We start from the raw sequence: 56,791 nt of genomic DNA, 5'->3' as shown, positions 1-56,791 counted from the left end.
CCCAAGACCCCGATGCGCCCCTGCCCCGAGTGCCTGACCGAGATCCCCGAGGCGGCCCGCCGCTGCTCGGCCTGCACCGCCCACGTCGAGCCGCTGGTCGCCCCCACCGCGTACTGACCGTCCGGGTGTGACGGTGGTCGCCTTCCGGGGCCCCGGTTTTGGTCCACCCGAATCGCTGACGTAGGATGGACCGTCGGCTCACTCGTAGCGTGCTTCGGCACGCCCTCTTCCCTTCGGGGCTGGGGTGAATCCAGGTTCGCACGAGCGTTCCGCATACGGTAGCCGGTCCCGGAAGGTGGATCTCGCAGTTCATGGCTAAGAAGCAAGGCGCCATTGAGATCGAGGGCACCGTGATCGAGTCTCTTCCGAACGCGATGTTCAAGGTCGAGCTGCAGAACGGTCACAAGGTCCTCGCGCACATCAGCGGCAAGATGCGCATGCACTACATCCGCATCCTGCCGGACGACCGGGTCGTCGTGGAGCTCAGCCCCTACGACCTCACGCGCGGCCGGATCGTCTACCGCTACAAGTAAAGTCACATCATCGCCTCGCGGCGGTGGCGTCAGATCTAGACCCGGAGAACCTGAACATGAAGGTCAAGCCGAGCGTCAAGAAGATCTGCGACAAGTGCAAGGTGATCCGCCGCCACGGCCGGGTCATGGTGATCTGCGACAACCTGCGCCACAAGCAGCGCCAGGGCTGATCTCTCCCCAGCATTTCTCGTAGTACTTCGCGCGACGCGAAAAACGTCATACGCGGGCTGCCCGATCCGTCCCCACGGGGCCGGACTGCCACCCCCGGTCAGAGGCCGGGGCTCCCTCATCGAGAGATGACGGAGTAGGCGGCACGCCAGACCTCTGAAGAACCACAGGAGCCATGAATGGCACGCCTCGCCGGCGTTGATCTCCCCCGTGAGAAGCGGATCGAGATCGCCCTCACCTACGTGTACGGCATCGGCCGTACCCGCGCCCAGCAGACCCTCGCCGAGACCGGCGTCAACCCGGATGTCCGCGTTCGCGACATCACCGAGGAAGACCTGGTCAAGCTGAGCCAGTACATCGACGCCAACTACACGGTCGAGGGTGACCTCCGCCGTGAGGTGGCCGCCGACATCCGCCGCAAGGTCGAGATCGGCTGCTACGAGGGTCTGCGTCACCGCCGTGGCCTGCCGGTCCGCGGCCAGCGCACCCACACCAACGCGCGTACCCGCAAGGGCCCGCGTCGCGCGATCGCCGGCAAGAAGAAGCCGGGCAAGAAGTAGTCCGTCCCGTAACCGGACATCCCTCCGGCCCGCGGGTCAGCGGACCGACCACCTCAGTAGGAGAACAGACTTATGCCCCCCAAGGGTCGTCAGGCTGCCGGCGCGAAGAAGATCCGCCGCAAGGAAAAGAAGAACGTCGCTCACGGCCACGCGCACATCAAGAGCACGTTCAACAACACCATCGTTTCGATCACCGACCCCGCGGGCAACGTGATCTCCTGGGCCTCTGCCGGCCACGTCGGCTTCAAGGGCTCGCGCAAGTCCACCCCGTTCGCCGCGCAGATGGCCGCCGAGGCCGCTGCCCGTCGCGCGCAGGAGCACGGCATGCGCAAGGTTGACGTCTTCGTGAAGGGTCCGGGCTCCGGCCGCGAGACCGCGATCCGTTCGCTCCAGGCCACCGGCCTGGAGGTCGGCTCGATCCAGGACGTCACCCCCACCCCGCACAACGGCTGCCGTCCGCCGAAGCGCCGCCGCGTCTGACCCGATCGTCCCTTCGGGGACGACCCGGGCACGCTGGGTTCTGCTGTAAACCTCGTACGGGCTCCCGTTTCTTGCGGGAGCCCGTACGCTTGGTCCTGTCGGCATCAAATAGTGGGTGCCGAAGACAACTGGAGGATTCACCCCCATGCTTATCGCTCAGCGTCCGTCGCTGACCGAAGAGGTCGTCGACGAGTTCCGCTCGCGGTTCGTGATCGAGCCGCTGGAGCCGGGCTTCGGCTACACCCTCGGCAACTCCCTGCGCCGCACGCTCCTGTCGTCGATCCCGGGTGCCGCTGTCACCAGCATCCGCATCGACGGCGTCCTGCACGAGTTCACCACCGTGCCGGGCGTCAAGGAGGACGTGACCGACCTCATCCTCAACATCAAGCAGCTGGTCGTCTCCTCGGAGCACGACGAGCCGGTCGTGATGTACCTGCGCAAGCAGGGCCCGGGCGTCGTGACCGCCGCCGACATCGCCCCGCCGGCGGGTGTCGAGGTGCACAACCCGGAGCTGGTCCTCGCCACGCTGAACGGCAAGGGCAAGCTGGAGATGGAGCTGACCGTCGAGCGCGGTCGCGGCTACGTCTCCGCCGTCCAGAACAAGGCCTCCGGCCAGGAGATCGGCCGCATCCCGGTCGACTCGATCTACAGCCCCGTGCTGAAGGTCACCTACAAGGTCGAGGCCACCCGTGTCGAGCAGCGGACCGACTTCGACAAGCTGATCGTCGACGTCGAGACCAAGCCCGCCATGCGTCCGCGCGACGCCATGGCCTCGGCCGGCAAGACCCTGGTGGAGCTGTTCGGCCTCGCCCGCGAGCTGAACATCGACGCCGAGGGCATCGACATGGGCCCGTCCCCGACGGACGCCGCCCTGGCCGCCGACCTGGCGCTGCCGATCGAGGAGCTGGAGCTCACCGTCCGCTCCTACAACTGCCTCAAGCGCGAGGGCATCCACACCGTGGGTGAGCTCGTCGCCCGCTCCGAGGCCGACCTGCTCGACATCCGCAACTTCGGTGCGAAGTCGATCGACGAGGTCAAGGCGAAGCTGGCCGGCATGGGCCTGGCCCTCAAGGACAGCCCGCCCGGGTTCGACCCGACCGCCGCCGCCGACGCCTTCGGCGCCGACGACCTGGACGACGCGGGTTACGCGGAGACCGAGCAGTACTGAGAGACTTGACCGCGGGGGCGGTTCTGGAAGGAACCGCCTCCGCTGTCGTGAAAGTCGTGCGGGCACAGTGCCCGTACGCCCGTTGCGGTACCTGGTACGGCCGCAGTCGGAGATTCGAGGAGTAATTCCATGCCGCGTCCCACCAAGGGTGCCCGCCTCGGCGGCGGCCCGCACCACGAGCCGCTGCTGCTCGCCGGTCTGTGCCGGGAGCTGTTCCAGCACGGCCGCATCACCACGACCGAGGCCAAGGCCCGTCGGATGCGCCCGCTGGCGGAGAAGCTGATCACCAAGGCCAAGAAGGGCGACCTGCACAACCGTCGCCTGGTGCGCAAGACCATCACCGACGTGTCGGTCCTGCACACCCTCTTCACCGAGATCGCGCCGCGCTACGAGAACCGCCCGGGTGGTTACACCCGTATCACCAAGATCGGTCCCCGTCGTGGCGACAACGCCCCGATGGCCGTGATCGAGCTGGTCGAGGCGCTCACCGTCGCGCAGACCGCCGTCGGCGAGGCCGAGGCCGCCACCAAGCGTGCCGTCAAGGAGGCCGACGCCAAGGTCGAGGCCACCGAGACCGCCGAGGTCGAGGCTGCCGAGCAGGCCTGACACCGCTAGGTGTTCGCGGGCCCGCTTCCCCAGTGATGGGGGAGCGGGCCCGTTCCGCATCCATGGAGATTGGGAAGCAGTGCTCAACGATTGCGCCGAGCAGCCGCCGGTGAAGGACGGCCCCGCGCAGGGGTACGTCCGGGTCCGGCTCGACCTCGCCTACCACGGCGCCGAGTTCTCCGGCTGGGCCCGCCAGAAGGGCGGCCGCCGCACCGTGCAGGAGGAGATCGAGAGCGCGCTGCAGGTGGTCACCCGCAGCGCGGAGCTGTTCCCGCTGACCGTGGCCGGCCGCACCGACGCCGGGGTGCACGCGCGCGGCCAGGTCGCGCACGTCGACCTGCCGGCCGAGCTGTGGGAGGCGCACCGGGAGAAGCTGCTGCGCCGGCTGGCCGGGCGGCTGCCCGGGGACGTCCGGATCTACCGGGTCGGCGAGGCGCCCGCCGGGTTCGACGCCCGCTTCTCGGCGATCTGGCGCCGGTACGCCTACCGGGTCGCCGACCACCCCGGCGGCGTCGACCCGCTGCTGCGCGGGCACGTGCTCTGGCACGACCGGCCGCTGGACGTCGAGAAGATGAACGCCGCCGCGAAGCTGCTGCTCGGTGAGCACGACTTCGCCGCGTACTGCAAGAAGCGCGAGGGCGCCACCACCATCCGCACCCTGCTGGAGCTGCACTGGGACCGCGTCCCGGTGGACACCTACGCAGCGCAGGAGGGCACCCTCGCGGTCGCCACCGTCCGGGCCGACGCCTTCTGCCACAACATGGTCCGGGCGCTGGTCGGCGCGATGCTGCTGGTCGGCGACGGACACCGGCCGGTGGAGTTCCCCGGCGAGGTGCTGGCGGGCGGCGTGCGCAACTCGGCCGTCAACGTGATCCGGCCGTACGGGCTCACGCTGGAGGAGGTCGGCTACCCGCCGGACGACCAGCTGGCCGAGCGCAACCGCCAGGCCCGGCGGCTGCGCACCCTGCCGGGGCAGCCCGCGGTGGTTGGTTAATCGGTTTTGGCTCGGCGTGTCCGCTTGGGACAATCGTCCGCATGGGACACGTCGAGATTTCGCACCTTGAGTACTACCTGCCGGACGGGCGGGTGCTGTTCGACGACGCGTCCTTCCGGGTCGGCGAGGGCGCCGCGGTCGCCCTGGTCGGCGCCAACGGGGCCGGCAAGACCACCCTGCTGCGCATGATCGCGGGCGACCTCCAGCCGCACGGCGGCTCGGTGACGATCAGCGGCGGGCTCGGCGTGATGCGCCAGTTCGTCGGCACCACCGGCCGCGAGGACCAGCAGAACACCCCGGGCGCGCTGCCCGCCGACGCCTCGGTGCGCGACCTGCTGGTGTCGGTCGCCCCCGAGCGGATCGCCGTCGCCGCCCGCGCGGTGGACGCGGCCGAGCTGGCCATGATCGCCCAGGACGACGAGAAGACCCAGATGGCCTACGCCCAGGCGCTCTCCGACTGGGCCGACGTCGGCGGCTACGACTACGAGACCGACTGGGACGTCTGCACCACGGCGGCCCTCGGCATGCCCTTCGACAAGGCCCAGTGGCGCGGCCTGAGCACCCTCTCCGGCGGCGAGCAGAAGCGGCTCGTGCTGGAGGCGCTGCTGCGCGGCCCGGAGGAGGTGCTCCTCCTCGACGAGCCCGACAACTACCTGGACGTCCCGGCCAAGCGCTGGCTGGAGGAGGCCATCAAGGCCACCTCGAAGACCGTCCTGTTCATCTCGCACGACCGCGAGCTGCTGTCGAAGACCGCCGACAAGATCATCTCGGTCGAGTCCGGCGCGGCGGGCAGCAGCGTCTGGGTGCACGGCGGCGGCTTCGACTCCTTCCACGAGGCCCGCAAGGACCGCTTCGCGCGCTTCGAGGAGCTCGGCCGGCGCTGGGACGAGGAGCACGCCAAGCTCAAGAAGCTGGTCGTCACCCTGCGCCAGGCCGCGGCCGTCAGCCACGCCCTGGCCACCCGCTACGCGGCCGCCCAGACCCGGCTGAAGAAGTTCGAGGAGGCCGGCCGGCCGGAGGAGCCGCCGCGCGAGCAGAACATCACCATGCGGCTCAAGGGCGGGCGCACCGGCGTGCGCGCCTTCACCATGGAGCGGCTGGAGCTCACCGGCCTGATGCAGCCCTTCGACCTGGAGGTCTTTTACGGCGAGCGGGTCGCCGTGCTGGGCGCCAACGGCGCCGGCAAGTCGCACCTGCTGCGGCTGCTGGCCGGCGACGGGACGGTGGCCCACAGCGGCGACTGGAAGCTCGGCGCCCGGGTCGTCCCCGGCCACTTCCGGCAGACCCACGCCCACCCGGAGCTGTTCGGCCGGACCGTCCGCTCGATCATCGAGGAGGAGCACGCGCTCAGCCGCGGCGCCGCGATGGGCGCGCTGCGCCGCTACGAGCTGGACCGCCAGGAGGAGCAGAAGTTCGAGTCGCTGTCCGGCGGACAGCAGGCCCGGCTGATGATCCTCAAGCTCGAACTCGACGGCGTGACGGCCCTGTTGCTGGACGAGCCGACCGACAACCTGGACCTGGAGAGCGCCGAGGCGCTGCAGGCGGGGCTGGAGGCCTTCGAGGGCACCGTGCTGTGCGTCACGCACGACCGCTGGTTCGCCCGGACCTTCGACCGCTTCCTGGTGTTCGGCGCGGACGGTCGGGTCTTCGAGTCGCCCGAACCGGTCTGGGACGTCACCCGGGTCGAGCGCGAACGCTGAGTGACGGGGGGCGGGCCGGGAGGGGATTTTGACCCCTCCCGGCCCGCCCGGTAACCTGGACGCTTGATGTGCGTATTGGCTCGCTCTATCTCACGTGAGAGGTCGGTACGCCGGAGACATCAGGTCGACGACCAGCGGTCCCCCTTGAATTGCGTCCAAGGGTGGCCAGGCTGCTCTTCCGTCCGGGTGCTCCTGTCAGGACTCACTCACTGAAAAGCGAAGGCTACGACCGTGCGTACGTACAGCCCCAAGCCCGGCGACGTCCAGCGTCAGTGGCACGTCATCGACGCGACCGACGTCGTGCTGGGCCGCCTGGCCTCCCAGGCCGCCAACCTCCTCCGGGGCAAGCACAAGGCGATCTACGCGCCGCACGTTGACACTGGTGACTTCGTCATCATCATCAACGCCGACAAGGTGCACCTGTCCGGTAACAAGAAGACCCAGAAGCTGGCCTACCGCCACTCGGGCTTCCCGGGCGGTCTGCGCTCGGTGCGCTACGACGACCTGCTGGCGAACAACCCCGAGAAGGCCGTCGAGAAGGCCATCAAGGGCATGATCCCCAAGAACAGCCTGGGCCGTCAGATGCTCTCGAAGCTGAAGGTCTACTCGGGCCCGGTGCACCCGCACACGGCCCAGCAGCCGGTTCCGTTCGAGATCACCCAGGTCGCCCAGTAATTCCGGCCACCAAGCCCCCCATCACTGAAAAGAGCTGAGGAACACCGTGGCCGAGACCACTGAAACCCTTGAGGTCGACTTCGACGAGACCGTCGTCGAGGGCGAGTACACCTCCGAGGAGAGCTACACCTCCGAGTCCCTGGCCGGCCGCTTCGGCGAGGCCGTCCCCGGCGCCGGCCTGGGCCGCCGCAAGGAGGCGATCGCCCGCGTGCGCATCGTCCCCGGCACCGGCCAGTGGAAGATCAACGGTCGCACCCTCGAGGGCTACTTCCCCAACAAGGTGCACCAGCAGACCGTGAACGAGCCCTTCAAGCTCCTGGAGCTGGACGGCCGTTACGACGTCATCGCCCGCATCAGCGGCGGCGGCGTGTCCGGCCAGGCCTACGCGCTGCGCCTCGGCGTGGCCCGTGCCCTGAACGAGGCCGACGTGGACAACAACCGCGGCGCGCTGAAGAAGGCCGGCTTCCTGACCCGTGACGCCCGCGCCGTCGAGCGCAAGAAGGCCGGTCTGAAGAAGGCCCGCAAGGCGCCGCAGTACAGCAAGCGCTAATCGCGTCCCCGGGGGGTGCGGACCGCCCTGGCGGCGTCGCCCCCCTGGTCGCGCGAAACCGTCGCCCCGGAGTACCCCGTGTACTCCGGGGCGACGTGTTCCCCGGCTATCGTGCGGCGGCCGGGTCATCGGTGGGGTTCCGAGCATGGTGATGGAGGACGGGACAGTGGGACGACTCTTCGGTACGGACGGCGTTCGCGGCGTGGCCAACGAGGGCCTGACGGCCGAGCTGGCGCTCGGGCTGTCGGTCGCGGCCGCGCACGTGCTCGGCGAGGCCGGCGCCTTCGACGGCCACCGGCCGGTCGCGGTGGTCGGCCGGGACCCGCGCGCCTCGGGCGAGTTCCTGGAGGCCGCGGTCATCGCCGGCCTGGCCAGCGCCGGCGTCGACGTCCTGCGGGTCGGCGTGCTGCCCACCCCGGCCGTCGCGTACCTCACCGGCGCGCTCGGCGCCGACTTCGGCGTGATGCTGTCCGCCAGCCACAACGCCATGCCGGACAACGGCATCAAGTTCCTCGCCCGCGGCGGCCACAAGCTGGACGACCGGATCGAGGACGCGATCGAGGCCCACTACCGCACCCACACGCTCGGCGACGAGGACTGGAAGCGCCCGACCGGCGCGGCGGTCGGCCGGGTGCGCGAGTACACCGAGGGCTTCGACAAGTACGTCGCCCACCTGATCGGTGTGCTGCCCAACCGCCTGGACGGCATCAAGGTCGTCATCGACGGCGCCCACGGCGCGGCCGCCTACGTCGCCCCCGAGGCCTTCGCCCGGGCCGGCGCCGAGGTCGTCCACACCCTGGGGGCCGAGCCCACCGGCCTCAACATCAACGACGGCGTCGGCTCCACCCACCTGGACCGGCTGCGCGCCGCGATGAAGGAGTACAAGGCCGACCTCGGCATCGCCCTGGACGGCGACGCCGACCGCTGCCTGGCCGCCGACGCGGACGGCAACGAGGTCGACGGCGACCAGATCATCGCGATCCTCGCCGTCGCCATGAAGGAGGCCGGCACGCTGCGCCGCAACACCGCGGTGGCCACCGTGATGTCCAACCTCGGCTTCAAGCTGGCGATGCGCCGCGAGGGCATCGAGCTGGTGGAGACGGCGGTCGGCGACCGGTACGTGCTGGAGGCGATGAAGGAGCACGGCTTCGCGCTGGGCGGCGAGCAGTCCGGCCACGTCATCCTGCTCGACCACGCGACCACCGGCGACGGCACCCTGACCGGCCTGATGCTGGGCGCCCGGCTGGCCGCCACCAAGCAGCCGCTGGCCGACCTGGCCGCCGTGATGACCCGGCTGCCGCAGGTGCTGATCAACGTCAAGGGCGTCGACAAGGCGCGGGTGCGGACCAGCGAGGAGCTGGCCGCCGCCGTCGCCGCCGCCGAGGCCGAACTGGGCGACACCGGCCGGGTGCTGCTGCGCCCGTCCGGCACCGAGCCGCTGGTGCGGGTCATGGTCGAGGCCGCGGACGCGGCGCAGTCCGAGGCCGTCGCGCAGCGGCTCGCCGAGGCCGTCCGCACCCACCTGGGCTGACCCCCGCCGCTCTACGCAGGAGAAGGGCCCCGCTCGGTGCGGGGCCCTTCTCCTGCGCTGCGCTCAGAGCTTGCGCAGCAGCGCACGGCGGACCTTGTGGTCCTGGCCCTTCTGCAGGACCAGGGTGGCCCGGCCGCGGGTGGGCAGCACGTTCTCCAGCAGGTTCGGCTTGTTGATGGTGCGCCAGACCTGCCGGCCGTACTCCATCGCCTCCTCCTCCGGCACCTCGGTGAAGCGGCGGAAGTAGGAGTTCGGGTCCTGGAAGGCGGTCTGCCGCAGCTTGCGGAAGCGGTCCAGGTACCAGTGCTCGATGTCGTCGGTGCGGGCGTCGACGTAGATCGAGAAGTCGAAGTAGTCGGCCACCGCGAGCCGGGTGCGGCCGTCGTTGCCGGGCAGCGCCGGCTGCAGCACGTTCAGGCCCTCGACGATCAGGATGTCGGGGCGCTCCACCGTCAGCACCTCGTCCGGCACGATGTCGTACACCAGGTGCGAGTACACCGGCGCGGAGACCCGCTCCCTGCCCGCCTTCACGTCCGCGACGAAGCGCATCAGCGCCCGGCGGTCGTACGACTCGGGGAAGCCCTTGCGGGCCATCAGGCCGCGGCGGCGCAGCTCGGCGTTGGGCAGCAGGAAGCCGTCCGTGGTGACCAACTCGACCCGGGGGTGCTCGGGCCAGCGGGCGAGCAGGGCCTGCAGCAGGCGCGCGGTGGTCGACTTGCCGACCGCCACCGAGCCGGCCACGCCGATGATGAACGGCGTCCGGGTGCGCTCGGTGTCCGGGGTGTCCAGGAAGGTGCCCAGCGCGCCGCGCAGCTCGTGCGTGGCGTGGATGTACAGGTTCAGCAGCCGGGACAGCGGCAGGTAGACGTCGCGGACCTCGTCCAGGTCGAGGGCGGTGCCGAGGCCGCGCAGTCGCTCGACCTCCTCGGCGGTCAACGGCAGCGGCGTTCGCTCGCGCAGCGCGCTCCACTCGGCCCTGCTGAGGTCCACGTAGGGGGACGGCGAGGGGCCGGGCGCGGGGGCGCCCCGCGTACAGAGTTCGGTCAGCACATGCTCCATTGTGAGCCGTCGCCCCGTTCACGGTGGTTGTGGTGTCGGTCACCCAACGTTCCGGAGAGCCGGGAAAAGCGGCGCGAAACCGCCCTTATGCTGGCACGCATGTGCGGAATTGTTGGATATGTGGGCGCTCAGTCCGCCCTCGACGTCGTCATCGCTGGCTTGCAGCGACTGGAGTACCGGGGCTACGACTCGGCCGGAGTAGCGGTACAGACGCAGGACCCCGATGGGCAGTGGGTCCTGGTCACCGACAAGCGGGCGGGCAAGCTCGCCAACCTGGAGAAGTCGCTCGCCGAGACCCCTCTTCCCGGCGGCACCACGGGCATCGGCCACACCCGTTGGGCCACCCACGGCGGCCCGACGGACGCCAACGCCCACCCCCACCTCGACGACCACCTCAAGGTCGCCGTGGTGCACAACGGCATCATCGAGAACTTCGCGCAGCTGCGCGCCGAGATCGCCGAGCGCGGCCACACCCTGCGCTCCGAGACCGACACCGAGGTCGTCGCCCACCTGCTCGGCGAGGCCTACCAGGGCGACCTCGCCGAGGCCATGCGGGTCGTCTGCCGCCGGCTGGACGGCGCCTTCACCCTCGTGGCCGTCCACGCCGACGCGCCCGACGTGGTGGTCGGCGCCCGCCGCAACTCGCCGCTGGTCGTCGGGCGCGGCGAGGGCGAGAACTTCCTCGCCTCGGACGTCGCCGCGTTCATCGCGCACACCCGCGAGGCGATCGAGCTGGGCCAGGACCAGGTCGTCGAGCTGCGCCGCGACGCCGTCACGGTGACCAACTTCGACGGCACCCCGGCCGACGTGCGCGAGTACCACGTCGACTGGGACGCCTCCGCCGCCGAGAAGGGCGGCTACGACTACTTCATGCTCAAGGAGATCGCCGAGCAGCCGAAGGCCGTCGCCGACACCCTCCTCGGCCGGATCGGCACCGACGGCCGGCTCACCCTCGACGAGCTGCGGATCTCGGACGCCGAGCTGCGCTCCGTCGACAAGGTCGTCATCGTCGCCTGCGGCACCGCGTTCCACGCCGGCATGATCGCCAAGTACGCGATCGAGCACTGGACCCGCATCCCCTGCGAGGTCGAGGTCGCCTCGGAGTTCCGCTACCGCGACCCGATCATGGGCCCCGGCACGCTGGTCATCGCCATCTCGCAGTCCGGCGAGACCATGGACACCCTGATGGCGCTGCGGCACGCGCGCGAGCAGGGCGCCAAGGTGCTGGCGATCTGCAACACCAACGGCTCGACCATCCCGCGCGAGTCGGACGCGGTGCTGTACACCCACGCCGGGCCGGAGGTCGCGGTCGCGTCCACCAAGGCGTTCCTCACCCAGCTGGTGGCCTGCTACCTGGTCGCCCTGTACCTGGGCCAGGTGCGCGGCACCAAGTGGGGCGACGAGATCTTCGCCGTCATCCGCGAGCTCGGCGACGCGCCCAAGCAGGTCGAGCAGGTGCTGGAGACCATGGAGCCGGTGCGCGAGCTGGCCCGCTCCCTGGCCGACGCCCGCTCGGTGCTGTTCCTCGGCCGCCACGTCGGCTTCCCGGTGGCCCTGGAGGGCGCGCTCAAGCTCAAGGAGCTGGCGTACATGCACGCCGAGGGCTTCGCGGCGGGCGAGCTCAAGCACGGCCCGATCGCGCTGATCGAGGAGGGGCTGCCGGTCGTGGTGGTCGTGCCCTCGCCGCGCGGGCGGTCGATCCTGCACGACAAGATCGTCTCCAACATCCAGGAGATCCGGGCCCGCGGCGCCCGCACGATCGTGATCGCCGAGGAGGGCGACGAGGCCGTCGTCCCGTACGCGGACCACCTGATCCGCATCCCGGTCACCCCGACCCTGCTGCAGCCGCTGGTCTCCACCGTCCCGCTCCAGGTCTTCGCCTGCGAGCTGGCCACGGCCAAGGGCCACGAGGTCGACCAGCCGCGCAACCTGGCGAAGTCGGTCACGGTCGAGTAGTGACGGCGCCGGCGCCCCTGCGGTGGCTGTGCCCTACCGCAGGGGCGCCGTGTCGAGCGTTGACTTCCAGAACGAGCGCGATGCCGGCTGGCAGTGACCACGGCTCCTGCCCCCGGAAGGTGCGGTCACGATGATCTCCTCCCAGGGTCGGAAGAGTTCGATCGTGAATCCCTGGGGCACGTGCAGCCTCAGGAACGCCTGAAGGAGATCCACGAGTGCCAACGTAGGCGTACCGTCCGGTGCCGACAGGGGATCGGTGGAGAGGCCACTCGAAGGGGTGCCGCGATCCGGCGTCGGCCGACTGCTGAAGGAGCTCCCGCATGCGTCATGCACACCCTGTGGAAACCGTTCGGGCCGCCGAGGCCGAGCTGATGGCGCGGCTGCCGGAGGGCGCGCTGATGCAGCGGGCGGCCGCCGGGCTGGCCGCCACGTGTGCCCGGTTGCTGGGCCGGGTGTACGGCAGCCGGGTGACGGTGCTCGTGGGCAGCGGGGACAACGGGGGTGACGCCCTGTACGCCGGGGCGGCGCTGGCCCGGCGCGGGGCGCGGGTGACGGCGGTGCTGCTGGCGCCCGGGAAGGCGCATGCGGGCGGGCTGGCCGCGCTGCGGGCGGCGCGCGGGCGGGTGACGGCGGAGCAGGAAGTCGGCCTGGCCGACTTCTCGTGCGCGGACCTCGTCCTGGACGGCATCGTCGGCATCGGCGGCCGGGGCGGGCTGCGCCCCGGGGCCGTCCCGTACGCCGAGGCCCGGCGGCGCGGGGTGGTGGTGGCGGTGGACCTGCCCAGCGGGGTGGACGCGGACACCGGCGAGGTGCCGGGCGTGGCGCTGCGGGCGGACGTCACGGTCTGCTTCGGCACGTACAAGCCCGGGCTGCTGATCGACCCCGGGGCCTCGTACGCGGGTGCCGTGCAGCTGGTGGACATCGGGCTGACGCTGCCGCAGCCGGAGCTGACGGCCCTGCAGCACGCGGACGTGGCTGCGCTGTTGCCGCTGCCCGGCGCGGAGAGCGACAAGTACCGGCGCGGCGTGGTCGGGGTGGCGGCCGGCTCGGCGACCTACCCGGGCGCGGCGCTGCTGGCCGTGGCCGGGGCGCTGCGGGGCGGCGCGGGCGCCGTCCGGTACGTCGGAGCGGCGGCGGAGGAAGTGGTGCGGCGCTTTCCCGAGACGCTGGTGACCGAGGGCGGGCCCGCCGGGGCCGGGCGGGTGCAGGCCTGGGTGGTCGGGCCCGGCGGCGGTGAGGGGGCCCGGCAGGCGCTGGCCGAGGCTCTCGCGAGCGACGTCCCGGTGCTCGTCGACGCGGACGGGCTCACCGAGCTCGGCCGGATCGGCCCGTCCGCCCTGGCCGGCCGGACCGCACCCACCCTGCTCACCCCGCACACCGGCGAGGCCGCCCGGCTGCTCGCCGGCGCGGACGGCGGCGCGCCCGCGGCCGCCGACGACCTGGCCGCGCGCCGCCTCGCCACCGCCCGTCGGCTCGCCGCCGCCTACCGGGCGACCGTGCTGCTCAAGGGCTCCACCACGGTGATCGCCGACCCGGGCGGCGCCGTCCGGGTCAACCCCACCGGCACCTCCTGGCTCGCCACCGCGGGCAGCGGCGACGTCCTGGCCGGCCTGGCCGGCTCCCTGCTGGCCGCGGGCCTGCCCCCACTGGACGCGGCCTCGGTCGCGGCCTACCTGCACGGCCTGGCGGGCCGCGAGGCGGCGGGCGCCCCGGGCGCGCCGGTGACGGCCCTGGCCGTGGCGGAGGCCCTCCCGGCGGTCTGGCGCGCGGTCCGGCAGGCCTGACCGGCGGGGGCCGGGCATGCGGCTGCGGGGACCGCCGGGAGCCGGTGGTGGTGCCCGGCAGCCGCGCCCGGCTCCGCTGATCGGTGGCCCGCCGCCATGGCGTGGGCTGCGGTCCGCGTGAGGGTTCGGCTCGGCAGGTCGGCCGAGGCTGCCAGTCGGGTCGTATCCGGCTACCGCCGGAGTGGCGGGGCGGAACCGGAGCGTCCGGGCGTGGCGTCCTCAGCTGGGCGGACGGGCGGTTCGCCGCAGGTCGGCGCGGTGCCGGCCGGTCGTCGTCGGCCGCCGCGCCGATGGGCCGTTCGGCGAGGACTCCGGGACGTCTGGGAGACTGACCCTGATGACAACAGCGAACACGACCGGCACAGTCCCCCTCACCGACGGCGTACGGGCCGAGGCGACCATCGACCTGGGCGCCCTGCGCGGCAACCTCGCCGCCCTGCGGGAGCGCGTCGGGAACACGGCGGTGATGCTCGCGGTCAAGGCGGACGCCTATGGCCACGGGGCGGTCGCGTGTGCCCGGGAGGCGGTGGCGAACGGGGTCGGCTGGCTCGGTTGCGCGATGCCGGAGGAGGCGCTGGCGCTGCGGGCGGCGGGGATCCGCCCGGAGCAGGCCCGGGTGCTGTGCTGGCTGTGGACGCCGGGCGGCCCGTGGCGGGAGGCGCTGCGCGCTGACCTGGACATCTCGGTGAGCGGCCGGTGGGCGCTGGACGAGCTGCTGCCCGCCGTCCGGGAGACCGGCATCCCGGCCCGGGTGCACCTGAAGGCCGACACCGGCCTGGGCCGCAACGGCTGCCAGCCGCACGACTGGCCGGAGCTGGTGGCCGCGGCCCGCCGCGCCGAGGCGGAGGGGCTGCTGAGGGTCGTCGGCATCTGGTCGCACTTCGCGGCGGCCGACGAGCCTGGTCACCCGTCGATCCGGGCCCAGCTGGACTCGTACCGCACCGCGCTGGACGTGGCCGAGGCGGCCGGGCTGCGCCCGGAGGTGCGGCACCTGGCGAACTCGCCGGCCACGCTGCTGCTGCCCGAGTCGCACTTCGACCTGGTCCGCACCGGCCTGGCCGCGTACGGGCTCTCGCCGGTGCCCGAGGTGGGCTCGCCGGCCGACTTCGGGCTGCGCCCGGTGATGGCGCTGAGTGCCCGGCTGGCGCTGGTCAAGCACGTTCCCGGCGGTCACGGCGTGAGCTACGGCCACCACTACACGACGCCCGGGCCGACCACCCTCGGCCTCGTCCCGGTCGGCTACGGCGACGGCATCCCGCGGCACGCGAGCGGCTCCGGCCCGGTGCAGGTCGCCGGCAAGTGGCGTGCGGTGGCGGGCCGGGTGGCGATGGACCAGTTCGTGGTGGACCTGGGCGGCGACACCCCCGCGATCGGCGAGGAGGTGCTGCTGTTCGGCAACGGCGAGCGCGGCGAGCCGACCGCCGAGGACTGGGCCCGGGCCGCCGGCACCATCTCGTACGAGATCGTCACCCGGATCGGCGGCCGGGTGCCGCGCCGCTACGTGGGCGGCAGCGGCGCCGAGGGCCTGTCGGCATGACGGACGCACCGGCCGAGGGCGGCGCGGCCGCGGCGGTGGCGAAGGCCGCCGAGGCGGTCGACGCGGTCAGGGCGGCGGCCGGTGCGGCTTCCGGCGCCTCCGGGACGCCCGGGGTGTCCCGGGCCGGTGTGATCGGGATCTCGGTCGGTGTGCTGGCGGCCGGTGCGGCCGCCGGGGTGGCGATAGAACGGCTGACGGTCGGCCGGGCGATGCGCCGCCGGGTCCGGGACGAGCTGGACGCCAGCGCCCCGTACGGCTCGCTGCGCGGCCGCCCGCTGACGGTTCCGGCGCCGGACGGCACCGAGCTTTACGTGGAGCTGGACGGCACCGGCTGGGCCGAGCCGGACGGCGACGGTGCCGGCGGCGACGGCCCCGAGCCGCTGACCGTGGTGTTCTGCCACGGCTACTGCCTCAACCAGGACAGCTGGCACTTCCAGCGGGCCGCGCTGCGCGAGGGCGTGCGGATGGTCTTCTGGGACCAGCGCAGCCACGGCCGCTCCGAGCGCTCCCGCTCGTACCTGACGGGCGAGCCGGCCGGCATCGACCAGCTGGGCGGGGACCTCAAGGCGGTGCTCGACGCCGTCGCGCCGACCGGGCCGCTGGTGCTGGTGGGGCACTCGATGGGTGGCATGACGGTGATGGCGCTGGCCGACCAGCACCCGGAGCTGTTCCGGGAGCGGGTGGCCGGGGTGGCGCTGATCGGCACCCTGGCGGGGGACTGGAACGAGGTGAGCCTGGGCCTGCCCAAGGCCGGCGCGAAGCTGTTCAAGAAGGTCGCGCCGGGCGTGGTGAAGCTGCTGGGCCGCCAGGTCGAGCTGGTGGAGGCGACCAGGCGGCTGGGCTCGGACGTGACGGGCGTCTTCTACCGGCGGTTCTCGTTCGGCGGCAAGGACGTCGACCCGGGCGTGGTGCGCTTCGCCGAGCAGCTGCTGGACGCGACGCCGATCGACGTGGTCGCGGAGTTCTACCCGGTGTTCGGCGCGCACGACAAGTACGAGGCGCTGGCCGGGCTGCGCGGCCTGCCGACGCTGGTGCTGGCCGGGACGAAGGACCTGCTGACGCCCTCGGCGCACAGCGAGACGATGGCCGAGCGGCTGCCGGGCGCGGAGCTGGTGCTGGTGGAGGGCGCCGGGCACCTGGTGATGCTGGAGCGCCCGGAGCTGGTCGACCGCGAGCTGGCCGCGCTGCTCAGGCGCGCCGCGGAGTTCCGCGGGGCGGCCGAGCCGCCGGGCCCCGCGCTCGACCCCGCGTGAACGCCGGGGCCCGGCACCCCGGGTGAGGGGTGCCGGGCCGGGGCGTCCGGATCAGGCGCTCGCGCCGGCCTTGCGGCGACGCAGGAACACCAGGGTGCCGGCGCCGACGGCGAGCACGGCGCCACCGGTCAGGGCGATCGCGGTGGTGTTGCTGCCGCCACCGGTCTCGGCCAGGTTGGCGCCACTGCGGCTGGCGGCCTTCGACTTGGCCTTGGCGACCGTGTCGGCGGACGGCTTGGCCTTGCCCGCCTCGCCCTGCTTCCGGGCGTTGGCGTCCGGCAGGGTGACCGGGGTGCTGCCGCCGCCCGCGCCGGTGCCGTTGGCGGCGGCGATGGTGAAGCTGGAGACCGGGCTCACCGGGAAGCCCGGGCCCTCGTTGTGGTCGCGCGTCAGGTCGAAGTAGAGCCCGGCCAGCTCGACGGCGGCGTAGTCCGCCTCGGTGTCGGCGGTGAAGGCCAGCTTGAGCTGGATCGTCAGCTTCTCGTCCTTGGCCAGGTAGAACGGCTCGTCGCCGAGGTCCTGGATCTGGGCCAGCAGACCGTTGTTGTCCGGCGTGCCGTTCTTCCAGGCCTTGGTGTTGGGGTCCTGGTACTGGAGCTTGACCTGGGCGGCGGTCAGCTTGTTGTGGGCCGTCCCGATGACCAGGTACGGCCAGAACAGCGACTCGTGGCCGGAGGTGTTGGCGATCTCGGCGCTGAACTCGACGGCCGGGGCGCCCGCGACGACGTTGGTCGGGAAGCCCTTGGTCGTGATCTTGGGGAGGACCATCAGGCCGGTGGGGTCCTGGCTGCTGGTCGCGGTGGGCGTGGGAGTCGCGGTCGCGGTGGGCGCCGCGGTCGGCGTGCCGGTGGCCGTGGCCGTGGGCGCGGCGGTGGCCGGGGCGGTCGCGGTCGCGGTGGGCGTCGCGGTGCCGGTGGGCGCGGCAGTCGGCGTCGCGGTGGGCGTCGGCACCGGCGTGGCGGCGGCGAGCGGCGCGGCGGCGAGCACGGCGGCCGAGGCGAGGACGGCGGCGGTCGGAATCGCGACACCGCGGCGGAGCTTCATGGATCGGACCTCTGGGAAGCCGGCCGGGACCGCTGGGGCCCCGGGGCGAACGGGACCGGACGGGCGGGAGCCGGGCTCGCACACACGTCCGGAAGGACAGGTTGGGAGGACCGTAGCCGCTTCATGAGAATCGGATGAGAGCGGGGGGCCGTTCGTCTGCGTCGCGCATCCGGCAAAGTCGATCACAACCGGGCGAAACGACGCCCGGAGCACGTTCGGGCGGGGATGTGGCACGGTAGCGGTGGCGTTCGGTGGGCGGGCGCCGGTACGGACCGAAGGGCAAGACACGCGCATGGGCTCGCACGCCACTCTCACCGTCGCCACCCCGGAGCGGATGGGCCGGCTCGGCCGTGAGCTCGCCGCGCTGCTGCGCCCGGGGGACCTGGTGCTGCTCTCCGGCGAGCTGGGGGCCGGGAAGACGACGCTGACCCGCGGCCTGGGGGAGGGGCTGGGGGTGCGCGGCGCGGTGACCTCGCCGACCTTCGTGATCGCCCGGGTGCACCCCTCGCTGGTCGGCGGCCCGGCGCTGGTGCACGTGGACGCGTACCGGCTCGGCGGGGACCTGGACGAGATGGAGGACCTCGACCTGGACGTCTCGCTGCCGGAGTCGGTGGTCGTGGTCGAGTGGGGCGAGGGCAAGGTCGAGCGGCTCTCCGAGGACCGGCTGGAGGTGCGGATCGAGCGGGCGATCGGTGACGACGCCGGGGAGGACCACGATCCGCGCCGGGTGGTGCTGACCGGGATCGGCCGGCGCTGGGACGACGTCCAGCTGGGGGCGCTCGCCTGAGCCGTGCGCCGTGCGTCGCCCGCCGGGGGCGCTCGCGCCGGCGCGTACGCCGTTTTGCCGACAGGCTGTCGGCAAGGTGTTGCGGGCGGGGTGCCGGGCGTGGTGGGATGGGTGCTGCGGTTAGGTCTGCCTAACTAGGGAGGCGCCATGTCGAGCCCCACCCCCGCCCCCGAGCGGGCCGTGCGCCCCGCCGGGGCCGGAGAGCCCGCCCGCCGCGCTCCGGGCGAGCCGATGCGGGCCCTGTTGGCCGCCTGCGCGGCCGCCGAGGCGGTGTCCACCCCGCCCGAGCCCGAGCCCCGGCACGCCGAGGAGCCCGAGGCGAGGACGCCCCGGGCTGCCTGAGGCCGCTCTCAGGCGACCACGACCACCTTGGTGCCGTTCGGCGCGAAGTCCCAGAGCAGCTGGCCGTTCGGACGGCTGCTGCGGATGCCGCCGGTCTTGCTCTTCGGATCGGCGCTCGCGGTGGAGCCGTCCACGGTCGCGCTGAAACCGAACACCACGCCGCTCTGCTGCGCGAAGCGCACCACGTGCTCGATCTGCTTCTGGTCCGTCCCGGTGCCGCTCGGGGTCCGGCTGTACACCGAGTAGCTGCCCGGGTTCGGCTCGACGGAGCCGGGCGTGACCGGGAAGGCGGCCGTGACCTGCGGGTTCTTCTTCGGGTCGATCAGCCAGACGTAGTGGCCGCTCACCGAGTAGACGACCCGGGTGCCGCTGCCCGAGGAGGCCGGCAGCGCCGGGGCGGTCGGGGTGGCCGACGCGCTCGGCGCCGCCGAGGTCGGCCCGCCGGTGGAGGAGGAGGTGCTGGCGACGGGCTTGGCGCCGCCGGCCCGGTCCTGCGCGCCGTTGGCCTGGAAGGCCAGCAGGCTGACCGCCGCCAGGGCCCCCAGGGTCAGCCCGGTGACCACCACTCCCGGACCCATCTTCGCCACGTGCCGCTCCCGCCGCCGTCCTCTGTACGTAACGCCCCTTATCGTGCCAGGTCCGTCCGGCCGGTTCGCAGCGCCCGGCACGTGTGTTCCGGATGGGTACACCAGCTCGATCGGCCGGTCGGACCAACGTCGGTCTAACCTTGACCCCGTGCTGCTGCTCGCGTTCGACACCGCCACCCCCGCCGTCACCGCCGCCGTCCACGACGGCACGGCCGTCCTCGCCGAGACCCACCAGGTCGACGCCAGACGGCACGGCGAACTGCTGCTGCCCGCCATCGACCAGGTGCTGCGGGCCGCCGGCGTGGACAAACACGGACTGACCGGCATCGCGGTGGGCGTCGGTCCCGGCCCGTACACCGGCCTGCGGGTCGGCCTGGTGACCGCCGCCGCGCTCGGCCACGCGCTGGACCTGCCGGTGCACGGCGTCTGCACCCTGGACGCGATCGCCTTCCAGGCCCGCGCCGAGGGCCTGGCCGGGCAGCCGTTCACGGTGGCGACCGACGCGCGCCGCAAGGAGGTCTACTGGGCCTCCTACGACGCCGAGGGCCGCCGCACCGAGGGCCCCGGCGTGGACCGCCCGGCCGAGCTGACGCCCGCGGCCCGCTCGGTCGGCGCCGGCGCGCTGCTCTACCCCGACGCCTTCCCGGGCGCGCACGGCCCCGAGCACGTCTCGGCCGGCGCGCTGGCCGGCTTCGCCGCCGCCGAACTGGCCGCCGGGCGCGAGCTGCTGCCGAACGTCCCGCTGTACCTGCGCCGTCCGGACGCCCAGGTGCCGGCCGGCTACAAGGCGGTGCTCCCGGCGTGAGGCACCGCACCACCCTGCGCCCGATGCGCTGGTGGGACATCGAGCCGGTGATGGAGCTGGAGCTGAAGCTCTTCCCCGAGGACGCCTGGTCCCACGGGATGTACTGGTCCGAGCTCGCCGAGACCCACCCCGGCGGCTCCCGCCACTACACCGTCGCCACCACCGAGGACGGCACCATCGTCGGCTACGCGGGCCTGATGGCGATCTCCGGCGAGGGCGACGTCCAGACCATCGCCGTCGACGGGGCCCACCAGGGCGCCGGCCTCGGCGCGGCCCTGCTCACCGACCTGATCCGGGAGGCCGCCCACCGCGGCTGCGCCGAGCTGCTGCTGGAGGTCCGGGTGGACAACCCGCGCGCCCAGCGGCTGTACGAGCGCTACGGCTTCCAGCCGGTGGGCATCCGGCGCGGCTACTACCAGCCCGCCAACGTCGACGCGCTGGTGATGCGCCTCGACCACCCGAGCACCGAACCGAAGGACATTGAGGACACCCACCATGGCTGACGAACCGCTCGTCCTCGGCATCGAGACCTCCTGCGACGAGACCGGCGTCGGCATCGTGCGCGGCACCACGCTGCTGGCCGACGCGGTCGCCTCCAGCGTCAACGACCACGCCCGCTTCGGCGGCGTCGTCCCGGAGATCGCCAGCCGCGCCCACCTGGAGGCGATGGTCCCGACCATCCAGCGCGCCCTGGACACCGCCGGGATCAAGGCGAGCGACCTGGACGGCATCGCCGTCACCGCCGGGCCCGGCCTGGCCGGCGCGCTGCTGGTCGGCGTCAGCGCGGCGAAGGCGTACGCCTGGGCGCTGGACAAGCCGCTGTACGGGGTCAACCACCTCGCCTCGCACATCTGCGTCGACCAGCTGGAGCACGGCCGGCTGCCCTCGCCGACGATGGCCCTGCTGGTCTCCGGCGGGCACTCCTCGCTGCTGCTCAGCGAGGACATCACCAGCGACGTCCGCCCGCTCGGCGCGACCATCGACGACGCCGCCGGCGAGGCCTTCGACAAGGTCGCCCGGGTGCTCGGCCTGGGCTTCCCCGGCGGCCCGGTCGTCGACCGGACGGCCCGCGAGGGCGACCGCAAGGCGATCCACTTCCCGCGCGGCCTGACCGGCAAGAACGACCCCGAGTACGACTTCTCCTTCTCCGGCCTGAAGACCGCCGTCGCCCGCTGGGTGGAGGCCAAGCGCCGGGCCGGCGAGGAGGTGCCGATCGCCGACGTCGCGGCCTCCTTCCAGGAGGCGGTCACCGACGTGCTCACCCGCAAGGCCGTCAAGGCGTGCAAGGACAACGGCGTCGACCACCTGATGATCGGCGGCGGCGTGGCGGCCAACTCCCGGCTGCGCGAGATGGCCCAGCAGCGCTGCGACCGGGCCGGCATCCGGCTGCGGGTGCCCCGGCCGGGCCTGTGCACCGACAACGGCGCGATGGTGGCGGCGCTGGGCGCCGAGATGGTGTGGCGCGACCGCGCGCCGTCCGCCTTCGACCTGTCGGCGGACTCCTCGCTGCCCGTCACCGAGGTGCACGTGCCGCACACCCACTTCCACGACCAGGCCTACGACGCCCTCGGCGGCGGCGCCGCGTGACCGTCGCCGCGATGTGGGAGGCCCGGGCGGCGGCCGGGCGCGGGCCCGAACTCGCCGCCTGGGTGCGGGAGTTCGCGCTGCCCGCGGTGCGCGGCGCGGCCGGGCTGGAGCGCCTGGAGCTGCTCTCCGCCACCGGTGAGCGGGTCCTGCTGATCACCTGGTGGACCGGCGAGCCGGTGCCCGTCGCCGAGCCGCCGGCCGACCTGCTCGGCCGCCCGGTGCACCGCTGGTCCTTCACCAGCGAGCACGTCGAGTAACGGCGTTCCGGGAACCGCCGCCGCGGCCGCTACCGTGCTAGCTGGGAAAGAGCTGGACGGAAGCCGGGAGCGCGCTGCGGTGAACAGGGACGGGCTGAGCAGGACCAGGACGTACGCGGCGGGGGCGCTGGCCCTGCTGGCCTTCGCCACCGCGTGCGGCGACAACGGGGACGGCGGCGCCAAGCCGGCCGCGACCACGGCCGCGTCGGCCGCGCCCCAGCCCGCGGGCGCCGCCGCCGCGGCCACCGCGCCCGGCGCGGCCCCGGCCGGTGCCGATGCCGCGGCCTGGGCGAAGTGGAAGCTGACGCCGCTCGCCCCGGCCCCGGCGCCGCCCGCGGACAAGCCGATCAAGCTGGCGAAGACCGGCACCGTCCCGGTGTTCAGCGACGTGAAGACGAGCGACAAGGTCGTCTTCATCACCATCGACGACGGCGCCGAGAAGGACCCGAAGTTCGTCGAGATGCTGACCGACCTCAAGGTGCCGATCTCGATGTTCCTGACCAAGGACATCGTCAAGAACGACTACGGCTACTTCAAGCCGCTCCAGGCGCTCGGCAACCACATCCAGAACCACACCGTCACCCACCCGGTGATGAGCAAGCTCTCGGCCGACAAGCAGAAGTCCGAGATCTGCGACGACCAGTCCGCGCTCACCCAGCAGTACGGCACCGCCCCGCTGCTGTTCCGGCCGCCGTTCGGCGACGGCGCCAACACCGCGATGCTCAACACCTCGGTGCAGGAGTGCGGCCCGCGCGCGATCGTGCTGTGGCGCGAGTCGATGCAGATCCACGACATGCAGTACCAGGCGGCGGACAAGAAGCTGAAGCCCGGCGACATCATCCTGGCGCACTTCCGCGGCCCCAAGGAGCTCAAGGGCGCCACCATGACCGAGATGTTCGGCGACCTGCTGGCCCGGATCCAGGAGCAGGGCTTCTCGGTGGCCCGGCTGGAGGACTACGTCCAGGCGCCCGCCGGCTAGGCCCCTCAAGCCCGGACCGGCTGACCCAGCATCATCAGCGGCCCGTGGTCGGTGCGGCTGAGGACCACCGTGACGGTGTTCGGCCCGGAGGGCTTGAGCTGGCGCCGCAGCTCCTCCGGGGTGATCGCCATCCCGCGCTTCTTGATCACCACCGTGCCGACCCCGCGCTCGCGCAGCAGCGCCTTCAGCTTCTTGATGTGGAACGGCATGACGTCGGTGAGCTCGAAGGCGTGCGCGTACGGGGTGGCGACCAGGTCGTCCGAGGTCAGGTAGGCGATCTTCGGGTCGATCAGGCGCCCGCGCACCTGCTCGGCGACCTCGGCCACCAGGTGGGCCCGGATCACCGCGCCGTCCGGCTCGTACAGGTACCGCCCGACCGGGCCGGCCGGCGGGTCGGGCAGGTCGCCGCCGGCGAGGCTGGCGCCCTGCGGCAGCAGGGTGGCGCGGTGCGGGCGGGCGGCCCCGGTGCCGAACCAGAGCACGGCCTCCTTGACGTCCCCGTGGTCGGAGACCCACTCGGCCTCGGCGTCCGCCGGTACGGCCTCGTGCGGGATGCCCGGGGCCACCTTCAGCGCGCCGATCGGGGTCCGCCGGCCGGCTTCGATCGCCCAGGAGAGCGGCGGGGCGTACGCCTCCGGATCGAACACCCGGCCGCGCGCGGTGCGCCGGGCCGGGTCGGTGAACACCGCGTCGTAGCCGGTGACGTCCACGTCGGCGACGTCCGCGCAGCGCACTTCGACCAGCTCGGCCAGGCCCAGCGCGGCGGCGTTCGCGGCGGTCGCGGCGCAGGCCGCCGGGTCCTTGTCGACGGCCAGCACCTCGATGCCGGCCCGGGCCAGCGCCAGTACGTCCCCGCCGATGCCGCAGCACAGGTCCGCGAGGCGCCGGACGCCCAGCTCGGCGAACCGCCGGGCCCGCCACTCGGCCACGCTGCGCCGGGTGGACTGCTCGACGCCGTTGGGCGTGAAGTACATCAGGTCGGCGTCCGCGCCGAACTTCGCCCGCGCCCGCTGCCGCAGCCGGGCCTGCCCGAACGCCGCCGAGACCAGCTCCGCCGGGTGCTCCCGCCGCAGCCGGGTGGCCAGCGCCAGCTCCTCCTCGGGCGCGAACTCGCGCAGCTCGGCGAGCAGGGCCTGGCCCTGGGGGGTCAGCAGCGGCTGGAGGTTCTCGGTGTCCACGGGGCCATTCTCGCCGGTCAGTGGTGACGGCTCAGGACGAACCAGAGGGGCAGGACGAACGGCGCCAGCCCGGCGACGACCGGGAGGACCCGGTAGCCCTTGCGCCAGGTGCGGAAGGCCACCGCGCCGGGCACCCCGAGGACGAGCGCCGTGTCGACGAACAGGGCGACCGTCAGGACCAGTTCCTGGGCGTGGCCGGGCACGTTCATGACGAGCGCGATCGTGAGCGAGAGGGCGACGAGCGGGAGGACCGCCAGCAGGGGCAGGAGCAGCAGGGCCGGAACCAGGTCGTCCGACAGCGCCGGGTCGACGCGCGTGGGCTTCTGGGGCATGGCCCGAGTGTCGGCCGCCGGGCCGCTGTCGCACATGAGTACGGCTACTCAACCCGTCGCGCCGGGCTCGGGGGGCGCGTCGTTGGCACTCTGGTTGACTGAGTGCTAACACCGGCCTATGGTCGTCCTTGGCACTCCCCACTGGGGGAGTGCTAACGCGAAGGCGCGTGTCTGACCCCCGCGACGGCAGGCCCGCAGGTTTCGCCCCTACCCGTTAGAAAACCCCGTAATCTCCGAAGGGGAGCTCGGACGTGACCACCAGCAGCAAGGTTGCCATCAAGCCGCTCGAGGACCGCATCGTGGTCCAGCCGCTCGACGCCGAGACCACCACGGCCTCCGGCCTGGTTATCCCGGACACCGCCAAGGAGAAGCCCCAGGAGGGCGTCGTCCTGGCTGTCGGCCCGGGCCGCTTCGAGGACGGCCAGCGTCTGCCGCTCGACGTCGCCGTGGGTGACATCGTCCTGTACTCGAAGTACGGCGGCACCGAGGTGAAGTACCAGGGCGAGGAGTACCTGGTCCTCTCGGCCCGCGACGTTCTCGCGATCATCGAGAAGTAAGTCGTTCCGACCCGCCCCGGATCCGTGTCCCAAGTGACAGGGGCCCGGGGCGTGGTTGTTGGTTCACGTAGTTCGGCGGCCGGTGGGCCGGCCGCAGCCCCGAGGGAATAGGGAACATGGCGAAGATCCTGCAGTTCGACGAGGACGCCCGCCGCTCGCTGGAGCGCGGTGTCAACAAGCTGGCCGACACCGTCAAGGTGACCATCGGCCCCAAGGGCCGCAACGTCGTCATCGACAAGAAGTTCGGCGCCCCGACCATCACCAACGACGGTGTCACCATCGCCCGTGAGGTCGAGCTGGACGACCCGTACGAGAACCTTGGCGCGCAGCTCGTCAAGGAGGTCGCCACCAAGACCAACGACGTCGCGGGCGACGGCACCACCACCGCCACCGTGCTGGCCCAGGCCCTGGTCAACGAGGGTCTGCGCAACGTCGCCGCCGGCGCCGGCCCGGCCGCCCTGAAGAAGGGCATCGACAAGGCCGTCGCCGCCGTCTCCGAGCACCTGCTGTCCGTGGCCCGCGAGATCGAGGGCAAGGACGACGTCGCCGCCGTCGCGTCCCTCTCCGCCCAGGACGCCCAGGTCGGCGAGCTGATCGCCGAGGCGATCGACAAGGTCGGCAAGGACGGTGTCATCACCGTCGAGGAGTCGAACACCTTCGGCGTGGAGCTGGACTTCACCGAGGGCATGCAGTTCGACAAGGGCTACCTGTCGCCGTACTTCGTCACCGACGCGGAGCGCCAGGAAGCGGTCCTGGAGGACCCGTACATCCTGATCAACCAGGGCAAGATCTCCTCCATCCAGGAGCTGCTGCCGCTGCTGGAGAAGATCCTGCAGAGCGGTGCCTCGAAGCCGCTGCTGATCATCGCCGAGGACGTCGACGGCGAGGCGCTGTCGACCCTGGTCGTGAACAAGATCCGCGGCACCTTCAACGCCGTCGCCGTCAAGGCCCCGGGCTTCGGCGACCGCCGCAAGGCGATCCTCGGCGACCTGGCCGTCCTGACCGGCGGCACGGTCATCTCCGAGGAGGTCGGCCTCAAGCTCGACCAGGCCGGTCTGGACGTGCTGGGCACCGCCCGCCGCGTGACCATCACCAAGGACGAGACCACCATCGTCGACGGCGCCGGTGACACCGAGGCCGTGGCCGGCCGCGTCGCCCAGATCAAGGGTGAGATCGCCGCCACCGACTCCGACTGGGACCGCGAGAAGCTGCAGGAGCGCCTGGCCAAGCTGGCCGGCGGCGTCTGCGTCATCAAGGTCGGCGCCGCCACCGAGGTGGAGCTGAAGGAGCGCAAGCACCGCCTGGAGGACGCCATCTCGGCGACCCGCGCCGCGGTCGAGGAGGGCATCGTCGCCGGTGGTGGCGCCTCCCTGGTCCACGCCGCCAAGGTGCTGAACGACGGCCTGGGCCTGTCGGGCGACGAGGCCACCGGTGTCGCCGTGGTCCGCAAGGCGCTGCACGAGCCGCTGCGCTGGATCGCCCAGAACGCCGGCCTGGAGGGCTACGTCATCACCTCCAAGGTCGCCGACCTGGAGATCGGCCAGGGCTACAACGCGGCCACCGGCGAGTACGGCGACCTGGTGAAGGCCGGCGTCATCGACCCGGTCAAGGTCACCCGCTCCGCCCTGGAGAACGCCGCCTCGATCGCCTCCCTGCTGCTCACCACCGAGACCCTCGTGGTGGAGAAGAAGGAGGAGGAGGCCGACGCCGGTCACTCGCACGGCGGTCACGGCCACTCCCACTGAGGCCCGCGCCTGACGGCCTGAACGGCTGACCGGAGGCCCGGTCCGCGCCCCTCGGGGCGGCGGGCCGGGCCTCCGGCGTCGGCGGCGGCAGCCGCCCTCCGAGCGGCGGCTCCGGTACGATCCGCTTGAAGACTCAACTATCAGAAGAATTTTGCTCCTGGCAAAGATTGCCTTATAACTGAGGCATGATCGAGGCCCGCCATCTGCGCGTCCTGCGTGCCGTCGCCCGCACCGGCTCCTTCTCCGCGGCCGCCCGCGAGCTGGGCTGTACGCAGCCCGCCATCAGCCAGCAGATGAAGGCCCTGGAGAAGTCCGTGGACACCCCGCTGGTGGTCCGCTCGGGCCGGGGCATGCAGCTCAGCGAGGCCGGGAAGGTCCTGCTCAAGCACGCCACCGGGATCCTGGCCGGGCTGTCCGCCGCCGAGGAGGAGGTGGCCGCGATCGCCGGGCTGCGGGCCGGGCGGGTGCGGCTGGTGTCCTTCCCGACCGCCAGCTCCACCCTGGTGCCGCCGGCCGTCGCCCGGCTGCGGGACGGCCATCCGGGGGTGCGCGTGTCGCTGGTCGAGGCGGAGCCGCCGGAGTCGCTGGCGATGCTGCGCGGCGGCGAGTGCGAGATCGCGCTGGCCTTCCGCTACCCGCAGTCGGACGGCGGTGCGCCGGCGGCGCCCGCGCACGGGACGGCGCGCGAGGCGCGCGCCGAGGCCAACCTGGAGGCGCAGCAGCTGAGCGCCGGCGCCGACTGGTCCGACCTGGTGGCCACCCCGCTGCTGGACGACCCGCTGGTGGGTCTGCTGCCCGCCGCGCACCCGCTGGCCGGGCGCGGCGGGCCGGTGGAGCTGGCTCAGCTGGCGGGGGAGCAGTGGATCGCCGGCTGCCCCCAGTGCCGGGGCCACCTGGTGGAGCTGTGCGCGGCGGCGGGCTTCGAGCCCCGGATCGACTTCGCGACCGACGACTACCCGGCGGTGGTCGGCCTGGTGGCGGCCGGGCTGGGGGTGGCGGTGCTGCCCCGGCTGGCGCTGCAGTCGGTGCGCCCTGACGGCGTGTCGACGGTGCCGGTGCGGACGGCCGCCGGGGCGCCGGCGGTGCGTCAGGTGGTGGCGCTCACCCTGCCGGACCTCGCCGAGGTGCCGGCGGTGGCGCTGATGCTGGAGCGGCTGGCGGGGGCGGCTGCCGACCGCTGACGGCCGGTGGGCCCGGTCCGCGAGGCCCGGTCCGCCGGATCGGGGGTGCCGGGTCGGGGGCGCCGCGAAGAAACGTTTCTCCACGGCGCGTCGTGGTGGCCGGGGCTAACGCTGCGCGATCGCCGGCGGGGTCAGCGGGACCTCCACCAGCCGGTGCCGCGAGCGGCCCAGCATCTCCTCGCGCTCGTCCTCGGTCATCCCGCCCCAGACGCCGTACGGCTCCCGGACCGCCAGCGCGTGCGCCGCGCACTCGGCGATCACCGGGCAGCGCATGCACACCTCCTTGGCACTGGTCTCGCGCGAGCTGCGTGCCGCGCCGCGTTCGCCCTCGGGGTGGAAGAAGAGCGAGCTGTCCACGCCACGGCAGGCCGCGGAGAGCTGCCAGTCCCAGAGGTCCGCGTTGGGGCCCGGGAGGCGGGAGAAATCTGCCATGGCTCATTCCCTTCAGAGGCTCGTCTGCCGTGGGCCGGACGCTCGGCGGGCTGCTGCCGGGCGTTGCGGCGGGGCGTCGATGCACCGGTGTGGACACCTGGAAATATGACTTAAGGCAACTCCATGGACAAGTCACCCACAGACTGGCACAACAGTCAATGACCATACGAAAGCTATAAAAACGGGCAAAGGGGGCAAGGGATTTGGGCGGGCGCGGACGTGGCAATCGGGTGTCCGGCGGGCGCGCGACGCTCCGCACCGGTGTGCGGGTCGCGCGCCCACCGCGCGCGAGCTGCGGAAAAGTGCGGCGTGTGCACCGCGATGCGGCTGATCGGTAACGGGTTGGCCACGTACAGTGGTGGAGATGGCCCTGAAGGCCGTAACTCATTCGAGTGACGGTCGTTGGAAGTGCGGAGGCGGTTAGCGGGCGCCGGACGTCGGGAACGATCGCGGACGAGTTGGGGCGATCAGCACGGAGTCTGTCGCCGATCGGCCGTGTCGGAGAGGTTCGTACCAGCCAGGAGGCTCAACGTGACGCGGATCAGCTGCGGAGGACGACGGTCATGACTTCCGTTCTCGTTTGCGACGATTCCCCGCTCGCCCGCGAGGCGCTTCGCCGCGCGGTCGCGACCGTACCCGGTGTGGACCGGGTCACCACCGCGACGAACGGGGAGGAGGTCCTGCGCCGCTGGGTGGCCGACCGCTCCGATCTCGTCCTGATGGACGTCCGGATGCCCGGCCTCGGCGGGGTGGAGACGGTCCGGCGGCTGCTGTCCGCCGACCCGGGCGCGCGGATCATCATGCTCACCGTCGCCGAGGACCTCGACGGTGTCGCGCTCGCGGTGGCCGCCGGCGCCCGCGGGTACCTGCACAAGGACGCCTCGCGCGCCGAGCTGCGGGCCACCGTCACCCAGGCCCTCGCCGACCCGACCTGGCGGCTCGCCCCGCGCCGGCTGCGCAGCCCGGACATGGGCGCGGCGCCGACCCTGACGGCGCGTGAGATCCAGGTGCTCGAAGGCATGAGCCACGGCCGCAGCAACGCCGAGATCGGCCGTGAGCTGTTCCTCTCCGAGGACACCGTCAAGACCCACGCCCGACGGCTGTTCAAGAAGCTCGGGGCCTCCGACCGTGCGCACGCGGTGGCGCTGGGCTTCCGCTGGGGCCTGGTCCGCTGACCGCCGGCGGCGCCGTCGGCTGCGGCGCGCCGCCGTCGAATCCGGAGGCGGACACCGCACGGGCGTGTGACGTCGCGGCCCCGAGGTTGCACCATGGAGGAGTGGAGCACCTCGGGGACCAGCGGACAGGCACTGCGGCGAACCACGCAGCCGCAGGACACTCGGCACACTCGGCGGACGGCGCGACGGACGGGACCGCCGACCACGGCGGGGCGGGAGGCGGCACGGTGCAGGAGGGGCCGGTGGTGCCCGGCGGCACGCCGTACGGTGTCGCAGCGCATAACGTTCCGGTGCACAACTCCGGACGCGGTGCCGCGTTTTCCCGGTCGACCAGGCACCATGGACCGATGCGTGACGACGTCGCCGGTGCGGCCGGCCAGGCGGACCCGGTGGAGGCCGAGCCCTCCGCGCCGGGTCTCGATCCGTCGTACACCGACTCCGGCGCCGCCGGCGAACCCGGCGGGCCGATGAGGCCCAGCCGTCCGCCGGTGCTCGGCACGGGCGGTTCGCCGCTGGTCGGCGAGCTGGTCGGGGACGCCGTCCGGGGCGAGGGGCCGGCCATCGAAGCGCTGCTCGCCTACGTCCACCCGCTCGCGCTGCGGTACTGCCGGGCCAAGCTGGCCCGACTGCCCGGCGGCGCCCGGCACCACGTGGACGACGTCGCGCAGGAGGTCTGCGTCGCGGTGCTGTGCGCGCTGCCCCGGTACAAGGACCAGGGACGGCCGTTCGAGGCCTTCGTCTACGGGATCGCCGCGCACAAGATCGCCGATCTGCAGCGGGCCGCGATGCGCGGGCCCGGCTCGACCGTGGTGCCGCAGGACGACCTGCCGGAGGTGCCGGACGAGGCGCTCGGCCCGGAGGAGCAGGCGCTGCTGAGCAGCGACGCGGCCTGGGCCAAGGAACTGCTCTCCAACCTGCCGGCCCGCCAGCGCGAGCTGGTGCTGCTGCGGGTGGCCGCCGGGCTGTCGGCGGAGGAGACCGGCGAGGTGCTGGGGATGTCGCCGGGCGCCGTCCGCGTCGCGCAGCACCGGGCGCTCAGCCGGCTGCGGGCGCTCGCGGAGGAGTCGTCCTGAACCCGGGGCCGGAATGGCCCACGGGGGGTGGTTGTTGTCAAGGGCACACGAGGACACATTCGCGGTGCCAGTACCATGGGGTATCGGCGCCTGGGCGGGTCGCCAAAGTTTCGCGGGTGAACGCGGGGTTCCTTTGGAGGTTCCTCCATAGCCACCCGGCTTTCGGCGGTCCGGACGAGTGAGCGATGTATGCGCCCCCACCCTCAGGGCGCGAGCGGATCAAGCCGGCCACGGAAGGTACCCCCGAAATGTCTTACAACGCCGCAGGCGTACCCGAGAAGTTCGCGATGCTCGGGCTCACGTTCGACGACGTCCTGCTGCTGCCCGGGGCTTCCGCGGTGCTGCCGAACCAGGTGGACACCTCCTCCCGGGTCTCGCGCAACGTCCGCGTCAACATCCCGCTGCTGTCCGCGGCGATGGACAAGGTCACCGAGGCGCGGATGGCCATCGCGATGGCCCGCCAGGGCGGCGTCGGCGTCCTGCACCGCAACCTGTCGGTCGAGGACCAGGCCAACCAGGTCGACCTGGTGAAGCGCTCCGAGTCCGGCATGGTCACCGACCCGATCACGGTCGGCCCGGACACCACGCTGGCCGAGGCGGACGCGCTGTGCGCCAAGTTCCGCATCTCCGGCGTGCCGATCGCGGACGCGGCCGGCAAGCTGCTCGGCATCGTCACCAACCGCGACATGGCCTTCGAGTCGGACCGCAGCCGCCAGGTCCGCGAGATCATGACCCCGATGCCGCTGATCACCGGCAAGGTCGGCATCTCCGGCGAGGACGCGATGGCGCTGCTGCGCCGCCACAAGATCGAGAAGCTGCCGCTGGTCGACGACGAGGGCCGGATCAAGGGCCTCATCACCGTCAAGGACTTCGTCAAGGCCGAGCAGTACCCGAACGCCGCCAAGGACGCCGAGGGCCGGCTGCTGGTCGGTGCCGCGGTGGGCGCCAGCGCCGAGGCCTTCGACCGGGCCCAGGCCCTGGTCGAGGCGGGCGTGGACTTCCTGGTCGTCGACACCTCGCACGGCCACAGCCACAACGCGCTGGCCTGGATCGAGAAGATCAAGTCGGCCGTCAAGGTCGACGTGGTCGGCGGCAACGTCGCCACCCGGGACGGCGCCCAGGCGCTGATCGACGCCGGCGTGGACGGCGTCAAGGTCGGTGTCGGCCCCGGCTCCATCTGCACCACCCGCGTGGTCGCCGGCATCGGCGTCCCGCAGATCACCGCCATCTACGAGGCCGCCCAGGCCTGCCAGGCGGCCGGCGTGCCGGTCATCGGCGACGGCGGCCTGCAGTACTCGGGCGACATCGGCAAGGCGCTGGCCGCCGGTGCCGACACCGTGATGCTCGGCTCGCTGCTGGCCGGCTGCGAGGAGTCCCCGGGCGAGCTGCTGTTCATCAACGGCAAGCAGTTCAAGTCCTACCGCGGCATGGGCTCGCTGGGTGCCATGCAGTCGCGCGGCCAGGGCCGCTCGTACTCCAAGGACCGCTACTTCCAGGCCGAGGTGGCCTCGGACGACAAGCTCGTCCCCGAGGGCATCGAGGGCCAGGTGCAGTACCGCGGCCCGCTGTCGGCCGTGCTGCACCAGCTGGTCGGCGGCCTGCGCCAGACCATGGGCTACGTGGGCGCCGCCACCATCGCCGAGATGGAGAGCAAGGGCCGCTTCGTCCGGATCACTGCGGCGGGCCTCAAGGAGAGCCACCCGCACGACATCCAGATGACCGTCGAGGCGCCGAACTACTCGGCCCGCTGACGCGCTGACCCGGGAAGGGCCCGCTCCGGCGGGCCCTTCCGCGTGTCCGGGGGCCGGGCCGTCCGGGCGGCGGCCCCTCCCGCGGCCTTCGGCTCGGAGGCGAGCGCGCGAGCCGCGGTACGGGATACTGGAGGGCGGCCGGGGTGACCCGGCGGGCATGAGCAACAAACCAGAAGGGCTCGAAGTGACTGAGATCGAGATCGGGCGAGGCAAGCGCGGCCGCCGGGCGTACTCCTTCGACGACATCGCCGTCGTCCCCAGCCGTCGCACCCGGGACCCGAAGGAGGTCTCGATCGCCTGGCAGATCGACGCCTACCGCTTCGAGCTGCCCTTCCTGGCGGCCCCGATGGACAGCGTGGTCTCGCCGCAGCAGGCCATCGCCATCGGCCGGCTCGGCGGCCTCGGCGTGCTGAACCTCGAAGGCCTCTGGACCCGCTACGAGGACCCGCAGCCGCTGCTCGACGAGATCGCCTCGATCACCGACGAGGCCGCCGCGACCCGCCGCCTGCAGGAGGTCTACGCCGCGCCGATCCGCGCCGAGCTGATCAAGCAGCGCATCCAGGAGGTCCGCGACTCCGGCGTGGTCACCGCCGCCGCGCTCTCGCCGCAGCGCACCGCCGAGTTCTCCAAGGCCGTCGTGGACGCGGGCGTCGACGTCTTCGTCATCCGCGGCACCACCGTCTCGGCCGAGCACGTCTCCAGCGCCGCCGAGCCGCTGAACCTCAAGCAGTTCATCTACGAGCTCGACGTCCCGGTGATCGTCGGCGGCTGCGCCACCTACACCGCCGCGCTGCACCTGATGCGGACCGGCGCGGCCGGTGTGCTGGTCGGCTTCGGCGGCGGCGCCGCCCACACCACCCGGAACGTGCTGGGCATCCAGGTGCCGATGGCCACCGCCGTCGCCGACGTGGCCGCCGCCCGTCGCGACTACATGGACGAGTCCGGCGGCCGCTACGTGCACGTGATCGCGGACGGCGGCGTCGGCTACAGCGGCGACATCCCGAAGGCCGTCGCCTGCGGCGCCGACGCGGTGATGATCGGTGCCGCGCTGGCCCGGGCCACCGACGCGCCCGGCAAGGGCTTCCACTGGGGCATGGAGGCCGTCCACGAGGAGCTGCCGCGCGGCAAGCGGGTCAACCTCGGCACCGTCGGCACCACCGAGGAGATCCTGACCGGTCCCTCGCACACCCCGGACGGCACGATGAACCTGTTCGGCGCGCTGCGGCGGGCGATGGCCACCACCGGCTACACGGAGCTCAAGGAGTTCCAGCGGGTCGAGGTGACGGTCAACCCGGCGCTCAACCACCGCTGAGTCCGCTGACGAAGGCCCTCGCCGGCCCCCGGAGACCGGGGGCGGGCGAGGGCCTAGGTGCGGGTGGCGGCGCGGCGGGTGAGCAGGTAGCCGCCGATCAGCGCGATGGCGTAGAAGGCGAGGTCGAGCGGCCGGAGGTCGGCGCGCCAGCCGGCCAGCGCGTCGTGCGGCAGGCCGTCCGGCCCGGGGCCGTCGGCGCGGACCTGGCGCAGGTGCTGGGTGAGCTGGCCGAGTAACAGGGCGGCCGCCGCCAGCAGGGCGCCGAGGGGCGGGAGCAGGCGGCTCGGGCCGCCGAGCCGGCCGAGCGGGAGCGCGATCAGGCCGGCCTGGGCGATGGCCAGCCAGCCGAGGCTGTCGGCCGCCCGCAGCGGCGCGCAGCCGTACGCCAGGGCGCCGAGCAGCGCGGCGAGCAGGGCGAGGGCGATCGCCGGGGCGGTGCGGCGGCGCGGGGCCGCCCGGTGGGCGGGGGCGACGGGCTCGTACCCCGTGACCGGAGCGCCGGGCATGCCGGGGGCGACGTACCCCTCGGGCGCGGCCGGGAGCGGTGCGACCGTGTAGTGCTGCGCGGTGGGCGGGCGGACCGACTGGCCGTCAGCGTCCGGTGCGGGTGCGGTCATGGGCGTCGAGTCCCCCCCGGAAAGACGATGAAGCTGCCGAACGGTAGCAGCGTTTCGGACGGATCTCGGCGAGTTTTCGATCACAGATCGGGCACGGAGCGCCGCGAGCGTTCCGGTTCGTCCGGGCTCGGGGCAGGGGGTGGGTGGTCGTGGGCCCGCGGGACAGGGGATGATGGAGGCTTGGCCGTCCGGGCCCGGCAGGGCCGACGCGCCGTCACCACGACCGCCGGCAGCACATGGGGGAACGTTCCGAATGACCGAGGCGCAGGGCTCCACCGGCCGCCTGCTGGCCGGCCGCTACCGGCTGACCGCGGTGCTCGGGCGCGGCGGCATGGGCACCGTCTGGCGCGCCGAGGACGAGATGCTGGACCGGACCGTCGCGGTCAAGGAACTGCGGATGAACGCCAGCGTCGAGGAGGAGGAGAAGCACCGGCTGATCGTCCGGACGCTGCGCGAGGCCAAGGCGACCGCGCGGATCCGGCACAACTCGGCGGTGACCGTCTTCGACGTGGTCGAGGAGGACGACCGGCCGTGGATCGTCATGGAGCTGGTCGAGTCCCGCTCGCTGGCCGACGTCGTCCGCGAGGACGGGCCGTTGGAGCCCGCCCGGGCGGCCGAGATCGCGCTGGACGTGCTGGGCGTGCTGATGTCCGCGCACGCGCTGGGCATCCTGCACCGTGACGTGAAGCCGTCCAACGTGCTGATCGGCGAGGACGGCCGGGTGGTGCTGACCGACTTCGGCATCGCCAGCGTGGAGGGCGACGCCTCCGTCACCTCCACCGGCATGCTGGTCGGCGCGCCCTCGTACATATCCCCGGAGCGGGCGCGCGGGCAGAAGCCCGGCCCGCCCGCCGACCTGTGGTCGCTCGGCGGCACGCTGTACGCGATGGTGGAGGGCCGGCCGCCGTACGACCGGGGCTCGGCGCTGGCCACGCTGACCGCGGTGATGACCGAGGACCTGACCGTGCCGGCGAACGCCGGGCCGCTGCTGCCGGTGATCGAGGGGCTGCTGGAGAAGGACCCGGCGAAGCGGCTGGACGCCTCGCAGACCCGGTCGATGCTGAAGCGGGTGGTCGCCGAGGCCACCGCGAAGGCGGAGTCGACCACCGAGCACGCGGTGCCGCTGAAGCCCGCCGCCGAGGAGGCGAAGGGCGAGCCGGCGGAGACCGAGCAGGCGCAGGCCGATCCGGTGCAGGCCGAGCCGGCGCGGGCCGAGCCGGCGCGTCGACGGACCGTCGGCGGGCTGCTCGGGACCGTCCGGGTCGGCAGCCGGGCGCGGGACGAGGAGCCGGCGGCCGCCGTGGAGCCGGCGGCCGCCGTGGAGCCGGCGGCCGAGCCGGCCGCTGCCGCCGCGGCCGGGGCCGCCTCCGCGCCGGAGCCCGAGCCGATCCGGCCGGTGACCAGCGAGTGGACCAGGGGCGCCACGCAGGCGGCCGGCGCCGACCCGCGCAAGGGTCGGCGGCGGCTGGCCGTGGTCACCGTGGTGCTGGTGCTGCTGCTGATCGCCGGGGTGGTCGCGGTGGTCCGGGCGGTCGGCGGGGACGACGGCGCGACCGGCGGGACCGCGCACGGCGCCGGCTCCGCCGCGCCCGTCGTGGCGAGCACCGAGGCGACCCCGAGCCAGAGCGCGTCCGCGCCCACCGAGCCCGCCCCCGCCACGCCGGCGCCCACCGAGCCGCCGGCCACCGGCGCGAGCTCGGCCGCCGCGCCGCCCCCGCCCGCCGCCACCACGCCCGCGGCGCAGCCCCCGGCGCCCGCCCCGAGCACGACGCAGGCCGCGCCGGGCGCTCCGGTGCCCGCCGGGTTCCACGAGTACAAGGACCCGAGCGGCTTCTCCGTCACCCTGCCGGACTGGCTGCAGCCGGCCGGCTCGGACGGCAACCGGCGGATCTTCAAGAACGCCGCGGACGGCAGCCAGCTGCGGATCGAGTGGACCACCTCGCCCGGCGCGAGCGCCCTCGCCGACTGGCAGGACTCCGAGCCCAACGTGCGCGGGCAGGTGACCAACTACCAGCGGCTGAACCTGGCGGCGATCAGCTACCGGCAGTGGAGCAACGCGGCGGACTGGGAGTGGACCAACGGCACCCCCAAGACCCACTCGCTCAACCGCGGCTTCGTGACCGGCAGCCCGGCCAAGTACGGCTACTCGATCTACTGGATCGTCCCGGACGCGCAGTGGGCCGCGCAGGCCCAGGCCCGGGACGTCGTGTTCGGCAGCTTCCAGCCGGCGCCGTAGCGCCGGCCGGGCGCGGGGCTCAGCCGAGCAGGCGCTGCTTGGCCCGGCCGAACTCCTCGTCGGTGAGCGCCCCGGAGGCGTGCAGGGCGGCCAACCGCTCCAGCTGGCCGAGGAGCCGCTCGCCCGCGTCGAGCTCGGCCGGGGCGGCGTCGGCGGGCGGCAGGGCGACGGGCGGCGCGGCGGCGACGGCCGGTGCGGTGTCGTGGGCCGGTGCGGCGTCGGCGGGCGGGGCGGTGCGGGCGCGCCGGGCGGCCTCCCGGATCTGCTCGGCGAAGACCTCGCCCTTGATCACGTCCTCGAAGCGGTGCGCACCGGTCAGCGCGACGACCGTCAGCACCTCGCCGTTGAACTTGGTCCGGACCACGGAGGCGTCGGTGACGGCGGCGAGCGGAACCGGGACCGGCGGCTTCCCGTCCTTCAGGAAGAGCAGCCGATGGGTGGTCAGCACCAGTGCGCCCCGGCGGAAGTGGTCGGGGTGGCGCCCGGCGGTGGAGGCGACGGGCGACTCGCCCGCGAGCACGGTGGCCTCGACCGTGCGCAGGGCCGCGGCCTGGTTGGCTTGGTTGCTGTTGCCCGCCACCTTGAAGGCGGTGTCGATCAGTTCGGTCCAGTCCATGGGATCGAGCGTATAAGGAGCCGCTCAGTAGGCTGCTCGGTGAGCGAGAGGAACTGGCATGCGAGGCGGCCCCGGGCAGTTGCTGGCAGGGCGGTACCGGCTGACGGACCGTCCCGAACCCTTGCGCGCCCGGGCGGTGGACGAGCAGAACGGCGAATCGGTGCTGCTCCGCGCGCTGGAGCTGCCCGCGCTGCTGACCGCCGGTCAGGGCCTGGACGACCCGCTGCCCGCGCAGGCGGACCGGCTGGTGCGCCGGGTGGCGGCGGCCGGTGCCGCGGCGCCGACCTGGCACCCCCGGCTGCTGCGCGGTGTCGGGGCCTTCGCCGAGGGCGAGTTGCTGTGGACGGTCGAGGAGCGGCCGGCCGGCTGCTCGCTGGCCGAACTGCTCGCCGCGGGGCCGGTGCCGCCGTACCGGGCGGCCGAGTTGGCGGCGGACCTGGCCGGCGCGCTGCGCGCGCTGCACGGCGCCGGGCTCGCGCACGGGAACGTCACGGCCGAGTCGGTGCTGGTCTGCGAGGACGGCGCGGCGATGCTCGGCGGGCTGCTTTCCGGGGTCGCCGAGGAGGCGCTGGCCGAGGACCTCGGCGGGCCGGGCGGGCGCAGACGGTACGACGTCCGGGCCACCCTGGTCGGCCCGGTCGCCGAGCGCTGGCCGCTGGACGGCGGCCCGGCGGGGGACTGCTGGGCGCTCGGCGCGCTGCTGCAGCGGATGGTCACCGGCCGCTCGCCGTTCCCGGAGGGCGGTGTGCCGGAGCTGGTGACGGCCGTCCGGGACGGGCGGCGCGAACCCAGCGTGGTGTGCGGGCCGTTGGCGCCGCTGGCCGAGCGGCTGCTGCAGCCCGACCCGTCGCTGCGGCCGAGCGCCGAGGACGTCCGGCGGGAGCTGGCGGCGCTGCTGGCGGGCGCGCCGGAGCCGGTCGACGAGGAGCGGGCGGCGCGCGAGGCGGTGGCGCGGGAGGTGGCCCTGAAGCCGGCGGCGCCGCTGGTGCCGCAGCGGCCGCGCCGGCGTCCGGCCCGGGCCGCGGGGACGGAGCGGACGGCGGACGACCGGGCGAGGCCGCCCCGGATACCCCCGGCCCTGCTCGGTCCGCTGCTGGTGGGGGGCGTGTTCGTGCTGCTGGCGCTGGCGCTGGCCGCCGTGGTGCTGTTCGCAGGCTGACGGCCCGGCTGCGCGCCGTGCGGGCGACCCGGCCCGTGGACGTGATTACCGGGCCCGGCGGGGTGCGCCTAATCTGTGCGTGGAATCAGTTCGAACAGTGGTCTGGACAGGCCCTCCTCCGTCGCGGTGACGGCAGGCGGATGAGCGGGGGAGCGGTCGCCGATGGGCGGGCAGGACCGGCCGGAGGCGGCCGAGGTGGAGCGGCTGCTGGCCGGGCGGTACGAGCTGGGCGAGCGGCTCGGCCGCGGTGGGATGGGTACGGTCTGGCGGGCCTGGGACCGCATGCTGGACCGCGAGGTCGCGGTCAAGGAGCTGACCGTCAACCACCTCCCCGAGGAGGACCTGCAGATCCTGCACGCCCGGATGAAGCGCGAGGCCAGTGCGGCCGCGCGGATCAAGCACCCCGGCGTGATCACCGTGCACGACGTGCTGGAGCAGGACGGCCGGCCGTGGATCGTGATGGAGCTGGTCGACGGCCGCTCGCTCGCCGACGTGATCAGCCAGGACGGCACCCTGCAGCCGCGCGCCGCCGCCGAGGTCGGCAGCCAGGTGCTGGCGGCGCTGCACCGCGGCCACCAGCTGGGCGTGCTGCACCGGGACGTCAAGCCGGCCAACGTGCTGCTGGAGCGCGGCACCGGGCGGGTGGTGCTGCTGGACTTCGGCATCGCCAAGTACGAGGGCTCGACCGAGCTGACCCGGCCGGGGGACCTGGTCGGCTCGCCGGACTACCTGGCGCCGGAGCGCGCCCAGGGCGAGCGGCCCGGGCCGGCCTCCGACCTGTGGGGCCTCGGCGCGACGCTGTGGGCGGCCGTCGAGGGCCGGTCGCCGTTCCGCCGGGACTCGCCGATCACCACGCTGGCCGCGGTGGTCGACGAGCCGCTGCCGGAGTCCCGCCGGGCCGGGCCGCTCGGGCCGGTGCTGGCCGCGCTGATGGCCAAGGACCCGGCCGACCGGCCGACCGCGGACGAGGCGGCCCGGATGCTGGCCGAGGTGCGGTCCGGGCACACGATGGGCCTGAAGTCCGTGCCCTCGACGCGCACGCCCACCCAGTCCGTCCCGGTGGTGGACCGCAGCGACCACCCGGAGGAGGCGCCGCCGGCCGGGGACGCCCCGGAAGGGTCGGAGGGCCCGACCGAGCCGCGCCAGTCGGCCGTCGCGGTGGACACCGCCGGGGGCGCACTCGCCCAGTCGCACGCGCCCACCACGGCCGTCGCGCCGGTCGCGCACGCCAACGCGCCGGTCGCGGATCCCGGTGCGCGCCCGGTCGCGCACTCCGTCACGCCCGCGCGCGGTCCGGCCCGGCGCCGCAACCTGCTGAAGCTCGCCGCGATCGGGCTGGCCGTGGGCGTGCTGGCCGCCGGGGCGACCTTCTTCGCCACCCGGCACATGGTCGGCCCGTCGACCGCCGACCCCACGACCACCAGCACCCCGGCCGACCCGGACCCGACCAACCCGCCCGGCCCCGGCCCGGCCGCGCCCGCCGGCTACCACTGGGTGGACGACCCGGCCGGTTTCCGCTTCCCCCTGCCCAACGGCACCCCGGCCTGGCAGCGGGTGATCTCCGGGGACGCCAACCAGATCTTCTACACGCCCGACAACAAGACGCACTACCTGCAGTTCGCCGTCACCGTGGGCCAGTCGGTCAAGCCGCTGGACCACATGCGGCAGATGGAGGGCAGCGTCTCCAAGTCGCTGAAGGACTACAAGCAGCACCAGCTGACCGGCGCCGCGGTGAACAGCCACGAGGCGGCCGTCTGGGAGTTCAGCTACCTCGCCAAGGAGGGCGGCCGGCGGCGCGCGATCGAGGCCGAGTTCATCGACGAGGACGGCACCGGGTACGCGATCTACTCCTCCAGCCCGGACCGGGGCACCGAGTGGACCGAGGCCGAGCAGCGGTTCCGAACGGTGCTCAACGCCTTCACCCCGACCCGCTGACGGCGGGGTTCGCCGCGTTCGTCCGACACCGGCAGATTCTTGTTACCCATGGGTACCGGACCGGCCGCCGAGCGCCTAGGCTGCGCCGTATGTCGGACCTCACAGCAGGCGCAGCGGCCCTCGACCACCCCGACGCCGGCCCGGCCGGCGGCAACCCGGCCGCCCCCGGCGGCGGTCGGACGGTCTCCTCGGCCGTCCCGCCGTCCCTGGTCGGCCGGCTCGCGGCGGGCGTCACCGCCACCGGCGAGCCCAGCCTGGTGGAGACCGTCGCCCCGCTGACCGGCGAGCGGCTGGCCGCCCTGCCGCAGTCCACCCCCGCGGACGTCGAGGTCGCGTTCCAGCTGGCCCGCCGCGCCCAGCCCGCCTGGGCCGCGCTGCCGGTGCGCCACCGCGCCGCCGTCCTGCTGCGCTTCCACGACCTGCTGCTGAAGCGGCAGGACGAGGTGCTCGACCTCGTCCAGGCCGAGACCGGCAAGGCCCGGCTGCACGCCTTCGAGGAGGTGCTGGCCGTCGCCATGGCCGCCCGGCACTACGGGCGCGCCGCCCAGGGCTACCTGCGGGACAAGCGGCGCGGCGGCGCGCTGCCGGCGCTCACCCACGCGGTCGAGGCCCGCCGCCCCAAGGGCGTGGTCGGCCACATCTCGCCCTGGAACTACCCGCTGGAGCTGTCCGTCGGGGACGCCCTGCCCGCCTTCGTGGCCGGGAACGCGGTGGTCAACAAGCCCGACACGCAGACCGCGCTGACCGCCCTGTGGGCCCGCGAGCTGCTGATCGAGGCCGGGCTGCCGGCCGACCTGTGGCAGATCGTGATCGGCGACGGGCCGGTGATCGGCCCCGCCGTGGTGGAGCACGCCGACTACGTCTCCTTCACCGGCTCCACCCGCACCGGCCGCGACGTGGCCCAGCGCGCCGCCGCCCGGCTGGTCGGCGCCTCGCTCGAACTCGGCGGCAAGAACGCCATGCTGGTGCTCTCCGACGCCGACCTCGACGCCGCCGCCGCGGGCGCCGTCCGGGCCTGCTTCTCCTCCGCCGGGCAGCTGTGCATCTCGATCGAGCGGCTGCTGGTGCACCGCTCGGTGGCCGACGAGTTCCTGGAGCGCTTCGCCGCCCGCACCCGGGCGCTGCGCCTCGGCGGCGGGCTCGCGTACGGCGCCGACATGGGATCGCTGGTCTCCGTCCGGCAGTTGGAGACCACCGCCCGGCACGTCGAGGAGGCCGTCAAGGCGGGCGCCACGGTGGTGGCCGGCGGCCGCGCCCGGCCCGACCTCGGCCCGTACTTCTACGAGCCGACCATCCTCGACGGGGTGACCCCGGAGATGGCGGTCTGCGCCGAGGAGACCTTCGGCCCGGTCGTCTCGGTGTACCGCTTCGACACCGAGGACGAGGCGGTGGCCGCCGCCAACTCCACGCCGTACGGCCTGAACTCCAGCGTCTGGACCAGGGACCACCGGCGCGGACGGGCGGTCGCGGCCCGGCTGCGCACCGGCACCGTCAACGTCAACGAGGCCTACGCGGCCACCTACGGCTCGGTCGCCTCCCCGATGGGCGGCATGGGCGACTCCGGGCTGGGCCGCCGGCACGGCTCCGAGGGCATCCTGCGCTTCACCGAGGCGCAGACCATCGCGACCCAGCGGCTGATGCCGATCGCGCCCGCCTTCGGCCTGGACGACCGGAAGTTCGCCGCCGTGATGACCGGCGGGCTGCGGGTGCTGAAGGCCCTGCGCTTCAAGTAGCCCCGAACTGCTTTCCCCCACAACAGGTTCGATCCCCGAAGGAGCGGTGCAGATGGTGGAGTCCGGCGATGCGGCGGAGTTCGACTACGACGTGGTCGTGGTCGGCTCCGGCTTCGGCGGTTCGGTCGCCGCGCTGCGGCTGACCGAGAAGGGCTACCGGGTCGCCGTCCTGGAGGCCGGGCGCCGCTTCGAGCGGGACGAACTGCCCCGCAACTCCTGGGACCTGGCGAACTACCTGTGGGCGCCGCAGCTCGGCCTGTACGGGATCCAGCGCATCCACCTGCTGGCCAACGTGCTGATCCTGGCCGGCGCCGGGGTCGGCGGCGGCTCGCTGAACTACGCCAACACCCTCTACGTGCCGCCGAAGGCCTTCTTCGAGGACCGCCAGTGGCGGCACATCACCGACTGGCAGGAGGAGCTGGCGCCGTTCTACGACCAGGCGCAGCGGATGCTTGGGGTCCGGCTCAACCCGACCGTCACGCCCTCCGACGTCCACCTCAAGGCGGCCGCCGAGCGGATGGGCGTCGGCGACACCTTCCACATGGCGCCGGTCGGGGTGTTCTTCGGCGACGGCAAGGACACCGACGGCACCGCCAAGGCGGCGCCCGGCGAGGAGGTCGCCGACCCGTACTTCGGCGGCGCCGGCCCGGCCCGCAAGGCCTGCGTGGAGTGCGGCGAGTGCATGACCGGCTGCCGGCACGGCGCCAAGAACACGCTCACCGAGAACTACCTGTACCTGGCGGAGCGCGGCGGCGCCGAGATCCACCCGCTCACCACGGTGGCCCGGATCCGGGAGCGCGGTGAAGGATTCGCCGTGGACGTGCGCCGCACCGACTCGCGGTCGAGGACCGACCGGGTCAAGGCCGGCGCGCGGACCATCACCGCCGCGCAGGTGGTGGTGGCGGCCGGCACCTACGGCACCCAGTCGCTGCTGCACCGGATGCGCGACGGCGGGCACCTGCCCCGGATCTCGGCGCGGCTCGGCGAGCTGACCCGCACCAACTCCGAGGCGATCGTCGGCGCGCAGACCACCGACCGGCGCTACGGCGCCAAGGCGGACTTCACCAAGGGCGTCGCGATCACCTCCTCGGTCCACCCCGACGAGAACACCCACATCGAGCCGGTCCGCTACGGCAAGGGCTCCAACGCGATGGGCGCGCTGTCGATCGCCCAGGTCAAGGGCGGCGGGAGGACCCCGCGCTGGCTGCGCTACCTGGGCAACTCGGTGCTGCACCCGGTGACCTTCGCGCGCTCGATGAACCAGCACCGCTGGTCCGAGAAGACGATCATCGGGCTGGTGATGCAGTCCCTGGACAACTCGATCACCGTCTCGCTGAAGAAGGGCCCGCTCGGCAAGCCCCGGCTCACCTCCACCCAGGGCCACGGCGAACCCAACCCGACCTGGATCCCGGCCGCCCAGCAGGGCGCCCAGGCGCTCGCCGAGGAGATCAACGGCTTCGCGGGCAGCACCGTCGGCGAGATCTTCGACATCCCGCTGACCGCCCACTTCCTCGGCGGCTGCCCGATCGGCGACGCCCCCGAGACCGGCGTGGTCGACCCGTACCACCGGCTGTACGGGCACCCCGGGATCAGCGTGGTGGACGGCGCGGCCGTCTCCGCCAACCTCGGGGTCAACCCCTCGCTCACCATCACCGCGCAGGCCGAGCGGGCCCTGTCGATGTGGCCGAACAAGGGCGAGCCCGACCCGCGCCCGGCCCCGGGCGAGGCCTACCGGCCGGTCACCGCGGTGGCGCCGGTGCGGCCGGCGGTGCCGGCCGGGGCCTTCGGCGCGCTGCGGCCGCCGGTGCTGCTGCCCGTCCCGGAAGTGCCCGGCCAGCAGGCCTGACGCCGCCGTTCGGAGGGCGAACCCGCCGGTGCGGTTCCCGGTTGACACCAGTTCGGGTCCGGTGGGATAAACGGGCTCCCTGGGGGGACCAGGAATTCGTCGAGCGGGGGTAAGCGGTCCATGACCAACTGCGCATGGTGCGGCGCGACTTGGACGGGAGGAGCGTCGGTCTGCGCGTCGTGCGGACGGCCGGCCGCTCCGCCGCCGACCGCCGTCGGGACACCCGCGGTGTCGCCGGTCGACGCGGCGCCCGCGATCTCGCCGGTCGACGCCGTGCCCTCGGCCCCGCCGCCGTACGGGCCGCCGCCCGGTGCGCCCGGCTTCCCGCCGCCGCCCGGTATGCCCGGTGCGCCCGGCTTCCCGCCGCCGCCCGGGGCTCCCGGCTTCGTGCCGGGACCGGGCGCCGGGTACCCCGCCCCCGGCGCGCCCTCGCTGGGCAACTGGGGCGCCGGACGGCCGGTCCAGCCGCGCGTCGGACAGCCGCCGCTGCTGCGCTGGCTGACCGGCTCGGACTGGCGCCCGGCGCTCGTCTCGGCGATCGCGCCGACCGTGGTGCTGCTGGTGGCCGCGCTGGCCGTGGCCGCCCCGGCCGACTACCGGCCGGACGGCGCGGGCTCGACGCCGGGCTTCGGCGACGTCTTCGGCGCGACCCTCGGGGCGGCCCTGGGCGCGCTCGGCGCGCCGCTGCGGATCGGCTACCACGGCAACACGGGCTTCGGCACCGGCATGGACTACGAGATCCGCGCCCTGCCGCTGACCGTCACCCTCCTCTGGATCCTCGCGCTCTGGCTCGGCCTGCGGGCCGGCCTGCGGCGGAGCAAGGCCAAGGGCGTCCAGCTGACCCGGGGGCAGGCGGCTGGCGAGGCGCTGCGCTCCGCCCTCGTGATGGGGGCGGTGACCCTGCTGCTCGGGCTGGTCGCCGGGACGACCTGGAAGCCCGACCAGCGCGGTCGCGGCGGCTTCTCCGGATACGACTACGGCGACTACGGGGACTACGGCTCCGGCCCGGGCTCCGGCGGCAAGCGGGACGCCGGAATGTCCTTCTTCGCGAACACCGGCTGGGCGGAGGCGCTCGGCTGGACGGTGCTGCTCGCCTTCCTGGTGGCCTTCGCGGTCTACGGCACGGACGCGCTGCGCTGGGCCGCCTGGCGCAGCCCGGCGGTGCGCGGCTGGGCGGTGTCCGCGCTGACGGCGGGCCAGGCGCTCGCCCTGACCTGGGGCCTCGCCTCGGTGGCCGGCTTCGTGATCGCCGCGGCGAACAGCGACAACGGCTGGGAGGTCGGCGCCGCGTTCGCCTTCATGCCCAACCTCGGCCTCGCCCTGCTCGGCTTCGGCTCGGGGGCGAGCCTCCAGGGCGACTCCGTCCGGGGCGGCTACGACTCCTCGATGCGGGGCTCGGGCCCCGACAGCATGGACGTGTCCTTCTTCGACCTGCACGAGCTCGGCGGCGAGTGGCGCCTGGCCGGCCTGCTGGCGCTCGTCTCGGCGGCGGTGCTCGCCGGGGTCGCGGTCCGGCGGCGGCTGGGGTCGGCCGACCGGCTGCGGCTGGCGGCCGTGTACGCGGCGGCGCTCGTCCTGCTGTCGACGGTGGGCGGCGCGATCGTCACCATGTCGATCACCATGGCCGGCTGGTCCTCGGCTTCGCGCTCGACCATGTCCCAGGAGATGTCGATCGGCCTGAGCTTCCCGAGCGTGCTGCTGGCGAGCATCGTCTGGGCGGCGGTCGGCGCGCTGGTCGTCCCGGCGCTGCTGACGGGCTTCCGCCGGGGCGGTGCCCAGCCGTACCCGGCCCCGCCGTACTACGCGGGCGCTCCTGGCTACCCGGGCGCGCCCGGCTACCCGGGCGGGCCGGGCTTCGCCGGTGCCCCCGTGCCGCCGCAGCCGCCGTACCCGGGCGGGCCGGACCTCCTGGGCGCGCCGGGCTTCGTGGGCGCGCCGGTGCCGCCGCAGCCGCCGTACCCGGGCGCGCCGGCGTACGGCGCCCCGGTGCCGCCGCCCGCGCAGGCGCCCGCGCCGTACGGGGTGCCGCACCCGGCCGCCGCGCCGGACCCGCACGCGCCCTCGGCGCCGCCGGTCGCCGCGCCGGCCGCGCCCGCGGGCGGGGTGGGCGAGGTGCTGGGCTCGCACGAGCCGGCGCCCGCGCCCGCGACTCCGCCGTCCGGTGAGGCGCCGGTCGACCCGAGTGTCTGGCGCGACCACCCGTAGGTCGTCCGTGGTGGGAATCCCCGCCGTCCCGCCCGTCCTTCGGGTGGGCGGCGGGGATTTTCGCGCCCGGAGGCGGCCCGGAGGCGGCCCGGAGGCGGCCTGAGGCGACCCGAGGCGACCCGAGGCGACCCGGGCGAGGCCCGGAACAGGTCCGGACAGGGCAAAGGGCCCCGCGGGGGAACGGGGCCCTTTGTCGCTCAGCACTCGGCGTCAGGGCCGCGCCGGGTGCTGTGGTGACGGCGCCGGGGGAGGAGCGCCGTCGTGTCGGTTGGCATCGGGCCGCCGACGCGGTCCCGGCACGGGCGGCCGGGGCGCGGGGCGGGCGCGTCCGTGTCGCGACGGGGTCGGCGCGCGGGTTCGCGCCTGGCCTTCGCTCACGGAGCGTGAGGTGTTCACCGCTGCCGCTTCCCTGTGCGGCGGCATCGGTCCGGCCTCCCACCGGGCTGTCCGGCTGTCGGGAGAACCGCTTACACGCAGCATCGTGCTGGACGAAGGGCTTGCTATGCAACCGATTCGGCACAGTTCGCTTGAGTCTGTTTCACGACTGACGAGTAATCTCAGGCGCGGCCCGAGCCGGTCCGGCCGGTCGCGGGTCCGTGTCGACCGGCGGCGCGGATGATCACGGTGAGTAGCTGGTCGGTCGATCGGGGCGCACGAGGACGCGCGTAGCGGTACGGGACGGGAACGGGGTGCGCCCGGGCGCACCCGGGGTCGTGCCGGATCGTGCGGGGTCGTACCGGGGTGCGACGGCCGGTTCGGGCGTCCCCGAAGGCCGGCCGCCCCACCTCTGGTGACCCAGTCGCGGCCGGGGTCGCTGTCCCCTGCTGGCCGGCCGCGACACCCGCGCACGGTCCCACGGTGCCGCGCTCCCCGGCGGGCCGGGGCGGCGGCGCCACATGCGCCGGTGGACTGGGGTGGAGCTCCACGCGTGGTCCTGCTGCCCGTGCGGCGTGCCCCCGGCCGGGGGCGGAGGCGGCGCGTCTGGCGGACGCGGCGCGGCCGTACGGTCGTAGGAAGCAACGAACCGGAGGCCCGTACGGTCACGGTCGTTCGGACGAGCAGACGAGTGAAACCGGACAGCCCGGTAGAATCGGTGTCCAGACACCCCACACCCGTCCGCCGCCGCCGCCCCCGCCGGGAAGGCGGTCCGGCGAGACACCCTCGATACCGCTGCCGGAAGGCCGTCCGTGTCCTCTGCAATTCCCGTCCAGCCCGTACCGGACAACGACACCGTCCTGGTCGTCGACTTCGGTGCCCAGTACGCCCAGCTCATCGCCCGTCGGGTGCGTGAGGCGCGGGTCTACAGCGAGATCGTGCCGAGCAGCATGCCGGTCGCCGAGATGCTCGCCAAGAACCCGAAGGCGATCATCCTCTCCGGCGGTCCGTCGTCGGTCTACGAAGAGGGCGCGCCGCAGCTCGACCGCGCGATCTTCGAGGCCGGTGTCCCGGTCTTCGGCATGTGCTACGGCTTCCAGCTGATGGCCAAGACCCTCGGCGGCACCGTCGACAACAACGGGGCCCGCGAGTACGGCCGCACCCCGCTGACCGTCTCCCGCACCGGCTCCACCCTGTTCGAGGGCGTCCCGGCGCAGCACTCGGTGTGGATGTCGCACGGCGACGCCTGCTCGGCGGCCCCGGAGGGCTTCACCGTCACGGCCTCCACCGACCTCGTCCCGGTCGCGGCCTTCGAGAACGACGAGGCCCGCCTGTACGGCGTCCAGTACCACCCCGAGGTGCTGCACTCCGACCACGGCCAGCAGATCCTGGAGCACTTCCTCTACCGCGGCGCCGGCATCGCCCCGACCTGGACCACCGGCAGCGTGGTCGAGGAGCAGATCGCCCTGATCCGCGAGCAGGTCGGCGACAAGCGCGCGATCTGCGGCCTGTCCGGCGGCGTGGACTCCGCGGTCGCCGCCGCCCTGGTCAACAAGGCCATCGGCGACCGGCTGACCTGCGTGTACGTCGACCACGGCCTGATGCGCAAGGGCGAGACCGAGCAGGTCGAGAAGGACTTCGTGGCCGCCACCGGCGTGCAGCTGAAGGTCGTCGACGCCTCCGAGCGCTTCCTGGACGCGCTGAAGGGGGTCACCGACCCCGAGGAGAAGCGCAAGATCATCGGCCGCGAGTTCATCCGCGTCTTCGAGCAGGCCCAGGCCGAGATCGTGGCCGAGGCCGGCGAGCACGGCGAGTCGGTGGACTTCCTGGTCCAGGGCACCCTGTACCCGGACGTGGTGGAGTCCGGCGGCGGTACCGGCACCGCCAACATCAAGTCCCACCACAACGTCGGCGGCCTGCCCGAGGACCTGCAGTTCCAGCTGGTCGAGCCGCTGCGCAAGCTGTTCAAGGACGAGGTCCGGATGGTCGGCCAGGAGCTGGGCCTGCCGGAGGAGATCGTCCAGCGCCAGCCGTTCCCGGGCCCGGGCCTGGGCATCCGGATCGTCGGCGAGGTCACCAAGGAGCGGCTGGACCTGCTCCGCGACGCCGACGCGATCGCCCGCGAGGAGCTGACCGCGGCCGGTCTGGACCGCGAGATCTGGCAGTGCCCGGTCGTGCTGCTCGCCGACGTCCGCAGCGTGGGCGTGCAGGGCGACGGCCGCACCTACGGTCACCCGATCGTGCTGCGTCCGGTCTCGTCCGAGGACGCCATGACGGCCGACTGGTCGCGCCTGCCGTACGACGTGCTGGCGAAGATCTCCACCCGGATCACCAACGAGGTCCGCGACGTGAACCGCGTCGTCGTCGACGTCACCAGCAAGCCGCCGGGCACCATCGAGTGGGAGTGAGCACTCCCGCCGGTCGCTGACCCGACCGGAGCCCGAACGGCCGCGCCGTCGTTCCCGTACCCGAGGGAGCGGCGGCGCGGCCGTTCCGCGTCCCGGGGGAGGGGCACCCCACGGGGGGACGTCCCACCGAAAGCGTTCAGGAGCGGGCAGAATGCGGGGCGGACCTGTCAGGCAGTGGCAGGCCGCGAGGGAAGGTGTGAGGGATGTCGGAGGCCAGCAACTCCGTGCCGGTCGACGGGGGAGCGGCCGGCCGGGCCGACCGGGCGGCGCAGCGACGGGCGTTCGCGTCCAGGTACGCGCTGCTGCCCCTGCGGCTCTTCCTCGGTGTCACCCTCGTCTACGCCGCGCTCGACAAGCTCTCCGACGCGCACTTCCTGGCCGGCGCGGGCGACCCGGCCTCGTTCGTCTCGCAGACCCGGGCGGCCAAGGCGGGCGGCAGCCCGATCGCCTTCCTGCTCGGCCCGGCCCTCGACCACTCGACCCTGTTCGCGCTGGCCATCGCCTTCGGCGAGCTGGCGGTCGGCCTCGGCACCCTGCTCGGCCTCTGGGGCCGGATGGCGGCGCTCGGCGGCGTGCTGATCAGCCTCAGCCTCTGGCTGACCGTCAGCTGGAACGTCTCGCCGTACTACCTCGGCAACGACCTCGCCTACCTGATGGCCTGGACGCCGCTGCTGCTGGCCGGCACGCCGTACCTGTCGGTGGACGGCTACCTGGCCCGGCGGGCCGGGCGGGACCGCGCGCGCGGGCTGACCGAGGAGCACGTCAGGCGCCGGGCGGTGATGGACGGCGGGATCGCGGCGGTCGCGCTCGGCGGCGCCGGACTGCTCACCGGCTCGCTGACCCGCACCTTCGGCCGGGACGAGGCGGCCGCGCCCAAGCAGTCCGCGGCCCCGGTCTCCACCGCCCCGGTCTCCACCGCCCCGGGGCCGGCCCCCGCGGTGGCCGCGGCGAGCGTGCCGGTCGGCGGCTCGGCCCAGGTCAAGGACCCGGCCACCGGGGACGCCGTCTACATCGTGCAGCCGAAGGCGGGCCAGTACTGCGGCCTGTCCGCGGTGTGCACCCACTCCGGCTGCGCGGTGGACGCCCCGAAGAACGGCCAGCTGTACTGCCCGTGCCACGGTTCGCGCTTCGACGCCGCCACCGGCGCGGTGGTCAACGGGCCGGCGACCAAGCCGCTGCCGAAGTACACCGTGACGAAGAACGGCGACCAGCTGAAGCTCGGCCCGCTGCAGAGCTGAGCCGGACGGCTACTCGCGCTCGCCGCGGCCGCGCCGGGCCACCGCCACCACCGCGCCGATCAGGCCGCCGGTCCCGAGCACGATGAAGGCGGTCGGGATGACGACCCGTCCGTTGACCGACTGGTCGTTGACCGCCGCGACCAGGTAGACGACGGCGATCACGGTGAACAGCGCGCCCGCGATCAGCGAGAACACGTCGAGCCGGTGCTTCCTCACTGCTGGACCACCTTGATGTCGCCCAGCCCGATCCCGAGCTGGAGGTTGAGAGTGCCCTTCGCGGCCCGGCCGTTCGCCGGGGACAGCTGGTAGGTGTGCCGCCCGGTGCCCTCCTCGTGGCCGTCCGGGAGGGCGATGTTGCCGAGGCCCACCCGGGCCACCACGGTCACGTCGACGTCCGGCGGCAGGACGACGGTCACCTCGCCGACGCCCAGGTCGACCTTGGTGGCGAGGGCGGCGCCGGCCGGGTCGAGCCGGGAGAGGTCGAGCCTGATCTCGCCGGCCCCGAGGTTGTAGCGGTCCCGCAGGTCGCTCGCGGTGGCGACGGTCCAGTGGCGGTCGCCGACGGCGTTCTGCATCGAGTGCGGCGAGCGGCCGACGGCGGCCAGCGCCAGGGTGGCCAGCAGGCCGATCACGGCGAGCTTGCGGGCCTTGCCGAACTTCGCGGCGAGCAGCAGGGTCAGGCCCACCACCAGCAGCCCGCCGGCCAGCGCGACCTGGCTGAGCTTGGTGACGTCGGTGTGCCCGTAGTTCGCCGACCAGATCGCGGCGCCCACGCCGATCGCCAGCACGAAGCCGAAGAAACCGAGCGGCGAGCGCTCCTTGGGGTGGCGGACCGCGGCCGGCTCGCGGCGGCGCGGCGGGTCGTCCTTGCGCAGCGGGTCGCCCGCCGGCAGGTCGGGCCGCTGCCACCAGGGCCGGGGCGCGCCGACCGGCGGCGTCGGCGGGCTGTACGGCGGGGCGGGCGTCGCGCCGGCGCCGTACGGGTTGCGCTCGGGGTGGCGCGGGTCCCACAGGTAGCCGCTCGGGCCCGGGGCCGGGGTGTCGGCCGGGACGGTCCCGGCGGCCTGCTCGGCGGCGTGCCGGGCCCGGGCCGCCTCGTCCTCGGCCGACCGCGGCCAGGCGTCCCCGCCGGCCTCGGGGTACAGCCGGTCGTACGGGCCGCCGCGACGGCGCCCGCGCCGGCGGCCGCGGCGCCGCTCCGGGTCGTAGCGCACCGCGAGGAACACCAGCCCGGCGAGCAGCAGCAGCGGGAACATCTGGTCGCCGTCGCCCATCGAGGAGAAGAAGACGCCGGTGCCGATCACGGTCAGCAGCACCGCGCCGATCGACTGGCCGTCCACCCGGCCGGTGAGCACCCGCTGGAGCTCGGTGCGCCCGCCCCGGCCGGTGGCGTCGGTGCTGCCCTCGGTCGGGACGACCAGCCAGGCCAGGCCGTACAGGAACAGCCCGAGGCCGCCGGAGAGGCAGAGCACCACGGTGACCACCCGGAAGACCACCGGGTCGATGTCCAGGTGCCGTCCGAGGCCGCCGCAGACGCCGGCCACCACGCGGTGGTGTTCGGCCCGGGTCAGCGGGGGGCGGTCCGGCTCCGGCGGGGCGGCGGGCCCGGCCTCCTCGATGCGGTGGTCCTCGGTCATGGGGACCATCCTTCCGGCTGGTCCCGGCCGCGCCCAACCGGGAGCAGCCCTGCCCGTACCCTGACTTGTCCCTGATAACGGGTAGGGAAGCACCCTGATGCGCCCGCGCCCGCCCGCGTGGAACCATCGGTGCCGTGGCAGCACCCGGTACCGATCCCCGCCCCCTCGCCCCCGACAGCAGCTCGGCCGGCGCCGACCCCGGCGCGCCCGGCGACCGCCCGCCGTACCGGCGGCTCTACCGCAGCCCGCACGGGCGGATGATGGGCGGCGTCGCGCACGGCCTGGCGGTGCACCTCGGGCTGCCGGTGCGGTGGGTGCGGCTGGCGTTCGTGCTGCTGTTCTTCGCGCAGGGGATCGGCGCGCTGCTGTACGCCGCGTTCTGGTTCGTGGTGCCGATCGGCATCGGCGAGCCCGCGCGGCGCGGTGCCGCGCAGTGGGTGTACGTCAACGGCGGCTTCGTCCCGGCCGGGGGCGGGCAGCAGGGCGGCCCGCTGACCAAGGGCCGCAGCGGCGGCCGGCTCGGCCGGCTGCGCGAACTGCTGCAGCACACGCTGCAGGGCGAGCCGCTCGCGCCGGTGCCCCCGGGCGCCGCCCCGGCCGGGGAGGAGGCCGCCGCGCCCGCCGGCCGCGGCGGGCAGGGCGGCCTCGGCCAGCTCGCCGCCCTGGTCCTGCTGGTGATCGGCCTGATCGCGCTGCTCAACGTGCTCGGTTGGCAGCCCGCCAAGCCGTACACCTGGCCGCTGCTGGCGATCGGCGTCGGCGTGGCGCTGGTCTGGCGGCAGGCCGACGACTCGCGCTGGCAGCGCTGGTTCGGCCTGGAGGAGGGCGAGAAGCGGCGCGGCGCCTACACCCGGGTCGGCGGCGGCGTGCTGCTCGTGGTCGCCGGCACCATCGCGCTGCTCGCCGTGCAGAGCAGCGGCTCGACCCTCGGCTCGGTGGTCCAGGCCTCGCTCGCGGTGCTCGCCGGCGTGCTGGTGCTGCTCGGCCCGTACGGCCTGCGGCTGTGGCAGGACCTCGGCGCCGAGCGCACCGCCCGCATCCGCGCCCAGGAGCGCGCGGAGATCGCCGCGCACATCCACGACTCGGTGCTGCACACCCTGACCCTGATCCAGCGCCGCGCCGAGGACCCCAAGGAGGTGCAGCGGCTGGCCCGCTCGCAGGAGCGCGAGCTGCGGCTGTGGCTGTACCGCCCGGAGGCCGCCGCCGAGGCCGCGCCGGACACCATGGCGGAGAGCCTGCGGGCGGCCGTCGCCGAGGTCGAGGACCGGCACGGCGTCCCGGTCGAGCTGGTCATCGTCGGCGACTGCCCGATGGACGAGAAGATCGCGGCACAGATGCAGGCCGCGAGGGAGGCGACCGTCAACGCGGCCAAGTACGGTGGCGGGGGACCGGTCCAGGTCTACGCCGAGGTGGAGGGGCGGAAGGTGTCGGTGTTCGTGCGCGACCACGGCCCCGGCTTCGATCCCGACACGGTGCCCGAGGACCGGATGGGCGTACGGGAGTCGATCATCGGCCGGATGAAGCGCCACGGCGGCACCGCCCGGGTGCGGCCGGCGGCGGGCGGCGGTACCGAGGTCGAGCTGGAGATGGAGAGAACGAATGACTGAGGCAGCTCCGGAGCGTGCGGCACGGGTCGTCCTGGTGGACGACCACCGGATGTTCCGGACGGGGGTCAGGGCCGAGATCGGCCGTACCGAGGTGACCGGCATCGACGTGGTCGGCGAGGCCGACGACGTCGACTCCGCGGTCCGCGTCGTCGCCGAGACCAGGCCGGACGTGGTGCTGCTCGACGTCCACCTGCCCGGCGGCGGCGGCGTCGAGGTGCTGCGCCGCTCGGCGGGCCTGATGGGGGAGCAGGGGGGAGTCAAGTTCCTGGCGCTGTCCGTCTCGGACGCCGCCGAGGACGTCATCGGCGTGATCCGCGGCGGCGCCCGCGGCTACGTCACCAAGACCATCACCGGCACCGACCTGGTCGACGCGATCTTCCGGATCGCGGACGGCGACGCGGTGTTCTCGCCCCGGCTGGCGGGCTTCGTGCTGGACGCCTTCGCCGCCACCGACACCCCACCGGTGGACGAGGACCTCGACCGGCTCACCCAGCGCGAGCGCGAGGTGCTGCGGCTGATCGCCCGCGGATACGCCTACAAGGAGATCGCCAAGCAGCTGTTCATCTCGGTGAAGACGGTCGAGAGCCACGTCTCCGCCGTCCTGCGCAAGCTCCAGCTCAGCAACCGGCACGAACTGACCCGCTGGGCCACCGCCCGCCGCCTGGTCTGAGTTCCGGCCCGTCGAGCCCGCCCGCCCGGATCCGTCGGGACGGGCGGGCTTGTCGGTGGGTGGCCATAGACTCGGCAGTGCCATGAATAGCCTCTTTGACGACCTCCCGCTCCCCGGTTTCGAGGCTCCTGCCGCCGGGTCGAAGCAGCCCGCCGCGCCGATCGACGCCATCGGCGAGGAGCCCCCGCCGTACGAGGACGACGTCCCGTACGACGCCTTCGAGGAGGCCATCCCGGAGGGGCTGTTCCACACCGACCACGCGGCCGAGGCCGAGCGGGACGCCTGGTACCGCAACGGCGCCGCCCGGACGGTCGTGGACCCGGCGCAGCTGCTGGAGGGCATGAACGACCCGCAGCGCGAGGCCGTGCTGCACGCGGGCTCGCCGCTGCTGATCGTGGCCGGCGCGGGATCCGGCAAGACCCGGGTGCTGACCCACCGGATCGCCCACCTGCTGGGCGCGCGCGGCGTGCAGCCGGGCGAGATCCTGGCGATCACCTTCACCAACAAGGCCGCGGGCGAGATGCGCGAGCGCGTGGAGGCGCTGGTCGGCCCGCGCGCCCGGGCGATGTGGGTGTCCACCTTCCACAGCGCCTGCGTGCGGATCCTGCGCCGCGAGTCGAAGCAGCTGGGCTTCACCTCCAGCTTCTCGATCTACGACTCGGCCGACTCGCAGCGGCTGATGGCGCTGGTCTGCCGCGACCTCGACCTGGACCCGAAGCAGTTCCCGCCGAAGTCCTTCACGGCGAAGATCAGCAACCTGAAGAACGAGCTGATCGACGAGGAGACCTTCGCCGACCAGGCCGCCAACCCGATGGAGAAGAAGCTCGCCGAGGCGTACGCGCTGTACCAGCGGCGGCTGCGCGAGGCCAACGCGCTGGACTTCGACGACATCATCATGACGACGGTGAACCTGCTGCAGGCCTTCCCCGACGTCGCCGAGCACTACCGGCGCCGGTTCCGGCACATCCTGGTCGACGAGTACCAGGACACCAACCACGCCCAGTACATGCTGGTCCGCGAGCTGAGCGGGGGCTCCGTCGCCGCCGCGCCCAAGCGCACCGCGGACGGGGACTTCGTGAACCCGGCCGCCGCGCAGCTGGCCGAGGTGCCGCCCGCCGAGCTGTGCGTGGTCGGTGACGCGGACCAGTCGATCTACGCCTTCCGCGGCGCGACCATCCGCAACATCCTCCAGTTCGAGGAGGACTACCCGAACGCGACCACGATCCTGCTGGAGCAGAACTACCGCTCCACGCAGACCATCCTGAGCGCCGCCAACGCCGTCATCGAGCGCAACGCCAACCGGCGCGAGAAGAAGCTGTGGACGGCCGGCGACCACGGCGAGAAGGTCATCGGCTACGTCGCGGACGACGAGCACGGCGAGGCCCAGTTCATCGCCGACGAGATCGACCGGCTCACCGACAAGGGCGAGGCCAAGCCCGGCGACGTCGCGATCTTCTACCGGACCAACGCGCAGTCCCGCGTGTTCGAGGAGGTGTTCATCCGGGTCGGCCTGCCGTACAAGGTGGTCGGCGGGGTGCGCTTCTACGAGCGCAAGGAGGTCCGGGACGTCCTGGCGTACCTGCGGGTGCTCTCCAACCCGGAGGACACCGTGCCGCTGCGCCGGATCCTCAACGTGCCCAAGCGCGGCATCGGCGAGCGCGCCGAGGCGATGATCGACGCGCTGGCCGCGCGGGAGCGGATCTCCTTCGCCCAGGCGCTGGTGCGGGTCGACGAGGCGTACGGGATGGCCGCGCGCTCGGCCAACGCGGTGAAGAAGTTCAACGTGCTGATGGCCGGGCTGCGCCAGGTCGTCGAGTCGGGCGCGGGCCCGGCGGCGGTGCTGGAGGCCGTCCTGGAGGAGACCGGCTACCTGGCCGAGCTGCAGTCCTCCACCGACCCGCAGGACGAGACCCGGGTGGAGAACCTGCAGGAGCTCGCCTCGGTCGCGTTGGAGTACGAGCAGGACCCGGGCGAGCGGCCGGACGCCGGCGAGGAGGGCACGCCGCCGGTCGGCTCGCTGGCCGACTTCCTGGAGCGGGTCGCGCTGGTCGCCGACTCCGACCAGATCCCGGACGAGGACGAGGAGGGGCAGGGCGTCATCACGATGATGACCCTGCACACCGCCAAGGGCCTGGAGTTCCCGGTCGTCTTCCTGACCGGCATGGAGGACGGGATCTTCCCGCACATGCGGGCGCTCAACCAGGTCAAGGAGCTGGAGGAGGAGCGCCGGCTCGCGTACGTCGGGCTCACCCGGGCGCGCGAGCGGCTGTACCTGACCCGCTCGGTGCTGCGCAGCGCCTGGGGGCAGCCGGCCTACAACCCGGCCTCGCGGTTCCTGGAGGAGATCCCGGAGACGCTGGTCGAGTGGAAGCGGAAGGGGGCCGCGCAGGCGCCCGTCCAGCGGGGCTTCTCCTCGGGCTCCTCGGGCTCCTCGTGGGGCAAGTCCTCGTCCGGGGGCGGCGGTTCGCGGTCCTCCTCGGCGGCTTCCGCTTCGCCGAAGGCGGGTTGGGGGCAGTCGGCGCGGCGCGGCGGCCAGGTCGTGGAGCGCGACGCGGTCTCGCTCGCGGTCGGCGACCGGGTCACCCACGACAGCTTCGGGCTGGGCACGGTGGTGGCCGTCACCGGCGTCGGCGACCGGGCGCAGGCCACCGTCGACTTCGGCACCGAGGGGCGCAAGCAGCTGCTGCTGCGCTACGCGCCCGTCGAGAAGCTGTGAACCGGGGTCTGTGGCCCTAGTACTGCAACGGTGCTTACCGTGACGAGGCTTCAGCTCTCGGGCTGTGGCCTCGTCTCTTGTAATGGCTGGTCCGGGCCTGTTGTTGGCGTCTGCG

The 56,791-nt window shown here is 73.6% G+C and carries 51 protein-coding genes (1 of these 51 cut by a window edge); 41 read left to right on the top strand and 10 right to left on the bottom strand.

Annotated elements, in window-relative coordinates; all coding sequences use genetic code 11:
• The 12 genes from mscL to glmM all read left to right on the top strand — a co-directional run.
• Positions 1–117 carry the final stretch of a large conductance mechanosensitive channel protein MscL gene (gene mscL, locus VM95_RS06250; protein WP_045693037.1) on the top strand. 309 nt of this gene lie to the left of the window's left edge, so 117 of the gene's 426 nt are visible here — the last part of the coding sequence; the start codon falls outside the window, past its left edge; it ends in the stop codon at positions 115–117.
• Between the two features lie 194 nt (positions 118–311).
• The gene (gene infA / locus VM95_RS06245; RefSeq protein WP_003956442.1) at positions 312–533 is read left to right on the top strand and encodes a translation initiation factor IF-1; all 222 of its coding nucleotides are present in this window, start codon (positions 312–314) and stop codon (positions 531–533) included.
• 56 nt (positions 534–589) lie between these two features.
• Positions 590–703 carry a 50S ribosomal protein L36 gene (gene rpmJ / locus VM95_RS06240; protein WP_003956441.1) on the top strand — a complete coding sequence of 38 codons (114 nt, stop codon included), beginning with the start codon at positions 590–592 and terminating at the stop codon, positions 701–703.
• 177 nt (positions 704–880) lie between these two features.
• Positions 881–1,261, top strand: a complete 381-nt coding sequence (gene rpsM / locus VM95_RS06235; RefSeq protein WP_030259703.1) for a 30S ribosomal protein S13 — start codon at positions 881–883, stop codon at positions 1,259–1,261.
• Between the two features lie 72 nt (positions 1,262–1,333).
• A complete protein-coding gene (gene rpsK, locus VM95_RS06230; protein ID WP_030232513.1) occupies positions 1,334–1,741 on the top strand; it encodes a 30S ribosomal protein S11 in 408 nt (135 codons plus the stop codon).
• A 145-nt stretch (positions 1,742–1,886) separates the two neighbouring features.
• The gene (locus tag VM95_RS06225; RefSeq protein ID WP_030055844.1) at positions 1,887–2,909 is read left to right on the top strand and encodes a DNA-directed RNA polymerase subunit alpha; all 1,023 of its coding nucleotides are present in this window, start codon (positions 1,887–1,889) and stop codon (positions 2,907–2,909) included.
• A gap of 129 nt (positions 2,910–3,038) precedes the next feature.
• The gene (gene rplQ / locus VM95_RS06220; protein ID WP_045693036.1) at positions 3,039–3,515 is read left to right on the top strand and encodes a 50S ribosomal protein L17; all 477 of its coding nucleotides are present in this window, start codon (positions 3,039–3,041) and stop codon (positions 3,513–3,515) included.
• Between the two features lie 79 nt (positions 3,516–3,594).
• Positions 3,595–4,509, top strand: coding sequence for a tRNA pseudouridine(38-40) synthase TruA (gene truA, locus VM95_RS06215; RefSeq protein WP_045693035.1), 915 nt, complete (start codon positions 3,595–3,597; stop codon positions 4,507–4,509).
• 41 nt (positions 4,510–4,550) lie between these two features.
• On the top strand, positions 4,551–6,209 hold the full coding sequence (locus VM95_RS06210; protein ID WP_045693034.1) for an ABC-F family ATP-binding cassette domain-containing protein: 1,659 nt from the start codon (positions 4,551–4,553) through the stop codon (positions 6,207–6,209).
• Between the two features lie 231 nt (positions 6,210–6,440).
• A complete protein-coding gene (gene rplM, locus VM95_RS06205) occupies positions 6,441–6,884 on the top strand; it encodes a 50S ribosomal protein L13 (protein WP_045693033.1) in 444 nt (147 codons plus the stop codon).
• 46 nt (positions 6,885–6,930) lie between these two features.
• Entirely contained in the window at positions 6,931–7,434 is a 504-nt protein-coding gene (gene rpsI, locus VM95_RS06200) for a 30S ribosomal protein S9 (RefSeq protein WP_045693032.1), read from the top strand.
• A 166-nt stretch (positions 7,435–7,600) separates the two neighbouring features.
• Entirely contained in the window at positions 7,601–8,965 is a 1,365-nt protein-coding gene (gene glmM / locus VM95_RS06195; protein ID WP_045693031.1) for a phosphoglucosamine mutase, read from the top strand.
• A 63-nt stretch (positions 8,966–9,028) separates the two neighbouring features.
• Here glmM and coaA read toward each other — a convergent pair whose 3' ends face one another.
• Positions 9,029–10,024 (bottom strand): type I pantothenate kinase, encoded by a 996-nt coding sequence (gene coaA, locus VM95_RS06190; RefSeq protein WP_045693030.1) that lies wholly within the window; start codon positions 10,022–10,024, stop codon positions 9,029–9,031.
• A gap of 99 nt (positions 10,025–10,123) precedes the next feature.
• Between coaA and glmS the strand changes: the two genes are divergently transcribed.
• The 4 genes from glmS (at position 10,124) to VM95_RS06165 (ending at position 16,554) form a co-directional block, all read left to right on the top strand.
• Entirely contained in the window at positions 10,124–11,980 is a 1,857-nt protein-coding gene (glmS, locus tag VM95_RS06185; RefSeq protein WP_078859640.1) for a glutamine--fructose-6-phosphate transaminase (isomerizing), read from the top strand.
• 320 nt (positions 11,981–12,300) lie between these two features.
• The gene (locus VM95_RS06175; protein WP_045693027.1) at positions 12,301–13,764 is read left to right on the top strand and encodes a bifunctional ADP-dependent NAD(P)H-hydrate dehydratase/NAD(P)H-hydrate epimerase; all 1,464 of its coding nucleotides are present in this window, start codon (positions 12,301–12,303) and stop codon (positions 13,762–13,764) included.
• A 337-nt stretch (positions 13,765–14,101) separates the two neighbouring features.
• The gene (gene alr / locus VM95_RS06170) at positions 14,102–15,301 is read left to right on the top strand and encodes an alanine racemase (RefSeq protein WP_045693026.1); all 1,200 of its coding nucleotides are present in this window, start codon (positions 14,102–14,104) and stop codon (positions 15,299–15,301) included.
• Positions 15,298–16,554, top strand: a complete 1,257-nt coding sequence (locus VM95_RS06165; RefSeq protein ID WP_078859634.1) for an alpha/beta fold hydrolase — start codon at positions 15,298–15,300, stop codon at positions 16,552–16,554. The genes alr and VM95_RS06165 overlap by 4 nt, the downstream gene beginning before the upstream one ends.
• A gap of 51 nt (positions 16,555–16,605) precedes the next feature.
• On the opposite strand, the gene VM95_RS38585 is transcribed toward VM95_RS06165, so the two are convergent.
• On the bottom strand, positions 16,606–17,598 hold the full coding sequence (locus VM95_RS38585) for an LAETG motif-containing sortase-dependent surface protein (protein WP_052707174.1): 993 nt from the start codon (positions 17,596–17,598) through the stop codon (positions 16,606–16,608).
• A 292-nt stretch (positions 17,599–17,890) separates the two neighbouring features.
• On the opposite strand from VM95_RS38585, the gene tsaE reads away from it, so the two are divergent.
• A complete protein-coding gene (gene tsaE, locus VM95_RS06155) occupies positions 17,891–18,385 on the top strand; it encodes a tRNA (adenosine(37)-N6)-threonylcarbamoyltransferase complex ATPase subunit type 1 TsaE (protein ID WP_045693025.1) in 495 nt (164 codons plus the stop codon).
• A gap of 147 nt (positions 18,386–18,532) precedes the next feature.
• Positions 18,533–18,727 (top strand): hypothetical protein, encoded by a 195-nt coding sequence (locus VM95_RS06150; RefSeq protein WP_045693024.1) that lies wholly within the window; start codon positions 18,533–18,535, stop codon positions 18,725–18,727.
• A gap of 8 nt (positions 18,728–18,735) precedes the next feature.
• Here VM95_RS06150 and VM95_RS06145 read toward each other — a convergent pair whose 3' ends face one another.
• The gene (locus tag VM95_RS06145; protein ID WP_052706152.1) at positions 18,736–19,305 is read right to left on the bottom strand and encodes a hypothetical protein; all 570 of its coding nucleotides are present in this window, start codon (positions 19,303–19,305) and stop codon (positions 18,736–18,738) included.
• 157 nt (positions 19,306–19,462) lie between these two features.
• Here VM95_RS06145 and tsaB point away from each other — a divergent pair, with 157 nt between their 5' ends.
• The 5 genes from tsaB (at position 19,463) to VM95_RS06120 (ending at position 22,942) form a co-directional block, all read left to right on the top strand.
• Positions 19,463–20,119 carry a tRNA (adenosine(37)-N6)-threonylcarbamoyltransferase complex dimerization subunit type 1 TsaB gene (gene tsaB / locus VM95_RS06140; RefSeq protein WP_045693022.1) on the top strand — a complete coding sequence of 219 codons (657 nt, stop codon included), beginning with the start codon at positions 19,463–19,465 and terminating at the stop codon, positions 20,117–20,119.
• Positions 20,116–20,622 (top strand): ribosomal protein S18-alanine N-acetyltransferase, encoded by a 507-nt coding sequence (gene rimI / locus VM95_RS06135; RefSeq protein WP_341845991.1) that lies wholly within the window; start codon positions 20,116–20,118, stop codon positions 20,620–20,622. Before tsaB ends, rimI begins: the two co-directional genes overlap by 4 nt.
• Entirely contained in the window at positions 20,615–21,706 is a 1,092-nt protein-coding gene (gene tsaD, locus VM95_RS06130; RefSeq protein WP_045693021.1) for a tRNA (adenosine(37)-N6)-threonylcarbamoyltransferase complex transferase subunit TsaD, read from the top strand. Before rimI ends, tsaD begins: the two co-directional genes overlap by 8 nt.
• Positions 21,703–21,963 (top strand): hypothetical protein, encoded by a 261-nt coding sequence (locus VM95_RS06125; RefSeq protein ID WP_045693020.1) that lies wholly within the window; start codon positions 21,703–21,705, stop codon positions 21,961–21,963. The genes tsaD and VM95_RS06125 overlap by 4 nt, the downstream gene beginning before the upstream one ends.
• 79 nt (positions 21,964–22,042) lie before the next feature.
• The gene (locus VM95_RS06120; protein ID WP_045693019.1) at positions 22,043–22,942 is read left to right on the top strand and encodes a polysaccharide deacetylase family protein; all 900 of its coding nucleotides are present in this window, start codon (positions 22,043–22,045) and stop codon (positions 22,940–22,942) included.
• Positions 22,943–22,947: 5 nt separating this feature from the next.
• On the opposite strand, the gene VM95_RS06115 is transcribed toward VM95_RS06120, so the two are convergent.
• Positions 22,948–24,141, bottom strand: a complete 1,194-nt coding sequence (locus tag VM95_RS06115; RefSeq protein WP_425265285.1) for a THUMP-like domain-containing protein — start codon at positions 24,139–24,141, stop codon at positions 22,948–22,950.
• Complete coding sequence (locus VM95_RS41255) at positions 24,138–24,452, bottom strand: hypothetical protein (RefSeq protein WP_157882000.1); 315 nt, start codon at positions 24,450–24,452, stop codon at positions 24,138–24,140. Before VM95_RS41255 ends, VM95_RS06115 begins: the two co-directional genes overlap by 4 nt.
• Positions 24,453–24,703: 251 nt before the next feature.
• Between VM95_RS41255 and groES the strand changes: the two genes are divergently transcribed.
• The 3 genes from groES to VM95_RS06095 all read left to right on the top strand — a co-directional run bounded on the left by groES (position 24,704) and on the right by VM95_RS06095 (position 27,935).
• Positions 24,704–25,009 carry a co-chaperone GroES gene (groES, locus tag VM95_RS06105; RefSeq protein WP_014136232.1) on the top strand — a complete coding sequence of 102 codons (306 nt, stop codon included), beginning with the start codon at positions 24,704–24,706 and terminating at the stop codon, positions 25,007–25,009.
• Between the two features lie 116 nt (positions 25,010–25,125).
• Positions 25,126–26,754, top strand: a complete 1,629-nt coding sequence (gene groL, locus VM95_RS06100; protein ID WP_045693016.1) for a chaperonin GroEL — start codon at positions 25,126–25,128, stop codon at positions 26,752–26,754.
• Between the two features lie 185 nt (positions 26,755–26,939).
• On the top strand, positions 26,940–27,935 hold the full coding sequence (locus VM95_RS06095) for a LysR family transcriptional regulator (RefSeq protein ID WP_045693015.1): 996 nt from the start codon (positions 26,940–26,942) through the stop codon (positions 27,933–27,935).
• A 105-nt stretch (positions 27,936–28,040) separates the two neighbouring features.
• On the opposite strand, the gene VM95_RS06090 is transcribed toward VM95_RS06095, so the two are convergent.
• Positions 28,041–28,367, bottom strand: coding sequence for a WhiB family transcriptional regulator (locus VM95_RS06090; protein WP_031062931.1), 327 nt, complete (start codon positions 28,365–28,367; stop codon positions 28,041–28,043).
• 563 nt (positions 28,368–28,930) lie between these two features.
• Here VM95_RS06090 and VM95_RS06085 point away from each other — a divergent pair.
• The 4 genes from VM95_RS06085 (at position 28,931) to VM95_RS06070 (ending at position 33,678) form a co-directional block, all read left to right on the top strand.
• Positions 28,931–29,542: a response regulator transcription factor gene (locus VM95_RS06085; RefSeq protein WP_014136228.1), complete on the top strand. Its 612-nt coding sequence runs from the start codon at positions 28,931–28,933 to the stop codon at positions 29,540–29,542.
• A gap of 467 nt (positions 29,543–30,009) precedes the next feature.
• The gene (gene shbA / locus VM95_RS06080) at positions 30,010–30,615 is read left to right on the top strand and encodes an RNA polymerase sigma factor ShbA (protein ID WP_045693092.1); all 606 of its coding nucleotides are present in this window, start codon (positions 30,010–30,012) and stop codon (positions 30,613–30,615) included.
• Between the two features lie 248 nt (positions 30,616–30,863).
• Positions 30,864–32,366 carry an IMP dehydrogenase gene (guaB, locus tag VM95_RS06075; RefSeq protein WP_045693014.1) on the top strand — a complete coding sequence of 501 codons (1,503 nt, stop codon included), beginning with the start codon at positions 30,864–30,866 and terminating at the stop codon, positions 32,364–32,366.
• 184 nt (positions 32,367–32,550) lie between these two features.
• A complete protein-coding gene (locus VM95_RS06070) occupies positions 32,551–33,678 on the top strand; it encodes a GuaB3 family IMP dehydrogenase-related protein (RefSeq protein WP_045693013.1) in 1,128 nt (375 codons plus the stop codon).
• A 53-nt stretch (positions 33,679–33,731) separates the two neighbouring features.
• Here the strand turns inward: VM95_RS06070 and VM95_RS06065 are convergent, their stop codons facing one another.
• Entirely contained in the window at positions 33,732–34,295 is a 564-nt protein-coding gene (locus VM95_RS06065; protein ID WP_045693012.1) for a hypothetical protein, read from the bottom strand.
• 253 nt (positions 34,296–34,548) lie between these two features.
• Between VM95_RS06065 and VM95_RS06060 the strand changes: the two genes are divergently transcribed.
• Positions 34,549–36,531, top strand: coding sequence for a serine/threonine-protein kinase (locus tag VM95_RS06060; protein ID WP_045693011.1), 1,983 nt, complete (start codon positions 34,549–34,551; stop codon positions 36,529–36,531).
• 19 nt (positions 36,532–36,550) lie between these two features.
• On the opposite strand, the gene VM95_RS44130 is transcribed toward VM95_RS06060, so the two are convergent.
• On the bottom strand, positions 36,551–37,147 hold the full coding sequence (locus tag VM95_RS44130; protein WP_052707173.1) for an SHOCT domain-containing protein: 597 nt from the start codon (positions 37,145–37,147) through the stop codon (positions 36,551–36,553).
• Between the two features lie 58 nt (positions 37,148–37,205).
• On the opposite strand from VM95_RS44130, the gene VM95_RS06050 reads away from it, so the two are divergent.
• From VM95_RS06050 to VM95_RS45435, 7 genes are all read left to right on the top strand, one after another.
• On the top strand, positions 37,206–38,306 hold the full coding sequence (locus VM95_RS06050; RefSeq protein ID WP_045693010.1) for a protein kinase domain-containing protein: 1,101 nt from the start codon (positions 37,206–37,208) through the stop codon (positions 38,304–38,306).
• A 162-nt stretch (positions 38,307–38,468) separates the two neighbouring features.
• Positions 38,469–40,241, top strand: coding sequence for a serine/threonine-protein kinase (locus tag VM95_RS44125; protein WP_045693009.1), 1,773 nt, complete (start codon positions 38,469–38,471; stop codon positions 40,239–40,241).
• Between the two features lie 89 nt (positions 40,242–40,330).
• Entirely contained in the window at positions 40,331–41,974 is a 1,644-nt protein-coding gene (locus tag VM95_RS06040; RefSeq protein WP_045693008.1) for a succinic semialdehyde dehydrogenase, read from the top strand.
• A gap of 52 nt (positions 41,975–42,026) precedes the next feature.
• A complete protein-coding gene (locus VM95_RS06035; RefSeq protein ID WP_045693007.1) occupies positions 42,027–43,820 on the top strand; it encodes a GMC oxidoreductase in 1,794 nt (597 codons plus the stop codon).
• A gap of 228 nt (positions 43,821–44,048) precedes the next feature.
• Positions 44,049–46,025: a hypothetical protein gene (locus VM95_RS38575; RefSeq protein ID WP_052707172.1), complete on the top strand. Its 1,977-nt coding sequence runs from the start codon at positions 44,049–44,051 to the stop codon at positions 46,023–46,025.
• A gap of 1,187 nt (positions 46,026–47,212) precedes the next feature.
• Complete coding sequence (gene guaA, locus VM95_RS06025; RefSeq protein ID WP_045693006.1) at positions 47,213–48,808, top strand: glutamine-hydrolyzing GMP synthase; 1,596 nt, start codon at positions 47,213–47,215, stop codon at positions 48,806–48,808.
• 203 nt (positions 48,809–49,011) lie between these two features.
• Positions 49,012–50,046, top strand: a complete 1,035-nt coding sequence (locus tag VM95_RS45435) for a Rieske 2Fe-2S domain-containing protein (RefSeq protein ID WP_063773457.1) — start codon at positions 49,012–49,014, stop codon at positions 50,044–50,046.
• 9 nt (positions 50,047–50,055) lie between these two features.
• Here the strand turns inward: VM95_RS45435 and VM95_RS06015 are convergent, their stop codons facing one another.
• A complete protein-coding gene (locus tag VM95_RS06015; RefSeq protein WP_045693005.1) occupies positions 50,056–50,262 on the bottom strand; it encodes a hypothetical protein in 207 nt (68 codons plus the stop codon).
• A complete protein-coding gene (locus tag VM95_RS06010) occupies positions 50,259–51,683 on the bottom strand; it encodes a PspC domain-containing protein (protein WP_045693004.1) in 1,425 nt (474 codons plus the stop codon). Before VM95_RS06010 ends, VM95_RS06015 begins: the two co-directional genes overlap by 4 nt.
• A gap of 134 nt (positions 51,684–51,817) precedes the next feature.
• Between VM95_RS06010 and VM95_RS06005 the strand changes: the two genes are divergently transcribed.
• The 3 genes from VM95_RS06005 (at position 51,818) to pcrA (ending at position 56,676) form a co-directional block, all read left to right on the top strand.
• Complete coding sequence (locus tag VM95_RS06005) at positions 51,818–53,290, top strand: ATP-binding protein (RefSeq protein WP_063773456.1); 1,473 nt, start codon at positions 51,818–51,820, stop codon at positions 53,288–53,290.
• The gene (locus VM95_RS06000) at positions 53,283–53,960 is read left to right on the top strand and encodes a LuxR C-terminal-related transcriptional regulator (RefSeq protein WP_045693003.1); all 678 of its coding nucleotides are present in this window, start codon (positions 53,283–53,285) and stop codon (positions 53,958–53,960) included. Before VM95_RS06005 ends, VM95_RS06000 begins: the two co-directional genes overlap by 8 nt.
• Positions 53,961–54,042: 82 nt before the next feature.
• On the top strand, positions 54,043–56,676 hold the full coding sequence (gene pcrA, locus VM95_RS05995) for a DNA helicase PcrA (protein WP_045693002.1): 2,634 nt from the start codon (positions 54,043–54,045) through the stop codon (positions 56,674–56,676).
• Positions 56,677–56,791: the final 115 nt, after the last annotated feature.

This window comes from Streptomyces rubellomurinus (genome assembly GCF_000961885.1).
In the GTDB taxonomy this organism is placed as follows: domain Bacteria; phylum Actinomycetota; class Actinomycetes; order Streptomycetales; family Streptomycetaceae; genus Kitasatospora; species Kitasatospora rubellomurina.
Note: the sequence above shows the minus strand (reverse complement) of the source record. Positions and strands in the feature narration are given on the sequence as shown.

Bases quoted from the DNA above. Each gene is read 5' to 3' on its own strand.
- infA (WP_003956442.1), top strand. From the start codon at position 312: ATGGCTAAGAAGCAAGGCGCCATTGAGATCGAGGGCACCGTGATCGAG.
- rpmJ (WP_003956441.1), top strand. From the start codon at position 590: ATGAAGGTCAAGCCGAGCGTCAAGAAGATCTGCGACAAGTGCAAGGTG.
- rpsM (WP_030259703.1), top strand. From the start codon at position 881: ATGGCACGCCTCGCCGGCGTTGATCTCCCCCGTGAGAAGCGGATCGAG.
- rpsK (WP_030232513.1), top strand. From the start codon at position 1,334: ATGCCCCCCAAGGGTCGTCAGGCTGCCGGCGCGAAGAAGATCCGCCGC.
- VM95_RS06225 (WP_030055844.1), top strand. From the start codon at position 1,887: ATGCTTATCGCTCAGCGTCCGTCGCTGACCGAAGAGGTCGTCGACGAG.
- rplQ (WP_045693036.1), top strand. From the start codon at position 3,039: ATGCCGCGTCCCACCAAGGGTGCCCGCCTCGGCGGCGGCCCGCACCAC.
- VM95_RS06210 (WP_045693034.1), top strand. From the start codon at position 4,551: ATGGGACACGTCGAGATTTCGCACCTTGAGTACTACCTGCCGGACGGG.
- coaA (WP_045693030.1), bottom strand. From the start codon at position 10,024: ATGGAGCATGTGCTGACCGAACTCTGTACGCGGGGCGCCCCCGCGCCC.
- glmS (WP_078859640.1), top strand. From the start codon at position 10,124: ATGTGCGGAATTGTTGGATATGTGGGCGCTCAGTCCGCCCTCGACGTC.
- VM95_RS06175 (WP_045693027.1), top strand. From the start codon at position 12,301: ATGCGTCATGCACACCCTGTGGAAACCGTTCGGGCCGCCGAGGCCGAG.
- alr (WP_045693026.1), top strand. From the start codon at position 14,102: ATGACAACAGCGAACACGACCGGCACAGTCCCCCTCACCGACGGCGTA.
- VM95_RS06165 (WP_078859634.1), top strand. From the start codon at position 15,298: ATGACGGACGCACCGGCCGAGGGCGGCGCGGCCGCGGCGGTGGCGAAG.
- VM95_RS38585 (WP_052707174.1), bottom strand. From the start codon at position 17,598: ATGAAGCTCCGCCGCGGTGTCGCGATTCCGACCGCCGCCGTCCTCGCC.
- tsaE (WP_045693025.1), top strand. From the start codon at position 17,891: ATGGGCTCGCACGCCACTCTCACCGTCGCCACCCCGGAGCGGATGGGC.
- VM95_RS06150 (WP_045693024.1), top strand. From the start codon at position 18,533: ATGTCGAGCCCCACCCCCGCCCCCGAGCGGGCCGTGCGCCCCGCCGGG.
- VM95_RS06145 (WP_052706152.1), bottom strand. From the start codon at position 19,305: ATGGGTCCGGGAGTGGTGGTCACCGGGCTGACCCTGGGGGCCCTGGCG.
- tsaD (WP_045693021.1), top strand. From the start codon at position 20,615: ATGGCTGACGAACCGCTCGTCCTCGGCATCGAGACCTCCTGCGACGAG.
- VM95_RS41255 (WP_157882000.1), bottom strand. From the start codon at position 24,452: ATGCCCCAGAAGCCCACGCGCGTCGACCCGGCGCTGTCGGACGACCTG.
- groL (WP_045693016.1), top strand. From the start codon at position 25,126: ATGGCGAAGATCCTGCAGTTCGACGAGGACGCCCGCCGCTCGCTGGAG.
- VM95_RS06095 (WP_045693015.1), top strand. From the start codon at position 26,940: ATGATCGAGGCCCGCCATCTGCGCGTCCTGCGTGCCGTCGCCCGCACC.
- VM95_RS06090 (WP_031062931.1), bottom strand. From the start codon at position 28,367: ATGGCAGATTTCTCCCGCCTCCCGGGCCCCAACGCGGACCTCTGGGAC.
- VM95_RS06085 (WP_014136228.1), top strand. From the start codon at position 28,931: ATGACTTCCGTTCTCGTTTGCGACGATTCCCCGCTCGCCCGCGAGGCG.
- shbA (WP_045693092.1), top strand. From the start codon at position 30,010: ATGAGGCCCAGCCGTCCGCCGGTGCTCGGCACGGGCGGTTCGCCGCTG.
- guaB (WP_045693014.1), top strand. From the start codon at position 30,864: ATGTCTTACAACGCCGCAGGCGTACCCGAGAAGTTCGCGATGCTCGGG.
- VM95_RS06065 (WP_045693012.1), bottom strand. From the start codon at position 34,295: ATGACCGCACCCGCACCGGACGCTGACGGCCAGTCGGTCCGCCCGCCC.
- VM95_RS06060 (WP_045693011.1), top strand. From the start codon at position 34,549: ATGACCGAGGCGCAGGGCTCCACCGGCCGCCTGCTGGCCGGCCGCTAC.
- VM95_RS44130 (WP_052707173.1), bottom strand. From the start codon at position 37,147: ATGGACTGGACCGAACTGATCGACACCGCCTTCAAGGTGGCGGGCAAC.
- VM95_RS06050 (WP_045693010.1), top strand. From the start codon at position 37,206: ATGCGAGGCGGCCCCGGGCAGTTGCTGGCAGGGCGGTACCGGCTGACG.
- VM95_RS44125 (WP_045693009.1), top strand. From the start codon at position 38,469: ATGGGCGGGCAGGACCGGCCGGAGGCGGCCGAGGTGGAGCGGCTGCTG.
- VM95_RS06040 (WP_045693008.1), top strand. From the start codon at position 40,331: ATGTCGGACCTCACAGCAGGCGCAGCGGCCCTCGACCACCCCGACGCC.
- VM95_RS06035 (WP_045693007.1), top strand. From the start codon at position 42,027: ATGGTGGAGTCCGGCGATGCGGCGGAGTTCGACTACGACGTGGTCGTG.
- VM95_RS45435 (WP_063773457.1), top strand. From the start codon at position 49,012: ATGTCGGAGGCCAGCAACTCCGTGCCGGTCGACGGGGGAGCGGCCGGC.
- VM95_RS06010 (WP_045693004.1), bottom strand. From the start codon at position 51,683: ATGACCGAGGACCACCGCATCGAGGAGGCCGGGCCCGCCGCCCCGCCG.
- VM95_RS06000 (WP_045693003.1), top strand. From the start codon at position 53,283: ATGACTGAGGCAGCTCCGGAGCGTGCGGCACGGGTCGTCCTGGTGGAC.
- pcrA (WP_045693002.1), top strand. From the start codon at position 54,043: ATGAATAGCCTCTTTGACGACCTCCCGCTCCCCGGTTTCGAGGCTCCT.